Origin of the sequence: Bacteroides sp. HPS0048 (assembly GCF_964240755.1) — a bacterium.
GTDB lineage: Bacteria > Bacteroidota > Bacteroidia > Bacteroidales > Bacteroidaceae > Bacteroides > Bacteroides nordii.
In genome coordinates this window covers 57672-115342 of record NZ_CAXSVC010000019.1, presented here as the reverse complement: position 1 = coordinate 115342, position 57671 = coordinate 57672, and the positions used below count along the sequence as shown (strand labels likewise).

The window sequence follows — 57671 nt, the reverse complement described above, 5'->3', positions numbered from 1 at the left end:
ACACTGTTAACGAGAAATCAAAACATCCGTTTTCTATGAAATAAGAGTACGTACTCTTCCGGTCTAAAAGTACGTACTCTTATACCTAAAGAATACGTACTTAACACACTCTTAAATACGTACTTTTATAAACTAAAATATCATATATTCAACGTATACTCTTTATCCCATAATTGATATAAAAAAGTTATCTTCTACCCTGTTCTCTCACAAATAGTACACAACCTGAAAGCATAATAAAATATAAATATGAACAATACCGAAACAGGAATTGTCCATTATCATTATATTTGCAAGATGAATTACTATGCTCTGCAAAAAAGAGTATCACTAAATATAGACAATCTTAACTATCACATAAACAATACATAATATAATGAAAAAGCTCCTGAAAAAGAATGCTTCTTACACTGTAAGTATAAGTATAGTCCAGAATCCTTTTAAGTTGATAAAGAATAAAATGCTCCATTTCACCTTACTAATAGGAGTATTTGCTTTTGCATCTTGCACTAATGATGATCCGCAGCCCGAACCACCAGCTCCTAACGGGGAATTATATACTTTAAAATACAAATCACAAGAGATATTAGAGCTAAAACAAATGAAAGCAGGACAGGAAGTACAGAATCTCCCTGTTGAAGAATCAAATAAGTATTTTGGAAAACGCCTATCACTCACCAGTCCAACCGAATTGCAATTAAAAGATGATTCTATCTTTATCATCAAAAACTACGGAATCACCGAAAAATATAAAATGAAATCCCATAATAATGAAGTATTTCTTTATAATGACCTATCGGACGTATGGGAGTATTGCGGAACAAGAGAAGATAAAAACAGTTTTACACTTAACATAGGCTTTTATATTCAGGAAAGAGTAAACATCCAACGGATTCTGCATACTGCGGGACAGGAGTATTCACTAAAATCTTTTTCCGACCTAATGGAATATGTAGGTAAAGACGGACTATCATCTGTTATCTGGTTGAAGCAGCAAATTGTTTTTGAATAAATATAAATCCATAAAAGCAACGAAAGATGAAGACAAAAATAAAATATATCATATTACTTCTTTTAGTGATTCAAACCGGTTATGCACAAGAAGCGAGTAAGTTTACTGTAAAGGTTCCCAACAAAACATTTATAGGCGCCATATTAGAGCCCGGTAGTATCAACAGTGATACGCATCAATTTCTGGATGTTCCTCTCAATCCTATTACAATCAGTTATAGCCTTCCAATGAAAAGTCAGGAAATAACACCGGGTTATGACAATATGATGAAAGCAATCCGGGAAGGATTGCAACAAAACAATATCCTGAAACCAAACTATCAATTCAGCAGTTCAATTGACGAAATAAAATCTTATGAAGAATTAGCCATCTATTTCGGACAGAAAATCAATCCGTCCCTTTTCTTCGGCACTTCACGCCAGAAGCAGAAAAAGACAATTGTTGTATTAAGCATCAGTCAAAGTTTCTTTTCTGTAGACATGGACTTGCCTGAATCGTTAAGTGACGACCCTACTGTACTTGAACAAAAAGACAAACTTATTTATGTCAGCTCTATTCAGTTTGGCCGCAAAGCAGTCGCAATCATCGAATCGGATTTTGATTCTCAAACAGTAAAAACAGCGATTAAAGATATTATCAGTAAGACAGAAAACAATGAAGCAAGTATACTTGACGAAAGTATGGCTGTCATTGCAAATGCCACTGTAAGATGTATGACTATAGGCAATGATAACATGGAGGAAACCGATCCGGATAATCCATTAAAAAATCTGATAAACTACCTGAACAAGAAAGCGACACCGGAAGATTTTGGTATGCCCATCACTTTCTCAGCCGCTTATCTAAAAGATAATTCGGTATTTGTCAATAAATTCACAAAATAATGTTTCTGAATTAGTCCGCAACCATCTTTTGATCGAAACGCAGATAAACACGGATTATCGCAAAGAATCAATGACAAAGTTATCTGATCTGTGAAAATTTGAGTTAATCTGCGTTTCAACTGTTATAGAAAGGTTACAATAATAGATTCAGAGAGATGGAACTCTTTTTTAAATAGCCTTCTATTCCTTACTCCAAATACGAGTATTCAGATTGAGATCATCAACAATTGAGATTAGTGCACTAATTGTCTCTATTTCAGGACTGAGAGATTGTACATCAGTAATAGGAGACCATATACTTGCCTCAAAATGATTCTTAGAATCCGGGATAGCAATCAGAATGGTGGAGTCCCGGAAACTAATGGTAACTCCTTGCCCAAACTTACGATCCAGTTCCAGCAAACGCTCCATCATGGAAGGGGTAATAAGATACCGGGCTTCAACCTGATCGGTAGAGTAAACATCAAATGTATTCTCAAAATCGGGATTTTCCATCTTAACTCTTGACTCCCCAAACCTTAATTTAAAAAAACGATCCCGAAGAATCGTAGTCTTTCCTTTAAAGTCTTTATGAAAATCGGCCATAAACAGAAACCCTCTGAAAATATTCACATAGTATTGCCGCGTCTGCCCTTTAGCTCCCACCTGCGTCCTTCTTTCTTCGGCATGTACCTCTGCACAAAGAAACTCGGTCTTATCAAGATACCCATGAATCAAATCTTCGGTGTGATAGCGATCCGGAGCACAAGGGAATAGTCCACAATTAGAAAACACCTCTTCATTAATCCCCTCATTGGGAGAATATGTGGCGTTATCACAAAATGCACCAATCACCCTGGCAATCACTTCGTTTTTGTAGTGCAAAGAAAAATCCTTCGATTTACTATTTACACAAGCATAATAGATGAGAGCAGAGACAACTCCAACAAATAATAAAAGTATTACCGGATAGCCGAATAGAACTAATAATATCCCCCCGGCAATAAAAAAGAGAATACCGCCCCATAATCCCGCTTTATGACCTTGAGATTTAAGTTCCCGGCGTTTATCTTCCAAAGACTGCAAAACAGAAGGTAATTCCTGCGACAATGATTCAAAGCGTGACTGTCCCATAGTAAGCCCTTTATGAATTAAGTAATTCTTTTACATCAGGAGTAATACGTTCCGATTCCTGAATAGCCCATACCCCTTTACGGTTAAACCCAAAGATACCAGCCAATAAGTTAGATGGAAAGGTCTGCACTGCATTATTATAATCAGTGACACAGGCATTATATGTACGCCTTGCAGCAGCCAATTGCTCTTCAGTTTCATTAATAGAACGCTGTAATTGCATAAAATTATCGGAAGCCTTTAGTTCCGGATAACTCTCGGCTATTGCCAATAAACCGGTATGGGCATGAGTGAAGATATCGTCCAGATTTGCTTTTTCACTATTTGAAAGAGTAACATAAGATTTACTCCTTATTTCAGTCAGTTTTGTAAATACTCCCTCCTCATATTTAGCATACTGCCGAACCGTCGCCACCAAATTAGGAATAAGATCATATCGCTTCTTCAGCATAACGTCAATCGTAGCAAAAGCATTTTCTGTTTGGTTCTTTTTCCTCACAAGGGAGTTATAAACAACTCCAACAAAAATAATCAGAAGTACAAGAATAATCACTATGACCATAAACTAATAGTAACGGCATCCTTTTGCCGGAATTAAACTCAATTGCCGTGAAATAGATTGAATTCCCAATAGTAAAACAAAAAAAGCTCTGTAAATTTCTTACAGAGCTTTTTCACAAAGAACACTCGTACTCGAAGCGGGACTTGAACCCGCACAGCCGCAATGGCCAAAGGATTTTAAGTCCTTCGTGTCTACCATTCCACCATTCGAGCATCCTTTCAAAGAGAGCGGAAAACGAGACTCGAACTCGCGACCCTAACCTTGGCAAGGTTATGCTCTACCAACTGAGCTATTTCCGCGTTTTTTCAACGAGTGCAAAGATACAGAGTTTCCTTGTTTCTGCCAAATATTTTTAAGGGAAAGTTTATAAATGAAAGATACAAAGTTTATCCGGAGGATACGTAGTTATCAAAAAAGTAATTATAGAAATCTTTTAAAAGAAAAGAGAAGCATCGAATTAAAAGTCCGTTCGCGTGTAATCGATTGATTGACAGCGAATATCGTCTTCTTGTTTTAAGCCTATCCAAAGTGTACACTTTGGCATATGTTAATTGTACACTTCAGTCATACCAAAGTGTACAATCTTGATATGCTAAAATGTACAATCCTGTAAAGCAAAACCGGAGTGTTAAAATTAGGATTAACATCCTTAACAAATTACCTGTTTTTAGGATGAATCTGATATAAAAGGAGATTAATATATAAATAATGTATACCTAATCAGTATTAAAGAAAGTACAATCAATTCATTACCCCAAAAGCAGTCATACTTTTATATAACAGAACAGGACTTTTCCAGGAGAAAAAGAAATATCCGTTATTTAATTACGAACTTGCAATGTAGTACCGCTCACAATCACATTGTATCGTTTCAGATACTCTTTTCCCTCTCCTTCTACCGGAGCTCCACCACTACTCAGATTATACTTTGTTCTGCATTTGGGACAGATAGCAGTGCCCAATCCATCATCCTGTACATCTATTGAAACATTACGGCTGGCCTCCACCGGACAGGCTGCATCAAAGGCAGTATAATCATATCCCTGAGAATAGATAGATTGCCCAATTATCAGACCTGCATATCCCACAGGAATACCGTTTACATTTTTGGCTTTCTTTATAAATTGCCCGGGGATAGTCAATTTAGAATATTCACCCTGTACCAGATCACACGAGAAATAGAACGAAACATCCGGAATAGTTGATTTATAGGAGTCGTCACAAGCAACGACACCTATAAATAGCAATATAACAAGAAATAATTTACGCATCTATATTCTCCTTTCTTTAATTAACGGGCAAGTAAAGCTTTCTCCGCCTCTTCCATTCCGCGGAAATTAAACTCTTCTACCACCTTCTGCATCAAAGCAGAGATTTCCGCATTGCACAGATTACCAATACTTCCTTCATGCGTATGATGTACCTGTTTGCTATGTGAGAAATTTCCAGCTTCAATATCAAGTCCCACCTTTTTATAAGCATCCCGGAAAGGCATTCCCTCACGAGCCAAACGATTCACCTCTTCTACACTAAAAATAAACAGATATTTATCATCATCAAGAATATGTTCATTCACCTTGATTTCATTCATAATATAAGTAGTCATCTGCAAGCAGTCTTTCAGTTCCTGGAAAGCAGGCAAAAAGACCTCCTTAATAATCTGAAGATCACGAAAATATCCTGAAGGAAGGTTATTAGCTATCATCATGATTTGTTGTGGAAGTGACTGAAGTTTGTTACACTTGGCACGAGTCAGCTCAAAAACATCCGGATTTTTCTTATGTGGCATGATACTGGAACCTGTGGTACAATCGTCCGGCAACTTCACAAAACCAAAGTTCTGACTATTGAACATACAAGCATCAAAGGCAAGTTTAGAAATAGTACCTGCAATAGTAGCAAGTGCAAAGGCAACATTACGTTCCAGCTTACCACGTCCCATCTGGGCATATACCACATTATAATTAAGAGAATCAAAACCCAACAAACGAGTAGTCATGGTACGATCCAACGGAAAAGAAGAACCATACCCTGCAGCTGAACCTAATGGATTGCGGTTACACATCTTAAAAGCTGCCTGTAGAAAAAGCATATCATCTACCAGACTTTCAGCATAAGCACCAAACCAAAGTCCAAAAGAAGAAGGCATAGCAATCTGCAAATGGGTATAGCCAGGCATCAACACCTCTTTATATCTTTCACTCTGAAGAATAAGTACATCAAACAGCTGTTGCACTGCTTCGGCCACTTCCTTCAATTGTGTACGGGTAAACAGTTTTAAATCAAGAAGTACCTGATCATTGCGAGAGCGGCCGCTGTGTATTTTCTTACCAACATCACCCAAACGCCGGGTCAACATCAGTTCTACCTGCGAGTGCACGTCTTCTACTCCATCTTCTATTACGAACTCCCCCCGTTCCGCTTCCGCATAGATATTTTTCAGTTCTGCCAACAACTGAGTCAGCTCCTCTTTTGTCAACAAGCCGATGCTTTCGAGCATAGTGATATGAGCCATGGACCCCATCACATCATGCTTAGCAAGATAAAGGTCCATCTCACGATCACGCCCAACCGTGAAACGTTCTATCTCTTTATTTACCTGAACGGATTTCTCCCAAAGTTTCTGTGCCATACTATTTAGTAGTTAGTAGTAAGTAATTAGTAGTCAATCAGTAAGTAGTCAAGCAGTAAGTAATGCAGATACTTTTAATAATCAAAGCAAAAGGAGAAAAAAGCAAATAAAAAATTTCTACTTAACTACTTGACTACTTACTACTTAACCTTTTATTACTACCCCATTAATATTGAATCATTGCCAACATATCCACCATTTTCTCCAACCCCTCCTGAAGCGGTTTCTGCACCATAGCTTTCATAAAAGGATTCAATTCCATACCGATAGTAACCTTCAACTTGCACTCTTCATCAGCTGTTGCAACAAGCTGAATCCATAGATTGAAAGGTAGTGGAGAGTTAGTAGTCTCAAACTTAATACACTTATTTGGTTCACGTTCCACAATCTTCAATGTCAACTGCCCAACAGGGGCCACACTGAAACTCAAGGTATCAGAATCAAAACTTATATCCTTTACCTTATCTTCCGGCAAACGATCTTTCAGAGCCTCCAGATTGCTAAGATCGGACAATTTCTCATAAACCCGCTCCTGACTGTAAGGTATCACTTTTACGGTACTTTCAAATTTAGTCATCTTATTTTCATTCTTATAAAGACAAAAAAAGAACTATCCGAACAAAATCTGTCCGAATGGCTCTCCTTTAAATCCATCTATAATTAAATATCTTTGTTACTTTCCAGCGTCCCAATGTGCAGGGTCTTTACGCCATTCGTTCAAAGTCGCAATATCCGTATCCTCAATATAACCGGTTTGAAGTGCAACTTCAAGTACAGCTTCGTAGTTTGTCAAAGTCACCAAAGGCACTTTTGCATCCTTGAACGCTTTCTCTGCGACAGGGAAACCATACGTATAAGCAGCAACCATACCTATTACTTCACAACCATCCCGACGAATTGCTTCTACTGCCTTCAAACTACTACCACCGGTGGAAATCAAATCTTCTACAACGACAACCTTCATTCCGGGACGAAGTTCTCCTTCAATTAAGTTTTCTAATCCATGATCTTTCGGGGTAGAACGAACATACACGAACGGAAGATTCAATGCATCAGCCACCAACGCTCCCTGAGGGATCGCTCCTGTAGCAACACCAGCAATGGCATCTACCTGCCCGAATCGTTCTAATATCAGACGAGTGGTTTCAATCTTCACAAAATTACGAAGAGACGGATAGGAAAGAGTTTTACGGTTATCACAGTAAAACGGTGATTTCCATCCGGAAGCCCATGTAAAAGGATTGGCTGGTTGAAGCTTAATCGCTTTAATCTTCAGTAACTTCTCAGCAAATAATCTCTCTAAGTTTTTCATAACTAAACTAACTTGATAATTATAGAGTGCAAAAATACAGAAATAGAACGAAACAAGAAAGAAGATTCCGGTTATTTTTTTAATCGTCCTGCGCTTCTTCGTCCGACACCTCTATGCAACACTTGATATCTTTCATTTCAAAGCCACGACTCATAGCAAAGCGAATTAGTTTTCCATTTAATTCGTATTCATCTTTCCCGCGAACACTCTTCCGTTTGGAAGTAAGTAAATCACGCAACACTGCAAGATACTCTTCCTGATCAATCTCATTCAAATGACGCCAAGCCACATCGGACGGTATTTTTTTCATATATAAGCCCTGTCCTATTTTCATCTTTCCCCATTTGGCAAAGCGAAATTTATCACCAATAAAAGCACGGCAATAACGCTCATCATCAATGTATTTTTCAGCTTCGAGACGGGCAAGTATGCGCTCTATGGCATCGTAGGCAATACCCCACTTTTGTAATTTATCACTCACTTCTGCCCGGCAATGTTCTGCGGCAGAGCAATAGGCAGCTACACGGTTTAGCGCCTCTTCTTCGGTCATTGTATTCATTTATGCGTAGTTACAATTCTATCGTTTCCTGATATATCTTTTATAATACAAGGATGACAATACCCTAAATCAGTAAGCATACAGACGATTTCGCAACCGTATGCACGGTTTATTTCAAAGTAAAGTTTTCCTCCGGGGTTCAATAATTTTCTTCCCAACACAGCAATCCGGCGATAAAAACGTAATGGATCATTATCGGGTACAAAAAGGGCAAGCTCCGGTTCCCAATCAAGTACATTAGGTTCCATGTCTGCCTTTTCAGATTCGGTCACATAGGGAGGATTACTAACAATAATATCAAAACGTTGTTCAGAATCTATCTCTGCCAATACGTCCTTTTGCTCAAAAAAAACGGCCGCCCCCAAGACTTCACTATTCCGCCGGGCTACAACAAGCGCTTCTTCCGAAATATCCCAGGCTGTCACTTGAGCTTGCGGAATGGCAAGAAACAAGGAAATAGCAATACATCCACTTCCCGTACCAATATCCAATATTCGGGGAGCATCATTCAAATTTTCCTTAGCAATAAGCTCCACTAATTCTTCTGTCTCCGGACGGGGAATAAGTACTCCCGGTGCTACGTAGAAAGAACGTCCCAGAAAACTTGCCATTTTCCGTATATATTGTATCGGCTCATTTTTTCGTAAACGTTGTAGAATGTTTTCCAGTTCGTACCGTTTGCTTTCGGATAAATTAATATCTTTGCCCAGATAAATGTCGAGTGCATCCATACCCAACAGATCACACCAAATCATCATCGTCAGGCTTTTCAGTTCCTGAGGAGGATAAATATCTTGTAATACCTGACGGATATAAGTAGAAACCCGGTCCATGTCTATCTGTTTTTGGGATGCAAAAGTACAAATATTATAGTAAAAGGCTGAAAAATGGAAGAAGAAAAATACATGCGGCGCTGTATTGAACTGGCACAAAATGGTTTATGCAATGTCTCTCCCAATCCGATGGTAGGAGCTGTAATTGTATGTGACGGGCAAATTATAGGCGAGGGGTATCACATTCGCTGCGGACAGGCACACGCCGAGGTAAATGCAATTCATTCGGTAAAAGACGAGTCTTTGTTAAAACGTTCTACTATTTATGTTAGCCTGGAACCATGCTCCCACTATGGAAAAACACCTCCATGTGCCGATCTTATTATAGAGAAACAGATACCACGTATCGTCATTGGCTGCCAGGACCCTTTTTCAAAAGTAGCCGGACAAGGAATACAAAAATTACGTAATGCCGGAAGGGAAGTAACAGTAGGAATACTCGAAAATGAATGTCGTCATCTAATACGTAAGTTTATTGTCTTCAATACACTCCATCGCCCTTACATCACCCTCAAATGGGCTGAATCAGCAGATGGATTTATGGATATAAACCGCACAGACGGACAACCGGTAATACTTTCAACTCCACACACTGCTTTGTTAGTACATAAAAAAAGAAGTGAATCGGATGCTATCATGGTAGGTACACATACGGCACGGCTTGACAATCCTTCATTAACAGTACGCAACTGGTACGGCAAGAATCCGGTACGGGTAGTATTGGACAGAAATCTATCACTTCCCTCTGACCTGCACCTTTTTAATGGGAGTGTTCCGACACTCGTTTTTACATCCCGGAAACATCAGGAACAGAAAAACATAGAATATATCGTACTCGATTATGAAAAAGAATTATTGCCGCAGATAATGAACGCCCTCTATCATCGTGGTTTACAATCAATATTAGTAGAAGGAGGCGCACAATTACTCCAATCGTTTATTGATAATAACCTATGGGACGAAGCATTTATAGAAGAAGCCAAAGTTACGTTACATTCGGGTGTTAAAGCACCTGAAATAAGAAATAAAATTAGTTATTCCGATAAAAAACATTTTGGAGTAAAAATAAAGCACTATACGAACAAAAATATGTAAACTGGCTCTATTCAGAGGGTTTTCTATCGATAAAAAGCCTGTTATTATCTATAATTTTATATAAAACTTCCCCACAATGTTCTATATCGGAAAAAATGTTCCTATTTTTGCAACTTGTAAATAAACACAATCTTTCAAATGAGAATTAAGTTTTTATCAGTAATTGTGAGTTTCTTGCTTGTGTCATTTGCCATGAGTTCTTGTCTTGGCGAAGACGATCCTATTGAGTATAGCCCGAATGCACTTCTACAGGCATTTGAACTTGACAAGGTTTTGGGAGTTAATTATCAATTCACAATTGATCAGCTTACCGGAGAAATATATAATCAGGATTCATTGCCGGTAGGTTCAGATACGATTATTGATAGAATCCTGATAAAGACCATGACAGTAGCAGGTTTTGTTACTATCAGAAACTCAGCAAATACAGAAGACTCCATATTTAATATAGCAGACTCGGTGAATCTCGTGGGAACAATGAAAGTTCTGCCTGATGGTACACCGGGAAAACCTTATAAATTTAAAGTATGGGCTCCGGATATGGCACACACCAGAGAGTACTCGCTCTCTGTACGTGTACATCAGCAACAACCGGATTCTCTAAATTGGGGTAAAGGCCCAATAGGTACTAATTTTGCACCTCAGATAAAAGGTAAACAGAAATCCATCATTTTCAATAAGCAGATTTATGTTTACGGACCAAGTTCTTCTTCTGTATACTACACAACCCTATCCAATGGACAACTTGGAACAGATGGAACGTGGAATTCAAGTCTAATCAACGGGTTGCCTTCAACAGACCTTACTTCAATCGTGAACTTCAACAGTACACTTTATGCAACAACAGCTGCTGATAAGAAGGTATATAGTTCTAATGATGGTATAAATTGGAGAGAAGCGCCAGCGTTTGGAGATAACACTGTAGTTCTGATTGCTCCAATCGGAAATAGCCTGACAGGAATCAAGACTTTGAACAATAAAGATATGTTCTGTACAACAACAGATGGAAGTAACTGGACGGAAGAAGGCGTCGTTCCAAAAAATTTCCCACGTGATAACATCTCAGTTACGAGCTTTCAAAATATAACCGGCGTACCTAATATTATGATAGTAGGTAATATTCCGGAAGAAAATAAAACTGAGAATGATACAGCAACAGTCGCATGGGGATATATGCAAGGACAGGAATGGGCTGCTCTGGATGATTCTTCATACCCTTGTCCGCTACTAAAAAACCCTTCCATAATGTATTACGGAGGTGCTTTCTATATCTTTGGTAAAGACTTCAAAACGTTCTATAAGTCCGAGGCTGGCATTGTATGGAAGGAAGTAACTAATATGTTTATGTTCCCAATAGATCAAACCATTGAGATTAAAGACGAAGAGGATAACATACAGACAGAGCATAACTATGGTTTTAGAGGTGAAGAATCAGACTACTCAATGGTAGTAGACGAAAATAACTTTATCTGGATAATGCGTAGTTATGATGGAACTCCGGGCACGATAGCAAATAGCGGAGATGTATGGAGAGGTAAATTGAATCGTTTAGGGTTTGCAAGGCAATAAGCGAAATACAATTTTAAAGTTAATCAGCCGTTCTATTAATGGAATAACCAAGTAATAAGACGATTATGGCATTTACTAAAAGAACGCTGATACTATGTATATTGTTACTCTCACTACCGCTTGCCGGCCTGTATGCACAGGACGAAGAAGAATATAAGATGGAATTGGGAGGAGGTTTAGGTGGTAGTTTTTACATGGGTGATGCCAACTACACTACTCCATTTAAGAACATAGGAATAGCCGGAGGGTTCATGGCAAGATATATAATGAACCCACGAATGGCCATAAAGGCAAACTTAATGGCAGGAAGAATATCCGGCAATACGAAGAATTTTAAAAATAAGTATCCCGACAACGGAGAAGCTAGTTTTAAACGTACAATCTTCGATTTAGGGGCACAATTTGAATATAACTTTCTGGGATATGGAACCGGATATGGCTATAGAGGTGAACACCGATTTACTCCTTATATATTAGGAGGAATGGGATTTACCTTTGCTCCGGCACCTGCGGAAGGAGTATTTACCGTAAATTTCCCGGTAGGAATAGGAGTAAAATATAAAATAGCTCCACGAATAAATATCGGATGCGAATTTACGATGCGGTTCAGTTTGAGTGACAAGTTAGACGTTACGAACAAAGAAGGGCTGCAGTTAAATGATCCATATCGGATAAAAGGAAAGGGATGGAAAAACAAAGATAGTTATTCATATACCGTCTTTTTTGTGACATACGACCTTTTCTCCAGATGTAAAGAATGCAACAATTAAAAAAGATGTCCTATAAAGAGCAAATAGATTTTAGCCGGATACCTCAGCATGTAGCGATTATCATGGACGGTAACGGAAGATGGGCCAAGCAACGTGGACGTGAACGTAGCTTTGGACACCAGGCCGGTGCAGAAACTGTACATATTATTGCAGAAGAAGCCGCCAGGTTGGGTATTAAATATCTGACTTTGTACACCTTTTCCACAGAAAACTGGAATCGTCCTTCGGATGAGATAGCGGCACTAATGAGTCTTCTGTTCGATTCTATCGAAGAAGAAACATTTATGAAAAACAACATCAGTTTCCGTATTGTAGGTGATATCGATAAATTGCCCGAAAATGTACGGATACGATTGGATGCTTGTGTAGAACATACTTCACATAACACAGGAATGGCTCTGGTACTGGCTCTCAGTTATTCATCCCGTTGGGAAATAACAGAAGCTGCACGACAAATAGCAATACAAGTTCAAAAAGGAGAATTGACTCCCGAAGAAATTACTGACCATTGCCTTGAAGCACATTTGACTACTAACTTTATGCCCGATCCGGATTTACTGATCCGCACGGGAGGCGAGATACGGTTAAGCAATTATCTGTTATGGCAGTGTGCTTACTCCGAACTTTATTTCTGTGATACTTTCTGGCCCGATTTCAGGGAAGAAGAATTGAGAAAGGCTATTAGTGACTACCAGAAACGGGAACGTCGCTTCGGCAAAACCAGTGAACAAATCAGTTAACTCAAAACTTATAATAATAACATAAATGCATTATCGTATTTCCTTCATACTCGTAACGTTTATCTGTCTGTTTGGGTTTGCACTGGCAGGCAAGGCACAAGATGCTAACACAGACGAATCTTCCAAACCTGTTATTTTATATTCAGGAACACCAAAAAAATATGAGATAGCCGACATTAAGGTCGAAGGTGTTAAAAACTACGAGGACTATGTACTTATTGGTCTCTCGGGGTTATCGGTAGGTCAATCCATTTCTGTACCAGGTGATGAGATTACAAGTGCTATCAAGCGCTATTGGCGTCATGGCCTATTTTCGAATGTCAAGATCACAGCTGAAAAAATAGAAGACGGCAAAGTATGGTTGAAAATCAGCTTGACTCAACGTCCCCGTATTTCAGAAATACGCTATCATGGCGTAAAAAAATCAGAACGACAAGATCTGGAAACAAGATTGGGATTGGTAAAAGGCAGCCAAATTACTCCAAACTTAGTGGACCGTGCTAAAACACTGATCAAACGTTATTTTGATGATAAAGGTTTCAAAAATGCAGAGATTATCATTTCTCAGAAAGACGATATATCCAATGAGAATCAAGTGATCGTTGACGTAAATATCGATAAGAAAGAAAAGATTAAAGTACACGAAATAACAATCGTAGGTAACAAAGCAATTAAGACCTCGAAGTTGAAGCGTGTAATGAAAAAAACAAATGAGAAGGGTAAATTGCTGAATTTATTCCGTACCAAGAAGTTCATCAACGAGAAATATGAAGAAGACAAGCAACTGATTATAGATAAATATAACGAATTAGGTTATCGTGACGCAGTGATCGTTACTGATAGCGTAACACCCTACGACGATAAGACTGTCAATGTGTATATGGAAATTGACGAAGGAGACAAATATTACCTTCGCAATGTAACTTGGGTGGGAAATACCCTCTATCCATCAGAACAGTTGAATTACCTTCTCCGAATGAAAAAAGGGGATGTATATAATCAGAAGTTACTAAATGAGCGTTTGTCTACTGATGAAGATGCTATTGGTAATCTATATTACAACAATGGTTACCTTTTCTATAATCTTGATCCGGTAGAAATCAATATTGACGGTGACTCTATCGACCTCGAAATGAGAATTTATGAAGGTAGACAGGCTACCATCAACAAGATTAAGATCAACGGTAATGACCGTCTATACGAAAACGTAGTTCGTCGTGAACTTCGCACACGCCCCGGGCAATTGTTTAGTCGTGATGACTTGATGCGTTCTATGCGTGAAATACAGCAGATGGGACACTTCGATGCAGAAAATATCCATCCGGATATCCAACCCGATCCAATGAACGGTACGGTTGATATTGCCTACGACCTTGTTTCCAAAGCAAATGACCAGGTAGAATTCTCTGCCGGTTGGGGACAAACAGGTATTATTGGTAAGTTGAGCCTGAAGTTCACTAACTTCTCATTGGCTAACCTGTTACATCCGGGAGATAACTACCGCGGTATCCTTCCGCAGGGAGATGGACAAACACTGACCGTCAGCGGACAGACGAATGCGAAATATTATCAGTCATATAGTATTTCATTCTTTGACCCATGGTTTGGAGGCAAACGTCCCAATTCATTCTCAATATCTGCTTTCTATTCAAGACAAACAGATATTAGTAGCCGCTATTATAATGACAGTTATTATAACAACTACTACAATAGTATGTATAGTGGTTATGGTGGTTACGGTATGTACAATTATGGTAGCGGTAGCTACAATAATTACGAAAATTATTATGATCCTGACAAGTCAATTCAAATGTGGGGACTTTCTGTAGGTTGGGGTAAACGCTTGAAATGGCCTGATGATTACTTCACTCTCTCTGCAGAATTATCATACCAACGTTATATATTGAAAGACTGGCAATATTTCCCGGTAACAAACGGAAAATGTAATAACATCAGCCTGAACCTTACGCTGGCTCGTAGTTCTATAGATAACCCATTATTCCCACGTCAAGGTTCCGAGTTCTCACTGTCGGCACAAATTACACCGCCGTACTCATTGTTTGATGGAAGAGACTATAAAGGGTATTACACTTCTACCGGAGGTATCACTCAAGACAACAGAAACAAGCTGTATAATTGGGTTGAATACCACAAGTGGAAATTCAAAGCTAAAACTTACACAGCTTTGATGGACTATCAGGCTCATCCGAAATGTCTGGTTCTTATGAGCCGTATTGAATTCGGTTTGTTAGGTCACTATAATAAATATAAAAAATCGCCATTTGAAACGTTTGATGTAGGTGGTGACGGTATGACAGGATATTCAAGTTACGCCACAGAAAGTGTTGCATTGCGTGGATACGAAAACAGTTCTTTGACTCCTTATGGCAGAGAAGGTTATGCGTACACTCGTCTGGGCATTGAATTAAGATATCCATTGATGCTGGAAACAAGTACTAATATTTATGTGTTAGGTTTCTTGGAAGCCGGTAATGCATGGAATGATATCAATAAGTTCAACCCATTTGATTTGAAACGTTCTGCCGGTGTCGGTGTACGTATCTTCCTTCCAATGATTGGTATGATGGGTATCGACTGGGCATACGGTTTCGATAAAGTATTCGGTAGCAGCAGTGCCGGTGGTAGTCATTTCCACTTTGTACTGGGCCAGGAATTCTAAATTGTTTCATTAAAAAACTAAACGTTATGAAAAAGTCTGTTCTATTTATCATGATGCTGTTTACTATCAGTTTAACAGCCAGTGCACAAAAGTTTGCTCTGATTGATATGGAATATATCTTGAAGAACATTCCCGCTTATGAACGCGCTAACGAGCAGTTGAACCAATCCTCTAAGAAATGGCAAAGCGAAGTAGAAACGCTTGCTCAAGAGGCTCAAACGCTGTATAAGAATTATCAATCGGAAACAGTCTTTCTTTCTGAAGAGCAAAAGACTAAAAAAGAAGAGGAAATTGTAGCTAAAGAAAAGGAAGCAGCCGAACTAAAACGTAAATATTTCGGTCCGGAAGGTGAACTGTTTAAAAAGAGAGAAAGTTTGATGAAGCCCATTCAAGACGAAATATACAATGCAGTGAAGGAGCTTGCTGAACAAAAAAGCTATTCCGTTGTAGTAGACAGAGCATCAGCAACAAGTATTATTTTTGCTTCTCCACGTATTGATATAAGTAATGAAGTGCTGGCAAAGTTAGGATATTCAAATTAATTTCATACATTTGCAAGCGATAACCCAAAGTAATCATTCAAATAAATAATAAAACTATGCTAAAGAAAATTGCACTTTTAATTATGCTGGTACTCCCAATGGGCGTATTCGCACAATCGACACTCAAGTTCGGCCATATGACTTCGACCGAAATTATTCCTACTATGCCTGAATATACAAAAGCTCTTTCAGAGTTACAGGCTTTGGAAAAAAATTATACTGATGAAATTCAAAGAACCCAGGAAGAGTTCAGCAAGAAATATCAGGAATTCCAACAGGCGATAGCTAAGGATTCTCTTCCGCAAAATATTGCAGAAAGAAGACAGAAAGAATTGCAGGATATGGCTGAAAGACAACAGCAGTTCCAACAGGAAGCAGAACAAGGTATGCAGAAAGCACAGCAAGAAAAGATGACTCCTATCTACAAAAAACTGGATGATGCTATCAAAGCTGTAGGTGCTGCAGAAGGTGTTATTTATATTTTTGACCTGGCTCGTACTCCAATTCCTTACGTAGGTGCTCAGAGCATCGATCTGACTGCTAAAGTAAAAGCACAGCTCGGAATTAAGTAAAAGAACAAGTATAATATATTGTAAGCAACAACTTAAAGTATAAAAACGAGCTACAAGCAGCAAGTTACAGGCTATTCTGATTAACCGAATGCCAATTGTAACTTGTAGCTTGTAGCTCGTATTTTTTTTTACCATTATGAAACAGAAGCTTTCGCAAATACCTGGTCCTATCGGTGTATTCGATTCAGGTTATGGAGGATTGACTATCCTGAGTAAAATAAGAGAAACTCTGCCGCAATACGATTATATATATCTGGGCGACAATGCTCGTACCCCCTATGGTACCCGTTCATTTGAGATTGTCTATGAATTCACCCTTCAGGCTGTTAATAAATTATTTGAGATGGGATGCCACTTGGTCATTTTAGCTTGTAATACAGCTTCAGCGAAAGCGTTGCGAACGATACAAATGAATGATCTTCCACACCTTGATCCTCAACGAAGAGTGCTTGGTGTGATCCGACCAACAGTAGAATGTATAGGCAGCATCACCCATAGCCGCCATGTGGGAGTATTGGCTACAGCAGGTACTATCAAATCGGAATCCTATCCAATGGAGATACATAAGTTGTTTCCCGACATCTATATCAGTGGAGAAGCCTGCCCGATGTGGGTTCCGTTAGTCGAGAACAACGAAGCACAAAGTGCCGGAGCCGACTACTTCATCCAAAAATATATTGATACTCTATTAAGTAAGGATCAGCAAATTGATACTGTAATATTAGGTTGTACACACTATCCGCTATTATTACCCAAAATAAAACATTTTATGCCTGACGGGATAAAGATTGTGTCACAGGGAGAATATGTTGCCGGAAGCTTAAAAGACTATCTGCATCGCCATCCGGAAATAGCAGCTAAATGTACACAAAACGGTAAATGTACCTTCTGCACAACAGAAGCCGAAGAAAAATTTATCGAGTCGGCATCTGCATTTCTGAATGAAGATATAACTGTCAAACGAGTAGTATTAGAGTAAGAAAAATATCTATCAGATAATAAGCCCTCTCTGCATATCCTTTAATGATACAGAGAGGGCTTATTTATTTTATTGGTTAACGGTACAATCTACAGCGGAATTGAGCCATCATAAATAGTGATATCAACCCGGGCACCTCTGACTACAGCCTTATAGCTTTCTCCGGAATTTAACTGAACAGCTTCACCAACCGTGGCAGTATAGGTCACACCATTACTCAACCGTACCTGAAAAGGGGTCCCCTTCTCAATCCTTTGAGGTAAAAGATTGAGAGCTTGTTTCCCATCATTATCAAAACGATTAAATGAAGTATACTTTTTCTCATCCAATATGACGATAGAACCATCTTTCAAATTCTGTATTCCCTTGTTCTTTATTAAAGCACTAACCTCAATATCTCCCTGATAAGAACGCCCATCCCCATCCAATACCTCTACAATTAGAGGAGCCATCACACGCTTAAACTGAAGACAAACTTGTTGTTGTCCGGCAACAGCCTTTGCCTTTCCAAACAAATAGTCATTTGTTCCTCCTTCCAACACACGCGTTTCATTACCCGCCACAGACTCTGGCAGACGAGGATAATGAGCATAAAAAAAGACTTCACTCTTTTTGCTGAATTCCCCCCATGAGCGAGTATCCTTTTTGAGATCGAACACAGTAAATTTATCATCCAACTCAGTACGCATCGAAATCACATCAATGGAAGTACTGCCACTGGCACGCGATAGGGTTTCATCACCAATAACAACACTGGTGAATTTAATAATCCGTCCATCTGTCTGTTCAATCGTTTCGTCTTGTTGACAACTCCATAAACAGCCCAATACTAAACTCATAAAAAGTACTTTTGTTCTCATTTGTCAGGGTATTATATATTAAAATTAAGAATACGGTATTACAAATACAAAGCGACACCCTTCTTTGTATTCCGGATCAATAGTCAGGCTACCATTCAGTTTTTCCGCAATTCCCCGGCAAATTGAAAGACCTAAACCTGTACCTTGTGAATAGCTATCAATTTTCGTAAATCTGTCAAAAACCCACTCCTGTCTATCCAAAGGAACACCAGGTCCGGTATCAGTTACAGCAAAGCATATATTCTGCTCCTTCTTCATCACAGTATATGTCAGTGTTATGTTGCCCTGAACTGTAAACTTTGCCGCATTATGCAACAAATTGATTAAAACCTGCATTATACGTTCAGGGTTGCTTTTAACTATTAACTGATCATGTTCAGAATGAAAAAGTAGTTTCACGCCCTCCTGTACATCTCTACGAACACTCTCCAGACTCTGTTTACAACAATCATTAATATTAGTCAATACATCTGCCGGCATACTACCTGTTTTATCCAAATCAGATAATTCTAAAACATCCGTCACCAAGCGAAGTAAATTATGACTGTTTGCCTCAATAATAGAGGCATATACTTTAGTATCCGGATCATCCCGATAGCGATCTCCTAATATCTGAGAAAACCCTACAATAGAATTTAACGGTGTACGAATCTCATGGCTCATACTCTGTATAAATAATGTTTTCATCTGGCTCGCATCTTCCGCAGCATTCTTCGCTTTTCTCAATTCCTCTTCTGAATGCAACAACCGTTTATTCAGTCTGTTTTCTCTATATAGGAAGATAAACACAAATATTAATAAAGCCGCCAATGAAATAATGAGAATCTGCTTATTATACAACTCTTTCTTCTGTGCCTGAAGCATCAACTCTTTTTTTTCTGAATTCAGTTTTTCCATATTAACCAGAGTTGCAAATTCACTGATGGAGTGTTCTTCATTACTCTGTCTGGCAGAATCTTCCAACTGAATATATTTAGACAAATAATCAGCTGCCAGGTCTTTCCTTCCCATAGCCTGATAGATTTCTCCCTTCATACGATAATGTCCGCTACGCAATGCATGTTCATTAAGACGCAATTCCTCTTTTATCAGTGCATCAGCAGACGCTAAAGCCTTCTGATATTGTTTTGTCTGCTTATAATAGAAGAATTCATTCTCATAATAAAGCTTCTTATTGATATCCAGTTTTTTATCATCTGCAATCAATTTCTCAACCTCTTGTAATATTTTCTTCGCTTTTTCCATATCGGCTATAGCAATATAGTAATGTATATAACCTAATTTTCCGAGAAGGATATGTACACTTGCATTAGCTGTAGCCTCAGCTTTTTTCAGCATTTCGAGTGCCTGAGGCAATTTATTCTGTTCAATATAATATTTTGCAACTTCAGTATAAGAAGGTGAAAGGTTGTAATTATCAACATGATAAGTTTCGGTCAGTTCGATTCCCTTCAAGCAATACTCAAAAGCCAGGCTTTTCAGATTCTTTATTTCATAGATTTGGTATAAGCTATTATAACAATAAAGCAACCCGATCTTACTATCCTTTATTTGGGCATCCTTTAGCATTTCCTGAGCTTCATAAAGAGCTATATTGGTCTTTCCGGTTTTGAGATAATGCAATATCAAACGATTGTTCCAAACAAAATAATAATATTTAAGTTGATTTGTTTTTTCAGCAAAATCCTTCACTATATTCGTATAATGAATAATACTGTCTACATTATTTCCTTGAAAATAGTAATAGTCTAATTTAAGCGCCAAAGCAACAGCCTGCATCCGTAAATCGCCTCTCTCCTCCGACATCTGATACAGCGTATCAGCCATATGAAGCACTTTTAAATTGCTAACATTCTCCTGGCAATACTGAAAATATGAGTATAGTGTGCTATCTACATTAAACTCCTTTTCTTCCTGCGCATAAGCCGTACTGCAAAGAACAAAAGAAACAACAAATAACATTCTTCGGAAGATTGTAGTTCTCATGATTATGTATTGATTAATGACCTGGCTGTAGATTGCAAATATACATCTATTTTTAACGTCCAGATTACAAATTGATTATTTTATTCAAATTATTGTCTACTTTATCTTGTATATATAAGTCAAAATAAAGCAGATCACCATTTTATCAATGAGAACTATTCACGGACATTCTTTCCACTCCTCTTGAATTTCATCATCTCTTCTGAAAGATACATTATTCATCCAAAGCCGCTATTTTTTTCACCTTTCCATGCGTTTTTTCAGAAATTATCGTGTACATTTGTGAAAGTATAAACACCCTATAGCTCAGAAATTATGAAAGAAGAAGATAACAGCCGTCTGATCGAAGTATTTTCCGGTTCAAGATGGGAAGCAGAACTTATCAAAGGATTGCTTGAAAGTAATGAAATAGATGCCGCCTTAAAAGACGGCCTTATAACAACAATAGCACCTTATATCAGTCCTACAGTATCCGTTATGGTAAAAGAGGATAACTATGAGCCTGCTATGGAAATTATCAGGAGCCGCGAGAAAGCAGAAAACGATTAAGACGATCGAGTGCTTCGCGAATATTCTCCAATGAGTTGGCATACGAAAAGCGTACGTAGCCTTCTCCTCCTGTACCGAAGTCAACTCCCGGTGTAATGCCTACATGTGCTTGCTCTAAAACTTCAAAAGCAAACTTATAAGAATCTTTTGTAAACTTGCGAGCATCAGCAAATATGTAGAAAGCACCTTTGGGTTCAACGCGGATACCAAATCCCATTTCGCGAAGACGTTGAATCATATAACGTCGGCGTTCGTCATACGTTGCCCGCATCTGCTCCACATCCGGAGCAGCATGGCGAAGTGCAGCGATACCTGCTTGTTGAGCAATACTGGGGGCACAGATAAAAAGATTTTGCTGCAATTTCTGCAATGCTCGCATACACGATTTAGGTGCAATCACATATCCAAGCCGTAATCCTGTCATGGCAAAGCGTTTTGAAAAGCCATTCAATACAAAAGCCTGATCAGTAAATTCCAGAATACTACGGGCACGTCCTTCATAAACCAATCCATGATAAATTTCATCTGAAATGACCGGAACACCCAATGAAGCTATTTCTTTAAGAAACTTATCCTCCAGCAATAACCCGGTAGGATTCATTGGTGAATTAATAAAGATAGCTGCCGTACGGGTGGTGATAAACTTTTTAATATCCTCTATATTATACTGCAGACCATTTTCTTCGCGAAGTGGCACCAATACCGGTTTTGCTTGTGCAGCCAACACAAAATTACGATAACAGGCATATCCCGGATTTGAAAGAATCACCTCACTATCCGGCCGACAAAGCAACAACAATACCAATAGAATTGCCGGTGAAGAACCGGAAGTCACCACAATACAGTCGGGGTCTACCTTCACACCATATTCCCGATAATGGAAATCAGCTATTTCGCGTCTTAATTCAGGGTCACCTAAAGAATGGGTGTAATGTGTTAAATGAGAATCATATGCTTTTTTTGCTGCTTCCGCGACACAGGCAGGCACATCAAAATCGGGTTCACCTACCTCAAGATGGATAATATCAATACCCTGTTTCTGTAATTCATTAGCTCGCTCTAATACGTCCATGACGATAAACGAGGTCATTTGTTCAACCTGAGGATTAGTCTGTTTCATTGGTTTATCTATTTTTTCGGGGTACAAAGATACTATTTTTACAGTATGAATGTTACCAGTGAAAAAGACTTTATTTCTTAGTTCTTCCGGTTTTATGTACGTATTCTTATTTATCCGTAAAAACAAGCACCTATAACTATCATATCGATAAAAAGTTCTATATTTGTACTTCCAAATCGTTAGTAAAAATGAAACAAGAGTTTACAAGAATAGCCGTAAAGGTAGGAAGTAATGTACTGACGCGTCGGGATGGAACATTAGACGTAACACGTATGTCAGCCCTTGTCGATCAGATAGCGGAATTACATAAAACAGGTGTCGAAGTGATCCTCATATCTTCGGGTGCCGTAGCTTCCGGACGCAGCGAAATACGAACGATAAAGAAACTCGATAGCGTAGACCAGCGTCAATTATTCTCTGCTGTAGGACAGGCTAAGTTAATCAATCGTTATTACGAACTTTTCCGTGATCATGCTATACCTGTAGGACAGGTACTGACAACCAAAGAAAGTTTTGGTACCCGCCGACATTATCTGAACCAGAAGAACTGCATGACTGTAATGCTTGAAAATGGAGTAATCCCCATTGTCAATGAAAATGATACCATCTCCGTCACAGAATTAATGTTTACTGATAATGATGAGTTATCCGGCCTGATCGCTTCAATGATGGATACACAAGCTCTTATTATACTAAGCAATATAGATGGCATATATAATGGTTCACCTACAGATCCATCCTCTTCCGTCATCCGCGAAATAGGCCATGGAAAAGATTTGTCCAGCTATATACAAGCCAGCAAATCGAGTTTTGGAAGAGGTGGAATGTTAACCAAAACCAATATTGCCCGTAAAGTAGCAGATGAAGGGATTACCGTAATCATAGCCAATGGAAAACGGGATAATATTCTTGTAGATTTATTACAACACCCTAAGGAAACCCTCTGTACACGCTTCACTCCGTCGAAAGAGCCTGTTTCAAGCGTAAAAAAATGGATCGCCCACAGTGAAGGATTCGCCAAAGGAGAGATACATATTAATGAACAAGCCACAGAAGTATTGGCTTCGGATAAAGCTGTAAGTATTCTTCCCATTGGTATAATAAAAATCGAAGGTGAATTTGAGAAAGACGATATTGTACGTATTTTCAACTTCGAAGGAGTACCAGTGGGAGTAGGTAAAGCAAATTGTGACTCAGCACAAGCACGAGAGGCGATGGGCAAACATGGTAAGAAAGCAGTGGTACATTATGATTATTTGTATATAGAATAATATGACTTTTAAGAATATGAAGTTAAACGAAACATTTATTGCCGTACAAGCAGCCAGCCGAAAGTTGGCACTACTGAGCGATGAGACAATTAATCAGATATTGAATGCAGTAGCTGACGCAGCCATTGCGGAAACTCCTTCCATTCTAAATGAAAATGCAAAAGATCTTGCACGAATGGATAAAGCAAATCCCAAATATGATCGTCTGAAACTCACAGCAGAACGCCTGGAAGGAATTGCCGCAGATATTCGTAATGTAGCTACCCTTCCCTCACCTTTAGGACGGATATTGAAAGAGACAGTCCGCCCAAACGGAATGAAACTCACCAAGGTCAGTGTTCCTTTCGGTGTTATCGGTATCATTTATGAAGCACGCCCCAACGTGAGTTTCGACGTATTTTCTCTCTGTCTTAAAAGTGGCAATGCCTGTATTTTAAAAGGAGGCAGCGATGCAGACAGTTCCAATCAGGCAATCATAAGCGTTATCCACAAAGTATTAAAACAATTCAACGTAGATACACATATAGTAGAGCTTCTTCCTGCTGACAGGGAAGCAACCACCGAGCTACTTCATGCAACAGGTTATGTAGATCTCATTATCCCACGCGGAAGTAGTAATCTGATAAACTTTGTACGCGAAAATGCAACAATCCCCGTCATCGAGACAGGAGCTGGAATCTGCCACACCTATTTTGACGAATACGGTGATACAACCAAAGGTGCAGCTATCATCAATAATGCAAAAACACGCCGCGTAAGTGTGTGCAATGCACTCGACTGTGTTATTATTCATGAAAAACGTTTGAATGACTTACCAGCTATCTGCAAGAAATTACAGAATAGTAATGTTACTATTTATGCCGATCCTCAAGCTTATCATGCTTTGGAAGGGCATTACCCGGAACATCTGTTAAAGCAAGCTACAACAGAGAGTTTTGGTACGGAATTCCTGGATTATAAAATGGCTATAAAGACCGTGAAAAGCTTTGAAGATGCTTTGGGACATATCGTAGAGTACAGCTCCAGACATAGCGAAAGTATTGTTACAGAAGATAAAGAACGTGCAACCTTATTTTGCAAAATGGTAGACGCAGCTTGTGTATATGCCAATGTATCCACAGCTTTCACAGATGGCGCACAATTCGGACTGGGAGCAGAAATAGGTATCAGTACACAGAAACTACATGCACGTGGTCCTATGGCACTTGAAGAGATCACCTCCTATAAATGGATTATCGAGGGAGATGGACAGACAAGAGAAAACTAAAGATTAATAACTAATAATTAAAAACAGACAGGTATGAAGAAATTTACTTGCGTGCAAGACATAGGTGATTTAAAATCAGCCCTTGCCGAAGCATTTGAAATAAAAAAAGACCGCTTCAAATATGTAGAACTGGGAAGAAACAAAACATTAATGATGATTTTCTTCAATTCCAGTCTGCGAACCCGTCTTAGTACACAAAAGGCGGCACTGAATCTGGGCATGAATGTAATGGTTCTCGATATCAACCAGGGAGCCTGGAAACTGGAAACAGAACGTGGTGTCATTATGGATGGTGATAAACCGGAGCATATTTTAGAAGCAATCCCGGTTATGGGCTGCTACTGCGACATTATAGGAGTACGGTCGTTTGCCCGCTTCGAGAATCGCGATTACGACTATGAAGAAGTGATTATCAACCAGTTTATCAAATATTCGGGACGTCCTGTATTCTCAATGGAGGCAGCTACACGCCATCCGCTGCAAAGTTTTGCCGATCTGATCACAATTGAAGAATATAAGAAAAAGCCTCGCCCGAAAGTAGTTATGACATGGGCTCCGCATCCACGCCCATTGCCACAGGCTGTACCCAACTCATTTGCAGAATGGATGAACGCAACTGATTATGATTTCGTAATCACTCACCCCGAAGGTTATGAACTTGATCCTAAGTTTGTAGGGCATGCCAAAGTAGAATATGACCAAATGAAAGCTTTCGAAGGAGCAGATTTCATCTATGCCAAGAACTGGGCTGGTTATACAGGTGATAATTATGGTCAAATATTAAGTACCGACCGTAACTGGACAGTTAGTGACCGCCAAATGGCAGTTACAAACAATGCATATTTTATGCACTGCCTGCCTGTACGCCGAAATATGATTGTAACAGATGATGTAATTGAAAGCCCTCAGTCTATCGTTATTCCGGAAGCAGCCAACCGTGAAATCTCAGCAACGGTAGTGTTGAAAAGATTACTTGAAGGATTGGAATAATTCCAGACCTAAAAACAACGCTTTTGGTGCAAAACACTTAAACGAGGAAGGAACAAACGGAGTTATAAGACACTGTAATACGAGCCTTCCTCTATTTTTATAAACTACTCCTATCTCCCTCCTATCGGCAACCTGACATCAAATCTCGCCCCTTCTCCGGGCTTCGACCTAACGCAAATTTCGCCATAAAAATGCTCTACGATAGTTTTGCAAATAGCAAGACCTAACCCTGTGCCTTGTACAAAAGAGTCTCCTTTATAAAAACGCTCGAAGATATGCTCGAGTACCTCTTCAGACATTCCATTTCCGGTATCTTCAACAAACAACTCTACCATATCTTCTCCTGTCCGTCGATATCCGATCCGGATACTCCCCACAGGAGTAAACTTCACTGCATTATTTATCAGATTATTCACTACTTGTCCCAAGCGTGCCGAGTCAGCTGTTATCTCCGTATCCTCTTCGGGTAAGTCCACTATTAGTTCTACACCAGATTTCATATTCATCTGTTGCATGCGGGCTATATCAGCGAACATTGCATTTAATGAGAAAGTATAAATATTAAACTCCATTGTGTTCGATTCTATTTTTGACAAATCCAAAATATCTGAAATCAGAAGCATCAGCAACCGCCCGTTTTTATCGATAAGTGCTGCATACTCCTCTACTTCTTCCGGGGTCATCTCAGCCTGCTCACTGACAAGCAAAGTCGAAAACCCTACAATAGCATTGAGCGGAGTGCGAATCTCGTGACTCATATTAGCTAAAAAAGCACTTTTCAACTGATCGCTACGTTGTGCCTTACGAAGAGCATCATTCAGCGTATCTTCAATATCTTTATGACGTTGCGTACTCATACAAATACCCACAATGCGGAATGGAAGATCCGAAAGTTGCCCTACATACGTTGATTGCCCTTCAAACCACTCCCAGCTCCCATCACCCCGATGTAGTCGGAAAGGTACAGGGGCTTCATACAAATTTCCAGTCAGTTGTCCCCCAAGAGCTTCAAAAAGTTCTTTCCGGTCATCAGGATGTACCAGATCAGCATACTGCTCCATAGTTAGCGTATAGTCTTTTGTAGGAATACCCAGATAATCAAAATAGCGAGGATCAATCACCATCAGATTTCGTTCCATATCAAATGACCAGGAAAAAATCTGTGTTTTACTCAAGGCAATATTCAATACATGCCGTTGGGTTCGTTCTTCGAGAACATTGCGCAAATAAAAAACAATTTTCACCAAGCGGCCTTTATCATAAACCCCTACAATTCCCCCTTGTATCAAAAAACTAATATTTGCATGAGGCTCACGAATAAAGCTATTTGTAGAGAATGAAATAGTATGTTGTCCTTGTACTATTTTTTCCAGGAAATGAGGTAATAGATTCACTTTGTCCTGGACCAACTCGATGATATCGGTTATCGGTTTGCCCGCTATCCGGCCCATATCCAGTTGCAGTTCTTCCAACAATAGATTATTCATCCGTTCTATCCTCCCTTCCGGACTGAGAATAAGGATGCTTAGCGGCCATACATCAAACAACTGCCTACTGATGGCATCGCCTACCCGTATCTCTTTAATCACCCGTTGACATACATATAAACGCCATAATGCTATACACAAAAGAACAATAACAATAAATAATGCTGTAACAATTATGAACAGAGCACTATTCTCCCCTACCAGAAAAGGTAAAAAGGCAGGCAAGTAACGTACCTTAAACCGATATTTATTCATACAATAACCTGAGTTGTGTCTGAATACAAAGGTCGTGTTAATCCCGTACCCTAACAACAAATCAAGATGGAAACGATATTCCATTATTCTTATATTATATTCCATTCTGTACAGATTGACCACTTTTAACAGATAGTAAACACACACCAAACAGAATTAACAAGTTATTAACTTAAATAGAGGTCAATATCATGACTTTTGCAACCAAAATAGAGATTTCAGCGTTTAGCAAACAAAAACATGCTTACTCCAGAACTACATATATCTACCGATTTTATCGCCAATGACCATATTGGCAGTGAAACGTTACGGGCATATTGCGCTGAACTCAAAAAGACTAAAGTCGTTATTTTCGCCCTTTGCGTTCAGGGACGCCTCAAAGCAATGATCAATCTGGTACACTATAATATCGGAGCAGGCACAATGATAGCTATTCCTTCGGAAAGTTTTATTCAAATATTAAAAACATCGGACGATATACAGATGCATGTCATTCTATTTTCGCTACCATTCGTTCACGAAACCAATTTAGATAAATCAATTATTGACACGTTCTACATCATCAATGAACATCCCTTACTTCCCTTACCCGAAAAAATATTCAATATCTATACAGATACTTTCTCACTACTGACACGAATTTGTAAAGACGTACCATTTTTGCTGAGTCGTGCCACACTCAAATCAATACTTGAAGCACTCTTACAGGGATTCACAGAACTCAGTCAACGAAAAGCATTGTTACAAGTAGCACCTGTCAACAGGCATTCCGCCATCTATCGGAAGTTTATCCGGCTTGTACAGGAATATCATACACAGCAACACCAGGTACAGTTCTACGCAACAAAAATGGGTATTAAATCAACAACACTTTGTCATATCGTGAAAAAAAAATCAAATGGGCAAACTGCGATGGAAGTTATTAACAGTATTCTGATTTTAGATGCCCGTACCCTATTACGTACCACTCATACTCCCGTTAAAGATATCGCGCTGAATCTCGGATTCAATAATGCAGCATTCTTCAATAAGTTTTTTAAGAGACACGTAGGGATGACACCACAAAAATTTCGCAATGAGAAGAGGTAGTGAAACAACTATTGTAGTTTTAGAATAAGAAAAACCACTGACGGACTCAAATTCTTTCTTGTATAGTTTTGAGTGTATTTCACCACAGAGTAACACGAAGTTTCACAGAGTACTATTTATCTGATGAAACGCGGATTAACGCAGACTTCTAAGACCTGCGCAAATATTTGTGCAGGTCTTAGAAGTCTGCGTTTCAATAAAGATTTAAACTCTGTGTTACTCGGTGGTGAGTTTTGCTCATTGTCTATTCAGTAATGAAATCGACTAATATACTCAGGAACATATATTAATATCACACATCCCAAGTTTTATTTTACACCAAACTAATGTTATGGAAAAACAATCTTCTTACCATTTCTAATATAAATGCCTCTCTGTGGATTTTTAACCACCCGTCCGGAAAGATCATAAATAACGCCATCTTCATCGGCAGCATCATTCAAAGCTTCATTAATACCGGTTGGATTTGAAGAAGTCAGGTTGATATAGAAAAGGTTATTTGAATCCGCTTTAGTTAGTTCATGGGAACCTGCATTAAGTACAGATGTAATGATATTACCAGAAGCACTTACTACTTTAGTTCCATCTATTTTAATATTCGGTGTACTTCCCTCTGCAAATACCAGGGTCAAAATCATTTCTTCTTCTATCGTAAACTTCACAGAAGTAGCACTCTCCAATTTCAAACACCAGGTATAAACCGTGCCATTTACAGTTGCTGTACCCTTGTCTTTAGAGTAACTACCGGTTACTGAATAGAATGAGTTTGAAGGCTTTTTATCAGCAGTAAAATAACATGTATAATCACCATCCACAGGAGGTGTAGGAGGAACCGGAGTAGTACCACCACCAGAGGTATCACCAAAAATTCCTACTAAACTGGTGGTATAATTCGTTATCGCTGCTTTCAATGCAGTATTCACGTCAGAAGAAGTATCGTCTACGGCATTATTAAAAGTCCATTCAAAATCACCGTGTTGCATACGCCCTGCACCATACTGTCCGGTAACAATACCAGGCACATCGGTTGCTGCATCGGCTGTATAGGTATACATCTTACTCTTATCCGTATCAAAGTTATTATAAGAAGTACCACCGGACAAAGTTACATAAGAAGCAGGGACAACTTCATCACGAGTTTCTGCTTCGTAGCAGTCAAAACTTGTTGCAGATTGCTTGTGAGTAACAAGTTTGAAATTAGAAGATTTCTCAGCATAAACATTTCCGAAAGCCTTGATCATTCCACCACTTTCTCCGGAGAAAGTTCCATTCTTTACTCCATTAACAATATCTGTTCCCTGCAAAGAAATGAGCATCGGCTTATTAGCATTACGATAATAATTGCTTTCTACAAATACATTCGAACCTGTAGTAGCTCCCACTCCATATTTCGCAATTCCATCAAAATAATTGTTATACACATGTACGGTCATTGTACGTACACGAGGATGCCGTGAATCGGAATGGTCAAACCAATTATGATGATAACTTATAAAATTCTCTCCGCTTTCAGACTTCATTCCACAAAGAGACATTTTTCCTGAATCCCAGAAATGATTATAGGAGAAAGTCATATATTTTGAATTGGTCTTACAGTCCAGAGAACCATCACCTTTTGCCTGGTCAGCAGCACTCCCTGTCTTTCCATAGAAAAAGTCAATATTATGTATCCAACAATTACTATTGTCTGTATCCAAAGACAAACAGTCATCCATGCAAAGCATGATAGCCAGATTCCTAATTTCAACACTCTTACAGTTTCTCAGCAAAATGCCAAACCCACGTATTGTAGCATCATCTCCTACACCTTCAAGTGTAATATTCATTTCACTATCGGCATTCTTCCCTTTAATTTGCAACCCTTCTGCACTACTGGAAAAGTAATCCATATCAGCAGCTTCGATTGTTCCTACAATACGAACAACCAAAGGAGTAGTATCATATCCTTTCTGACGCGCATCAATAATTGCCTGAAGTCCGGTGAATGTTTCAACCTTTCCCTTGCTATCTGTAACAACATCGCAAGTCACTGTTTTGGCAGTTTTAGATGTCACATAAAGAACCTTTGCATTTTCTTTCAGCGTACCATCATCCTTATATGCCCCTACCCCTGAATAATTGAAGTGGGCAAAACCTGCACGGTCATGAGCTTTCACTGCAAATGAAGTAGATTCTGCCGCCATATCCATTTCGGTACCATCCTCATCAACGGGTACAACCTTAAATATATAACTTCCCGGGACAACGCCTAATACATCTGCACGGCCATAAGTGCCATAATCACGAACCAGTTCGGTATCAAGTTTTACATAAGAACCATTTACAGATTTATAATAAACATGATAAGTAGAAGCACCGTCTACTAAATTCCAGGTTACATAACCTGATTCAAACCATCCACCGATCTCTTTAATAGAAACGGCAGCCGAAGAAGCAATCGATACCAATAAGGTAAACACAAACAAAAGTAGAGTCTTGATTTTCATAGTCTCATATTTCACAATTATTATTAGAGAAAGCGTCAGTTTGACGACTGCAAGATTACGGAGAATTAACCCAGTGAATGTGGAATAATAAACTTTTTATGTAGAAAAAACGGTTCGGATGACTTATCTAATAAAGATAGGTCATCCGAACCGCTATAGAAAGACAATAACTATATCATTTTTCAATTACATAGCCGCCTTTATTGATAGAATAAAAGAGTTAATGTTCTATTTCTTTTGCTTCCTGCTGCCAGGCATTAAATCCTTTATCAAGCTCATAGACTTTATAGCCGCGCTTACTTAAAATTTCTGCTGCTTTCTTACTCCTTTTCCCACTACGGCAATAAAGAGCCACCGGTCTCTCTTTCTGAAGCGTAGAATCAGCCATAGCAGCAAATGAATCATCCAGAACATTGATATTTACCGCTCCCGGGATATGGCCTTCCGAATACTCGGCCAACGTACGAACATCCAAACGCTGTACATCATCCGCTTTAATAAAAGAATCAAAATCTGCGACCGATAGTGATTTGAAATCTGCTTTCGGCTGCTGACAAGAGAATAAAGTAGAAATCAAAAGGAAAAAACCTGCAAATAGTTGACTCATCTTTGACATTGTTATACGATTAAAAAACAAATATTATTTTCATTAAAGAGCAGACAAGTAGTTAGTCAACGGATTGGCATACATCAACAATAACTTCTCACGCAGAAATGGAACATCCTTATTGGGAATATCAATCTTACTCAACTGTTGCTCAATATATTTTTCAAAATGTAGTTTCTCTTCCTGCGTATAATGACTGACAAATTCACAAGTACCCGATAATAAATCGTGTGCCACATAGTTTCCCGGATAGATACGATAATTACTATGAATACGTTTATCTATCACAGAAGAGATATGCGAAAACAATTCCGGCTTTGGTAAACTACGATCAAGCTGCTCTAAAACATCATTAATACAAGCAGCTGCCTGAAAATGTACTTTCCCTTTATAACCAAACAATCCGGTCTGCATATTTCTCAAATCATCCTGCGTTGTTTTCTTATATCCCTCAATATCTCTCTTCAACTGAAATTCCTGAGCCTTCAGAAAATCACAAGGATCATACTCATACGAAATGGCAATCGGAGCGATATTTATTTCCATCAACCGGTCAATCGTATCTCCCTCTCCTCCCATAGCCAGCATTTTCAAGACACTATCCTGCGTACGGTCATTAGAATCTTTGGCACGTCCTTCACGCTGGGCAATCCAGATGGACTGATTCTTCTCCATAATCGTATAGTGCATATAGCGTGACATACGGGCAGATGATTCTAACATTTGTCGCATAGTCAATGCACGTTGTACTATAAACGACTTATTAACACGAACCAATTTCTTAATCCACGGATAAATCAGCAAATTATCTCCAATAGCGATCTCTACGGTATCCATACCTTGATCTACCAGCAAGATAGAAAGAAAACCCGAATCAAGAATAATATCCCGGTGATTGGATATATAAGTATAAGCCTTCTTTTTACCCGGCAATGCTGTATGATCCAAACTCAAACCATCAGTAAAGTCTTTTGCTATCTTCCATAAAATACCATAGCAGAAGGTCTTCTGAAAATCCAATTTCGTTTTACAAGCACGCATCTTCTGTGCCAGTATTTCAAAAGGCACATTCGGAATGGCACTACAAGCAGCTTTTTGAAATGCCGGATCAGCTATTAGTTCCTCAAATATTTGAGGAAGTTCATCGTCATTGTAAGGACGTATTTCATCAAACTCTGTTGTATTCATAAGCAGCTATAATTTATGAGAAAACTTATTCTCTATTATATCAGTCATCACTTCTTTTATATCCAGTCCGGCAGCACGTACTTGCTGAGGAATAAAACTGGTAGCTGTCATCCCCGGAGTTGTATTAACCTCCAGCAAATTTATTTTATCACCGGCTGTTATGATATAATCTACACGAATAATTCCGGAACAACCCAAAATATCGTAGATAGCCGAAGTCAGGGTTTGTACGCGACGCGTGAGATCATCAGAAATACGGGCAGGAGTAATTTCATCTACCTGACCGTTGTACTTAGCATCATAGTCAAAGAACTCATTGTTGGTAACTACTTCCGTTATAGGAAACACCACCGATTTCTCTTTTGTTTTATAACAACCGCAAGTAATCTCCGTGCCATCCATAAAAGCTTCAATAAGTACTTCCTGCGCTTCATTGAATGCTTTAGTAATAGCGGGCTGTATCTGCTCACGTGTTTTGACCTTTGTTACTCCAAAACTGGAGCCACCCAGACTGGGCTTGATAAAACAAGGTAATCCGATCTTCTCAACAACATCTTCATCCGAGATAGACTGCCCCTGACGAAGCAACAGAGATTCGGAGATACGAACCCCAAAAGCCTTGAGGTATTGGTTACAAGTAAATTTATCATAAGTGATAGCTGCTGCCAATACTCCACAACAAGAGTATGGGATACGCAACATATCGAAATATCCCTGCAAACGGCCATCTTCACCCGGAGTACCGTGAATGGTGATGTAAGCAAAGTCAAACTTCACCTTATCCGTACCGTTTACAAAACTAAAATCATTGCGATCTACGGGTGCTTTCTTTCCGTCGGGCAATTGTACTTCCCAACGGAGTCCTTCCATCTCAACGATATACAAATTGTACTTCTCCTTATCTATAAAGGAATATATTCCCTGTGCACTACGCAGAGATACATAAAATTCGGAGGTATCCCCTCCTGCTATGATAGCAATTGTGCGTTTCATTCTAATTCTCTATTACTTATATAGCCTCTCCACTTCTCTATCAGTTGGGCCATGTCGTCAGGCAACTCTGAAGTAAAGTTCATCTCCTCCCCTGTGACAGGATGAACAAACCCCAGTGTCATGGCATGCAAAGCCTGCCGCGGACAAGTGTCAAAGCAGTTGTTTACAAATTGTTTGTATTTACTAAAATGAGTCCCCTTCAGAATCTCATGCCCCCCATAACGTTCGTCATTAAACAGGACATGACCGATATGCTTCATATGAACTCTGATCTGATGGGTCCGCCCGGTTTCAAGTACACACTCCACCAGAGTGACATACCCCAAACGTTCAAGTACCCTGTAATGAGTTACAGCATGCTTGCCAACTGTTGGATCGGACATTACAGCCATCTGCATTCTATCTTTCGGGTTACGGGCAAGGTTACCGATAATAGTACCCTCGTCTTGTTCTACAATGCCCCATACCAGTGCACGATATTTACGTTTGGTTGTTTTATTAAAGAATTGTATTCCCAAATTGGTCTTTGCATCCGGTGTTTTAGCTATAACCAGTAATCCGGAAGTATCTTTATCTATACGGTGCACAAGACCTACATGCGGGTCATTGGCATCATAGTCCGGATTATCTTTCATATGCCATGCCAAAGCATTCACCAATGTTCCATGATAGTTTCCATGCCCCGGATGCACCACCAGCCCAGGAGGCTTATTTACTACCATCAGGTATTTATCTTCGTAAACGATATTAAGAGGAATATCTTCGGGAATTATCTCATTCTCATAACGCGGACGATCCATCATGACCGTTATCACGTCAAGTGGCTTCACCTTATAGCTGCTCTTTACCGGTTTTCCGTTGACCATCACAAACCCGTCAGCAGCAGCATTCTGAATACGGTTTCGTGAAGCATTAACAATACGTTCAAACAGATACTTATCGACTCTCATCAAAGCCTGTCCCTTGTCTACTACCACCCTAAAGTGTTCGTAAAGCTGGGCATTGGCTTCCTCGCCAACAGGTTCTATATCATCAATATCAGTTTCGATATCGTCCGGCAATTCCTCTATCATACAGTTCGCTCTCTTATCTATAAACAAGTAGGTAAATTTACTTAAAACCAGGAGTCATCTGTCGACACATCCGTAGTTCCTGCCGCATCCTCTACAATCTCAAGAGAATCACTATCCTGAACCTGCGTCTCTCCATCGCCCACCAATAGTGTCAGTGTAGCTCCCACCGGAACTTTATCGCCCATGTTCAATTGGCGCCCTTTATACTTCACACCATATACCCAATCTTTTTCTCCTGAGATCAGTTCATTCTCAGAAAGTTTAAATCCGGCTGCCAGTATCTTAGCCTGTGCCTGACGCACAGAACTATTATCGGCAACATCCGGAACAAGACGCAAAGGAACATCCAATGTATTTATAGTCAAATAGATCGTTCTTCCTTCTTTCACCTTCTGACCGGCAGATGGATTTAATTCCAGGATACTCCCGGCAGGTTTATTTTTCACATAGTTAGAATCCGAGACGACGCATACCAAACCATGATTACGCAAAAGCATTTCTGCCTCTCCCACTGTCATACCCTTGACATCCGGCACCACGACAGCTTCACCGTGACGAGTATAAACATCCAGCCATTTCAACACTCCAAATAACAGCAGAATGACTACTGCCATCATAGCTATCAGGTTTAACCAAAAGTACTTATTGGTCTTGAATGAAAAAAATTCCTTTATCGTCATAAATCTTAGCCGTTAATCCGGGTCAAAGATACAATTTTAAGTACATAGTAGCATAGAGTTTTACAGAGTTTTTAGTTTTCTGACGCCAATAGAACGTAATTAAGCCACATAATAACATTTGCAACTCATTACTACATAGATTCTTTCGTATAGCTTGACATACACAGATACATAGAAAGCCATAACGGAACGATGTATGAGATGCACATCTCGTACTGCACGACATGCACATCTCGTGCTGCTCCACATGCACATCTGGTAATGTACGAGATGCACATGTCGTACATTCTATCCCACCGAACAAAGGAGACTACCCCGTAGAAGAAAGTGAGTTCCCATTAGGGGACAAAAAAAAGAAGTAAAGACAATGCCTTTACTTCTCCAATTTCTTTTTGTACAACTATGTGACTAAAGAGCCTTATGCTTTTACTCCGTTGTATTCGTCAGAAACAGTCAGTTTCTTACGACCTTTTGCACGACGGGCAGCCAATACTCTACGACCGTTAGCTGATGCCATTCTCTCACGGAAACCGTGTTTGTTTTTTCTCTTTCTGTTAGAGGGTTGAAATGTTCTTTTCATTATTATATCTTGTTTTTATTGTTATTATTCTACGTAATCGGGCTGCAAAAATAGGCACTTTTTTTAAATAAACCAAGAGATAACTCATTTTTAGTCAAAAGATTTTGTGTTTTTTGCCGATTTAGATTACTTTTGCACTCGGAAATATCAGTCGATAACTCAATAACATTATAATAATAAAGGATATCAAGTATGATTAATGCTCAAGACATCAAGAACGGAACCTGTATCCGTATGGACGGAAAACTCTATTTCTGCATTGAATTTCTTCACGTAAAACCCGGAAAAGGTAACACTTTTATGCGTACCAAGCTGAAAGATGTAGTAAGCGGTTATGTTCTCGAACGCCGTTTCAACATCGGTGAAAAGTTGGAAGATGTGCGTGTAGAACGTCGTCCTTACCAATTCTTATATAAAGAAGGAGAAGATTACATCTTCATGAATCAGGAAACTTTTGACCAGCATCCTATTGCTCACGATTTGATCAATGGTGTTGATTTTCTGCTTGAAGGAGCTGTGTTAGATGTTGTTTCCGATGCTTCTACAGAAACCGTACTTTACGCTGACATGCCCATTAAAGTTCAGATGAAAGTTACTTATACAGAACCGGGTATGAAAGGTGATACAGCTACCAACACCCTGAAACCTGCTACAGTAGAATCCGGTGCTACAGTACGTGTTCCATTGTTTATCAACGAAGGTGAAACAATTGAAATTGACACACGTGACGGTTCTTACGTAGGACGTGTGAAAGCATAACAAAAATATTTCATTTATACCACAAACGGTAAACCAATTGCAAGATAACCGCAATTAGTTTACCGTTTGTTGTGTTTATGCCCCGCTTAATCATTATATTTGCCTATCAAATAAAAACCTTTTTAATTTATAACAAAATGAAGCGATTAATGTATGTATTATGCTTTGTCCTGATATCCGTCGTTGCACACGGGCAAGCAAAGTATGTGTTCTATTTCATAGGAGATGGAATGGGGGTAAATCAGGTGAATGGTACAGAAATGTATCGTGCAGAATTACAAAACGGACGCATCGGTGTAGAGCCATTACTTTTTACACAATTCCCGGTAGGTACTATGGCCAGTACTTTTTCCGCAACAAATTCCGTAACCGACTCATCGGCTGCCGGTACAGCCTTAGCTACAGGTTCTAAGACCTACAACGGTGCTATCGGAATGGATGATCAAAAGAATCCCCTGCAAACCGTAGCTGAAAAAGCCAAAAAGGCCGGTAAAAGAGTCGGAATTGCTACCAGTGTAAGTATAGACCATGCTACTCCGGCTGCTTTCTATGCGCATCAACCCAGCCGCAGTATGTACTATGAAATTGCAACAGATCTGCCCAAAGCTGATTTTGATTTTTATGCAGGATCGGGGTTCCTAAAACCAACTACAACAGCTGATAAGAAAGAAGCACCCAGCATTTTCCCAATGTTTGAAGAAGCAGGTTACACACTGGCACGTGGCTACAATGACTTTAAGGCGAAAGTTCCTCAAGCAAAAAAAATGATCTTAATCCAGGAGGAAGGTGCTGATGTTTCATCTCTCCCCTATGCCATCGATCGTAAAGAAGGAGAGCTGACTTTAGCACAAATTACAGAAAGCGCAATTGAGTTTCTTACGAAAGAGAAAAACAAAGGTTTTTTCCTGATGGTCGAAGGTGGAAAAATAGACTGGAGTTGCCACGCCAACGATGCTGCTACCACATTCAATGAAGTGATTGATATGGACGAAGCAATCAAAGTAGCTTACGAGTTCTACAAAAAACATCCCAAAGAAACACTGATCGTAGTGACAGCGGATCATGAAACAGGTGGTATAGCCCTTGGTACCGGTAAATATGCACTGAACCTGCAAGCGCTTCAATATCAGAAAAACTCAGCAGACATGCTTTCTACACAAATCAGCGAACTAAGAAAAGCTAAAAACAACAAAGTATCCTGGGAAGATATGAAATCGTTCCTGGCAGAAAACATGGGATTCTGGAAAGAAATACCTATTTCCTGGGAACAAGAAAAGAAATTGCGTGACGAATACGAAAAGTCATTCGTAAAGAGCAAGGTGGTATTCGAAGAAAGTTTATATTCGAAGAGCGAACCAATGGCTGCACGCGCCAAAGAAGTGATGGATGAAATCGCAATGATCAACTGGGCCAGCGGCAGCCACTCAGCCGGTTATGTTCCGGTATTCGCCATTGGAGCTGGTTCACAACTTTTCGGAGGAAAAATAGATAATATTGAAATTCCAAAACGAATAGCAAAAGCCGGAAGGTATTAATAAAAACAAAAGTCCTCTGTTCAAAGTTAGAGGACTTTTGTTTTTTATACACTGATAAGGTATAACACATTATATTATCCAAAAGAAAATTCATATCTACTACTTTGTTCAGATATGACCATATTGTCTCCTCTAAGTTCAACGCTTATTTTTTTATCTCTTGCCAGCCATCCTAAAATAAACGCGAAACTTTCCCGATCAATTCTCATGTGAGCGGAAGACAGCTTACTAAACAACTCTCGGGTGTTAATCTCACGGGTTTCCCTCAATATGCGCCCAATCTTAGTCAACGCACTATTAAAATCTTGCTCGTTCATAGTTCTCCGTTTTTAAGTTAAACAATATATTATTCTATCGCAGAATCTATAAATGACAAATAAATCATCTCCGATTTATTTGAACAGAACCTCCCTTATTTAAAGCAAATACACCATTTTAAATTATAAAATCAAACTTTTAAGCCCTATTTTTGTTTAATTCATAAGAAAACAAAGCTTTTTATAAATTGAATGCTATATCCTTTTATCTATAAAAACGTAACTAAAAGAAAAATAAACGAAGCATTATAATTGTGTTTCCCCCTCAATATAATTTTCCAGAAACAGATTCTCACCATCAAATACAGCATACGAGAAGTAATTAATCCAATCCCCTAAAATCAGTATACGAGCGGTAGCACTAAGCATCAGGTCAAGTTCTATATGCCGGTGTCCATAAATAAAATAATTAATATTGGGGTGACTTTTGAGATATTCTTTTGTATAAAGTACCAGATGTTCCTTATCTTCACCCATATAATCAGGTTCTTTCCCATCCTCACGCTTCATCCGGCTATGCTTTGCCCAGGTTAACCCCAAGTCGATACTCCACCTCGGATGAATCATCGAGAAAAGAAACTGTAATGTCTCATTATGAAACATGGCACGCAAGAACTTAAACTTTTTATCCGGATCTCCCAAGCCATCTCCATGAGCAAGATAAAACTCCTTTCCATAGATTTCAGTGGTCAGTGGTTTTCGGTGAATAATAGCCCCACACTCCTTAGTCAGATAATCTCCACACCAGATATCGTGATTACCAGTAAAGAAATGCACTTCCACTCCCATATCTGTCAATTCCGAGAGCTTTCCCAAAAAACGAGTATATCCTTTGGGAACAACCAGTTTAAACTCATACCAGAAGTCAAACATATCTCCCAACAAATAGATAGCAGCAGCCTTATGCTTGATACTATCCAGGAAATTCACTAACCGTCGCTCCTGTGTACGACCGTGCTCGATAGCACGAGAGCCCAAATGAGCATCAGAAAGGAAATAAACGTTTTTCATAAAGTAGATGTATTTATATTCAGTGTTTTTATACTAAAGAAATCCCAATTCCAGTTTTGCTTCTTCACTCATCATATCCTTATCCCATTCCGGTTCAAAAACCAGATTGATGGTAGTTGAGGTTACTCCTTCTATCGATTCTACCCGCTGCCGGACATCTTCCATAATAAAATCGGCTGCCGGACAGTTAGGTGCAGTCAGTGTCATGTCAATAACCACTTCACCAGTTTCAGATACGTCTATTTTATAAATAAGTCCCAAATCATATATATTGACCGGAATTTCCGGATCAAATACAGTCTTGAGCATGTCTACTATTTTTTCTTCTATTTCAAACTTTGTCATAGTTGAGAGTTTTATTGATTACTTACACAAAAATAATGCTTTTCTATATAGAAAGGTTTATAGTGTCCCTCTTTTTATGTACTTTTGTTAATTATGAAGTACAAACCGTCTAAATACTCGCTTATTGAAGGACTACTTCTCTTGTTTTTGTTAGTGGCCTGCCAGCAAGATAATAAATACCTTACTCTATTGTCACAAGCAGACTCGATCATACACACACGTCCAGACAGTGCATTATCTCTACTTAGTTCAATCAAGAGACCTCAAAAAATGGAAGTAGAGAGCAGAGCCAGATTTGCTCTACTTTTAACACAAGCTGAACATAAAAATTGGATACCACACACCAACGACTCCTTAATCCAGATAGCGGTAGACTATTATAAAAACAGAAATAATAAAGAACAAAAAGTGAAAGCCTATTATTATTTAGGATGTGTCTACGATGATATGGGAGATATTGTTGGAGCAATAGACGCTTATTTAAAAGCATTGAATGTATCTCCCTCTCCAAACAGTTATTCAGAAATGAAAACTATGATTTATGAAAACTTGGCAGATTGTTATCGCAGCCAAGGTTTCTATGACAAAGCGATGGAGATGTATCGTATTTCTTACAAAACAAACATCAACCACAATGAAGAAAAGAATATACTTTTCTCTTTACAAGGAATTGGAGAAGTATTTATGTATCAACATCAATGGGATAGCGCAGCTTATTATTACAATGAAATCATAGAAAAATCACGTGCACTCGGTGACTCATCCTGGATATCTATTGGAATTAGTAACCTTGCACATATTTATTACAATCAGAAGAAATATTCAGAAGCCTATCACACAGTTCTAAAATCTATTCACAATAATAATGAAAATAATGAGAATGAAATAACCAACAAGTACATTTTACTTGGCGATATCTTAATCCAACTGGGGCAATATGATTCAGCTCGTTACTATCTATCGCTTAGCAGTACTAAAGAAGATCCTTTTCTACGAGCTTCCAGACATTTCTCATTATATGAACTTGAAAAAAAATGTGGAAAATATAAAGAAGCAACACAATACATTGATACATACACAACCTTATATGATTCCCTTCGAGAAGGAAAGAACAAAGAAGAAATTGCAAAGTTAATAAACAGCTATACAATAGAAAGATACAAAAAAGAAATTTCCGAAAAACAGAAACGTCAAACCAGAATCTCTATTTCCTTTTCTATTCTCATAATTATTTCAATTTTATTCATTTTCTTGATGATCGATAGGTATCGGAAACAAGAATATATCGGCTTACAGAAATCTTTAATGAAAAAAAGAGGAGAGATAATGAAGATGCAGGAGGAACTGAATAACATGGATGTGAACCATTCACCAAACTCTATACAAGAGAAAGAGAACAAACAAAATATTCTAAAACAATTACAAAAAGAGAAATTTTATTATAGTATCCAATTATTTCAAAAGACTCCCTATTGCAAAATCATACAAGAACTAAAACAAAAAAGAAGAATTGAAGAAAAAGTCTTCACCTCAGGAGAACGTGAACTTCTATGGGATTGCATTTATCAGATTTTCTCAGATACAATGTCAGATCTGAAAGCACAATGTCCTGAATTGACTAGAGAAGATTTATTATATTGCATCTTATACCTATTAGGATATCCCAATTCAATCATTATAATTTGCACTGGAACCAATACAAATGCCTTAAAGTCCCGAAAAAATCGATTAAAAAACAAAATGAGTAAAGAACTATATTTATTTATCTTTGATGCCGATAAATAACTGCCAGACTGCATATTAGACTTCTAAAAATTTCTATATTACTTTTCTATTACCTTAATACATTCGCAGATAAGACAATTATGACCTAATTGTTACCAAAAAAAATATGCTTTTTCCGGCAAAATTTAGTCCTTTACCCAAAAATTAACCCCGTAAAATATAAACTTATGAAAACTAAATTTTTATTATTATTTTTCATTACTCTGGCTATTTCAGGAATAGTATTAGGAGAGACCCTAAACAAAGGAATAAGGATTGAGTTAAAACATCATCTCAGAAAAGATCATCGCTCTGTTATTGAGCAACCATTTCAAGTCTTTTTAAACACCCCCCTTATAAGTATAGAGCAAGATCCTTCTTTATCGGATGAGTTGTTCTACACTGTAAGAATCAAAGATGTAAACACTGGCAAAATTATGGAGACATTGACAACCGCCGGAACTACATATATTAACATAAGCAATTTGATTCCAGCAGAATATAACATAGAGATTGATTTAGAATCCATGTTATTATATGGAACCTTTGTAATACAAAAATAATAGCATTTTTTCACACAGCCTTAAATATAAAAATTTAACTTTAAAAAAAACATCATGAAAAGCAACTTAAAAAAATTATCAACATTGTTGATTCTACTAATGATTGTATCATGTTACAATGACAGATTTGATACAATAGACTATTCGTTATCAGTCGAAGACAATAATAATGAACTCAAAAAAGAGGTTAATCTAAGAAGTGAATTTTCATTGGCTTTAGCTAAGGTCTTTGCTGAAAGTAAAGATGTGAGAGAACTTATAAAAAAGGAAGCTTTAAAGCAGTTTGATTATGATTACGATGTTTTATACATGTTAGTCAAAGATAAAAAAATAGGAAATAATAAAACATTGGAAGAACTTTTATTAAAATATATGAATAAAGAAAACCTCCTTATTCTAATACAAGAAATTCCAACTTTGACTATATTCGTACCTTCTCTTCCTGAAGAATCCTTTTCTGCAGAAAAATGGGATATTAAACAGGAAATACCTTTTGTTGCATATAAAAACGAGGATAATACAATATCATACGTGAATAGTGCAGGAATAGTTAATACTTTTGAGGAAGATGAAATTCCAGTATTCCCTATTGTAGTAATAAAGCCATCAGAAAGAATTGTTTTGCAAAAAGGGACTCGAAATTCAAATTCGTCAACAGTACTACATGCTGAGAATGGAATCAATTTTGTGTTTGAATTCGATGAATTTGATAACGTTACATCACCACAAATTAAAACCAGAACATCTACAACAACAATTCCCGATCTTTTCAAAAAAATTTATGACGCTAAAAAGTTTTCTGATCAAAATGATATTTGGCAAAGAGATTACATTTACTATAATATTTCAAAAAAAGACGGAAAAGGCGTATTCCAAAAAAACATTTCTGAGTGCATCTATTCTCTTGAATTATTAGGAGATCCCAATAATATGTTTAGACTAATAGCAGATCAGGAAGGAGACCCTCACTATTCTGAAACAGAGTCATTGAGACCGGGATCAGGATCGTCTAGGCCGAAGCCAAAATCAAGAAGTGAAGACTACCATAGAACACAAGCCGGTTTTTGGTATGGAGGAAACTTTGAGTTTTTAGTAAAAACTTATATTAGCAACAAACAACTGAGTTCTAATGAAATTATTAAAGCAGTATCTATCCACCCACTGCATTTGTTTGATCTAGCCATAGAACGAAACGGACGGAGACCTGCAAAGGTAGTGGGAATTAATAAGATGAAAAAGTATTATTTACCTACTCCAATACCTATTTTCGATTGGAATATAGAAAACTATTCTACATCTATTAAAATATCTATTGAAGAAAAAGATAATCAAGAGACATCTATGAAAACATCAGAAACAACAAGTACATTTGCTACAAATTTTGAATTTAATGCAGGCTTTAAAGATATAGTCAAAGTAGGTGCTAAAGTTTCTACATCCACAACGCTAAAAGTTTCTACTGTAGTAACAACATATTTGAATAGCGATCAACTAGGAGATGTCATAATCAATTTTGGAGATGACATTGTAGTAAAAGACGAAATGGAAATTATTAATTCCCTTGTCGAGTACGATCAAAATGGAGTAAGGAAAACCACTGACTCTTACGGACCCGTATTAAATCCTAGATATAATTCTGGATATTATAAATTGGGAATCCTTCCTTTACCACAATACTAATCTAAATTATTGAGGGTGTGTATTCTATGTTTCTACGCAAGAAAAACTTTGTTTTTGCGTAGAAACATAGAATACACACCCTCATAATCCCATATTCATGCTTATCTTTCACTTTTCTATAAAAAATTAAAAATCTTCTCTCCTTATCGTAAGGAAAGATACTAAAATAGAACACTTTTTCATATAAGAATTGAATGTAGATACTTTTTTTGAAATTTCATTATAAAATAAACGATTATGAATGCAACAATAAAGCTATTAGGTTATATTCTAATTTCACTTTTTCTCTTTTTATCATGTAGCAAGGATGACGAAAAAGAGATTATAGAAGAGAATTATGAAATGAATATAAAAGTGGAATATACTAAATGGTCAGAGTCATATCCGGATGAAGGTTCTAAAATATATATATATTTTAATCGCCAAATGGAGGATTTCACTGCCATGAGGTATGATGCAGATGGCGTATATTATTCTGATGATAAAATTATTGGACCAGACAAAACGGATATCGCAGACAAAAATGGATTAGCGGTTATTGATTTTAAAGATCATTTAAATATGAAATTCTCATTAGCAGTCGAAAGCAGGCATACAAAATTAAGAGCGTTTATGTATTTTGAAAAGTATGTTTTTGCAAAAGAACACACCTTTAGCTTTTTCAAGTCAACCTTTGAATAGCGACTGATATAAAAAAGAAATCTATCCATCCCATATATTTCTGTTACTTTTTATATCAGCCCCTCATCTGCGAAACTATAGTATTTGCCATCACAAACAATCACATGGTCTATCAATTTAATATCTATGGATTTGGCAGCATTGAATATTCGCTGTGTCAGCACCTGGTCTTCCTGGCTGGGATGAATATTGCCCGATGGGTGGTTATGAACTACGGCAATCTGGGTAGCACGTTGCAACAATGCTTCCCGAAGAATAGACCGCACATCCACAAACGTTCCGGCGATACCTCCTGTACTAATCCGGACAGAACTAATTACTTTGTTTCCCTGATTTATCAGCAATACCCAGAACTCCTCAAGCGCAAGATCGCACATCAACGGATGAAATACCTCATAGATATCTTTAGAACAACGAATCACGGCCCGTTCTTTTATTTCCTGTAACCTGCGCCGTTTGCCAAGTTCCAGAGCAGCCATAACAGTAATACTTTTGGCCGGTCCAAATCCTTTAAAACGAGAATAATCACGCACTTCCCAACGAGCAAGTTCATTCAAATCGTTGTGGCAGGAAACAAGTATCCGCCGCATCAGTTCAACAGCACTCTCTTCTGTATTTCCCGATCCGATAAGGATAGCCAATAACTCAGCATCACTCAGTGCATCAGCTCCTTTCACCATCATCTTTTCACGTGGACGGTCTTCTTTGGCCCACTGACAAATAGTAAGTTTTTGCGACTCTTTCATTTATAGAAGTTTTTCCGAAATGCTTCGAACTCACCACGTTTCAAGATACAACGCTGCCACCAGGCTCTCCAAAAGCCGCTCCCATAGCCAATGAGCTGTATAAAGGAGGCGGCAACCGAATAAATGCCAATACGGAAACTACGGTTCTGAACAGTAGAATCCATACAGACCAATAAAGCATAAAGAACAATAGGCAGCAGACTAAATAGGCAAAACGGAGTACCAATAAGCAGTATTACTACTCCCAACGTAAACACAGCAGGAAGCAAATGTACCAGTTTCAATGATTCCGGATATTTTTTATAAAGATTGATACGGGCAATACCCGAATTATGTACTTGCTTGAAGAATTTCCTCAAATCCGTACGCCGCTTATGATATACCCAGGCACCCGGAAAGAGTCTGCAACGGTATCCTTCTTTAAAGATACGGATACTAAAATCAATATCCTCACCAAACCGCATTTTAGAAAAGCCACCTAAAGCCTGGTATACCTCCCGTCTCACTCCCATATTAAAGCTGCGCGGATAGAACTTGTCCATCTTCTTTTTCCCGCCGCGAATGCCTCCGGTAGTAAAGAAAGAAGTCATGGAATAGTTAATCGCTTTCTGAATATTCGTAAAGGAGTCATGAGCACGATCGGGACCTCCGAAAGCGTCTGCCGGAGCAGTCTTCAATTCCGTTTCTATTGCATCGAGATACCCTTCAGGAAGAATACAATCAGAATCTAATATTATCAGATACTCACCCTGACTTCGTTCTGCCCCATAGTTACGGGTTTGCCCCGGACCGGAATTCGTTTTTTGGTAATATTTCAAATCAAGGACAGCCTTATATTTCTCAGTCACTTCCAGACATGGTATGGTAGACCCATCTTCTACTACTATCACCTCAAAATCTTTGAAACTTTGATCTGTAAGACTTTGCAACAGTTCATCGACCTCATCGGGACGATTGTATACGGGTATGATAACGGAGTATCTCATAGTTATTGTTTTATCTATATTGCAAAGATACATCATTATTTTAATAAAAACGGGGCTACTCCTAATTAGGATAGCCCCGGTCTGTATATTATCTGTTTTACAGATTATTTACTCACAACAGTCATTGTGTCTGATGCAATCAGTAACTCTTCATCCGTAGGAATAACTACTACCTTTACCTTTGAATCATCTGAAGAGATGATAGCTTCTTCACCACGCACTTTATTCTTTTCGGCATCTATCTTCACGCCCATGAATTCGAGTCCTTCGCATACACCGGCACGGCAACTTGCCTGGTTTTCACCCACACCACCTGTGAAAAGAATAACATCTACACCACCCAAAGCAGCAGCATATGCACCAATGTATTTCTTAATGCGATAGAAATACATATTCTCTGCCAGAATTGCTTTCGGGTTTCCTTCAGCTACGGCAACTTCCAATTCACGCATATCACTTGATACACCAGAGATACCGAGTACTCCGCTCTTCTTGTTGAGCAGATTAGAAACACCTGTCGTAGTCAAGCCTTCTTTATCCATAATGAAAGTCACTGCACCGGCATCAATGTCACCACTACGTGTCCCCATCATCAAACCCTCCAATGGAGTAAGTCCCATCGTAGTATCGATACATTTGCCATCTTTGATAGCAGCAATAGAACCGCCGTTACCGATATGGCAGGTAATGAGTCTCAAGCCCTCTGCTTTAATACCCAAGTATTCACATACACGCTGTGAAACATAACGATGAGAAGTTCCATGGAAGCCATAACGACGCACACCGTATTTCTCATACAGTTCGTAAGGCACAGCATAAAGATATGCATAATCCGGCATTGTCTGATGGAAAGCCGTATCAAATACACCCACCTGAGGAATATTAGGAAGGATAGCTGAGACAGCATTTACACCTTTCAGATTAGCAGGATTGTGAAGCGGAGCCAAATCATTGCAAGCCACAAAAGCTTCCAATACCTCTTTGTCCAGCAATACAGATTTGCTGAAACGTTCACCTCCATGTACCATACGATGACCTACCGCATCAATTTCATCCAAAGACTTAATCGCACCATATTCCGGGCTAACCAAAGTATTAAGAATGAATTCTACTCCTACTGTATGTTCGGGAATATCTTTTTCAAGTACCTTCTTCTCTCCGTTCGGCAAAGTAAGTTTCAGGAATGAACCTTTCAAACCTATCTTTTCGATACCACCTTGTGCAATCACTTCTTTGCTGTCCATGTCGAACAGCTTGTATTTAATGGATGAACTTCCACAGTTCAATACTAATATTTTCATTTTGATTTCGATTTTAAAATTATTTCGCCTTCTTGGCAGCAATAGCCTGATTAGCAGTAATAGCAATCATTCTGTAAACGTCTTCGATAGAACAACCGCGTGAAAGATCATTCACCGGACGAGCAATACCCTGAAGAATCGGTCCTACTGCATCGGCATGGCCCAAGCGCTGAACCAGTTTATAAGAAATATTACCGACTTCGAGACTCGGTACTATCAGCACATTAGCTTCACCTGCAACCGGAGATCCCGGTGCTTTACTTGCACCCACTGAAGGAACCAAAGCGGCATCTGCCTGCATTTCACCATCAATATTTAACTCAGGAGCCATTTCTTTGGCCAATCTTGTTGCTTCTACCACTTTGTCTACTACCTCATGCTTTGCAGAACCTTTGGTTGAAAAGCTTAACATAGCTACCTTCGGATCTTCAATTCCTGCAACAGCCTGTGCTGTACGAGCTGTACAAACTGCAATCTGAGCCAGCTGAGCAGCATCGGGAACCGGAGTTACAGCAACGTCTCCCATTACAAGCAGACCATTTTGTCCACACTCAGGTGCATGTGTCAACATCAGCATTGCACCAGACACAGTAGTGATACCCGGGCTTGTTTTAATAATCTGAAGAGCAGGACGAAGCACATCACCTGTTGTATTACGTGCACCGGCCAACTGACCATCAGCATCTCCGTTTTTAATGATAAGACATCCCAGATACAATGGATTGAGTACCAATTTACGGGCTTCTTCAATAGTCATGCCTTTTTTCTTCCGAAGCTCACACAACAATTGCGCATATTCTTCTTGTTTCGCATGATTTTCCGGGTCAATAATAGTGGCCTTACTGATATTTCCCAATCCCCACTTAGCAGCAGCCTCATGAATTTCATCCGGATTACCCAGAAGAATAAGGTCAGCAACTTCATCTGTCAAAATCTGATTGGCAGCTTTCAGAGTACGTTCTTCTGTACCTTCAGGAAGAACAATGCGTTGACGATCCGCTTTCGCACGTGCAACAATAGAGTTAATTAAATTGAGCATAGATATTTAATTTTATGTATAATTCCGGTAGTAGGTGTTATTCACGCCGCAAAAGTACACAATTTTGCAATATCTACATTGCAAAACGGGGCGTTTTTACGCCCCGAATATACAATTATTATAATATTTAACACTAACGAATGATTTGCGGAGAGACTTCCTTAAACTGTTCCATACACATTCCGATAGAAGCACCGATATAAGTAGGATCACAAATCAAGTATTTGGCACCATCGTCCAGCACCACATAATCACCGGGAATCTCCTCCGTAAAACGGACTGCTGAAGCAATATGATTGGGATAATCGAGTAAAATAGCATCTAAGCCTAACAAATCTTTCACTAAAGTAGAATACAAGATAGCACGGTCTTCACAGTCACAAGCCGGATAAAAAAAGTTTTCGTCCAGGAAGAAAGGTTTCTCATAACCAAACTGTGCCCCATCGGTCTGATATTCAAAGCCTGTCTGCACAAACTCTATAAGTATATTAGCAGCCTCTCGCTGAGATTTACCTTTGATAGCTTCTTTCAGAGGAGGATACAAAGTTGCTTTTAACTCTTCACTCATAGGAGTGTGATAATATACCGACACATCACACTGCGGATAGCTCTTATAAAATTCGATCAGGTTCTTATTAACCACTGTCTCCACTTTCACCGAACCGGATTTAGGAGATATGGCTTCTGCATATTCAACCATATTAAACTCAGGCGCCGCATCGATAGAAAGAGAAACATAATTCTTTGCATTCGCAAAATCCTGCTTATAGGTATAAACTCCCATCGGCCCATTCTGCTTTTCCGCATCAAAGACATAATACTTGGTACCCTCCAATATTATATAAGGTATACCATATAATGCTGCGGCAGGTGCTACCATCAGTTTCAGTCTTTCGTTAATCTTGGAAAGGCGTACTTTATACCCCGATTTATTCAGAATAAACATTTGCAAAAAAGCAATATCATCTTTCTGCTGTTCACCATAAAGCTGTTCGCCAAGCTTCTTAGTAAACAACAAATATCCCCAGTCACTCATCTTCTTCTCTTCACGCAGAGTCATGCAGTCCTTTATCAATTGTTCATGATCCGCTTTACAAAGCTGGCTCCACGCATCGGCAACATCTGCTTCCCGATTCCCAGCCAATGCAAGATTTTCGATTGCATCGGTTGCCACATTAAAGGAAGAACCGTAAAAATCAACAGGCGTACGACGTACAGGAGTCTCTGATTCCGGTACCACCGGAATATCTATTTTCACGGGAAGATAGGGCCGTCCCGGAACATACACTCCTGGTACAGGTTTATCCGTAATAGATGGTAAAGCGGGTTTCTTTATCTCAACCGGTCTCCCTTCAAGAGTAGGCCTTTCCATTCCCGGTATTCTTGGAGGAGCCGGTTTAATTTCAATGGGTGCTTGTGACCGTTTACCATCAAATACCGGTTGTTTGACAGGTTCAGGACGTACCGGCGCTTCTACAGCATCAAATGCCTCAAACTTAGTCCACGCTTCTCTAAGAAAAGTATCAAAGTCGGCATCTGCCTTATTTTTAAAATCATTAAACTCTTTCTGTTGCTGCTTTTGAAAACTATCAAATTCCTTTTCAAAGTCAACATCTTGCGCCATTGCCACCGGAACAGCCAACAGCCCAATCACAAAAGGAAAAATACACTTCATCTTATTCATCTGCGTATTGTTTTTAGTAACCAGCGACTCATTATTATCTTACTTAATCAACACCATCTCATAGAAAGCACAACGCTGGTTGACCGGGATTGAATAGACCCATTTCAGCACATTCTGATAAGTAACCACTTCTGTAAAAGGAATATTCTCTTTAGTAGCTACCATCATAATGTTGATCTTCTCATTGTCTTTACCCGGCTGTTTTTCCATAAGATAATCCACCGCATTACTGAAAGGAATCTTATACTCCTGCCCTGCTTTGAGCAGATTGTTTGCCTCGTATGTATTGGGATACAGCAATGCTCCTCCCGTACTGTCAAACCAGAAAAATTTAAGATAAGAATCCGTTCCATGCACCGTCAGCCGGCAAGTAAACGCATCCCCTTCCTTATAAAGGGTTTCCACCCCCTTCACTTCAAGTGCATAGGCATTATCAGGTTTGGCATTCTTCTGCACAGTAGCATCAATCGTCACTACTTTATAAAGGCTACGGGTATCTGTGTCCCATATCTCTTCTATTTTTTTATGGGTAACATTTATCATGCCCCCAATAGCAAGCACACTCATCTGTGAGTATGCCTCATGAAACTCTTGCCCGTCATTCTGAGTTATCTGCCCGAAAACCGACCAGACGTTTTCCATCACCCCAGCTTTCTGTAAAGCAGCTTTCTTGGCTTCCATAAAAGCGCGCTCTTCAGCTTGCTTCAAAGTGATCTCTTCACTGACCTGCCAACGCCCCTGTACCCCTTTCACCTTAACAATGTCCTGGGCACAAAGGCTTCCGGCAGATATCAACAATAAAATAGCTATAACTCCGAGTAGCCTATTTATTCTCATTCAAATCTTTCCCTTTTTAATAATCGATCTTTAATATCCTAACTTATCCAGTTCTTTGGCCAGGTCTTCCGACTTCTTTGCCAACTCGGCACGTACTGCACTAATCGCAGCCTTATTCGCAGATTCCAGGCTATACCCAAGTGTTACCATCACCTCTACATTTTTGTTTTCAAGCGTTCTATACACTTCTACCAATGGCGTAATACGTCCCAAAGTAGCCGAAATCACACTTTTACTGGCAGCAACTACACTTGAAAGACTGGCAGCTTCTTCCTGTCCCATATCATCATTGGCCACTTTTGCCTCAATCAGCTGAGACACTTTTGTTTGAATCTGCCCCGCAAGTTCTATCTTGGCAGCATTGGTTGCCTGCAAAACAGCAGAAGACTGATTACCACCAATAGCTCTTGAAGAAGCAACGTACCAGAACGGAGTTCCGTCCGGAGTCATTTCTGCCTGCTTCTGCCACGCATTCTCTATCTGCTTATCTAATGGTAATTTTCCAATTGGAGTTTTAAACCCTTCTTTTGTTAATTTCTTAGCTTCTTTACGTGCATCTTTAAGTGCCTTTTTTTTCAGTTCATTGTTCAAAACTTTCTCCTGTTTTGCCATTGTTTTGTAGTCTTTCTTGGTAGCCTTTTCTTGTGCAAAGGTATTTACAGATAACATCAGGGCAAAAACCGTGAAAACGCTGATTAGTAAGTTCTTCTTCATATTCGTCTTGTTTTAGTAGTTAATATTCGTTTTTTAAATCGGACATTGATATTTGCAAAAATATATATATTTTCCTTTCTATTCCTTTTTTCATTGTTTTTTTTCATACAATTGAATGGTTAAAATAATTTCTTCACGGAAAACAGTGACAACTCTCCTATTTATTTCATAACTTTGCACCGTTTTCAAATTCAATAGGTATAAAATATGATACGTCAGTGTGCCATTTTATTTGGCTGTTTGGCTTTGGGTGAATTGATTGTTTTTCTCACGGGAATTAAGCTCCCGTCCAGCATCATAGGAATGTTGTTGCTCACCCTGTTTCTGAAATTGGGTTGGATCAAGTTGCATTGGGTGCAAGGTATGTCCGACTTCTTAGTTGCTAATCTGGGATTCTTCTTTATTCCACCAGGAGTTGCCCTTATGCTCTATTTTGACATTATTGAGGCACAATTCTGGCCGATAGTAGTTGCAACCCTTATCAGTACCATTCTGGTGCTTGTTGTCACCGGATGGGTTCACCAATTAACACGTAAAATCAAATGAATTATTTAGAAAATGAATTCTTCCTGCTGGCTATCACCTTCGGGATTTACTTCTTTGCCAAGTTACTGCAAAAGAAAACGGGATTTCTTTTGCTGAATCCTATCCTACTCACTATAGCCGTCCTTATTATTTTTCTGAAAATAACCCATATCAGTTATGAAACCTACAATGAAGGCGGCCATCTGATTGAATTCTGGCTTAAACCGGCAGTAGTAGCGCTGGGAGTACCTCTGTATTTACAGTTGGAAACAATCAAAAAACAATTGCTACCCATATTATTATCACAGTTGGCTGGCTGTTTTGTCGGGGTTGTTTCCGTTGTACTGATAGCCAAACTAATGGGAGCTTCACAAGAAGTTATCCTCTCTCTGGCTCCGAAATCCGTAACTACTCCTATTGCCATGGAAGTAACCAAAACCTTGGGAGGTATTCCTTCGCTGACAGCAGCAGTAGTAGTCTGTGTCGGATTACTGGGAGCTATACTCGGATTCAAAACAATGAAACTGATGCATGTAGGTAGTCCGATAGCCCAGGGGTTATCCATGGGAACCGCTGCTCATGCGGTAGGAACCTCTACCGCGATGGATATCAGCAGTAAATATGGAGCATATGCCAGTCTGGGATTGACATTAAACGGAATATTTACTGCATTATTAACTCCAACAATTCTCCGATTATTAGGTCTTCTCTAACAAAAACGTCCTCTATTTGTTATATTATTAAGCGAAAAGCAAAATAAATTTTATATGATAGATTTTAAGGATATTACTATCCAGGATAAGGATACCATTACATCTTACACGATGAACAGTAGTCGCCGCAATTGCGACCTTTCTTTTTCCAACCTTTGCAGTTGGAGATTTCTGTATAACACCCAGTTCGCCATCATTGACGATTTCCTGGCATTCAAATTCTGGGTTGGAGATGAACTGGCCTATATGATGCCTGTCGGAAAAGGAAATCTGAAAAAGGTACTGGACATGCTCATTGAAGACGCAAATCAGGAAGGGCAACCGTTCTGTATGTTAGGCGTGTGTTCATGTATGAGAGAAGAACTCGAGGAGATTATGCCGGGACAGTTTACATTTACTGCCGACAGAGACTATGCCGATTATATTTATCTACACACCGATCTGGCTACGCTAAAAGGAAAAAAATTCCAGTCAAAGCGAAACCACATCAATAAATTCCGGAATACATACAGCAACTATGAATATACCCCTATCACTCCTGATCGTATTCAGGAATGTTTAGATCTGGAAGCCGAATGGTGTAAAGTGAATAACTGTGACCAACAGGAAGGTACCGGTAATGAACGTCGTGCCCTGATTTATGCATTGAATCATTTCGAAGCATTAGGGTTAACAGGTGGGATACTTCACGTCGACGGCAAGATCGTTGCATTCACTTTCGGGATGCCTATCAACAAAGAGACTTTCGGTGTACATGTAGAAAAAGCTGATACAACAATTGACGGGGCTTATGCCATGATCAACTATGAATTTGCCAATCACATCCCCGAACAATATATCTACATTAACCGCGAAGAGGATCTGGGTATTGAAGGCCTGCGAAAAGCCAAACTATCCTACCAGCCCGTTACTATTCTGGAGAAGTATATGGCGTGCTTCAAAGAACATCCCCTGGAAATGATTAAATGGTAAGATAAAGAGATGACCAAACAACAGATAAAAGCTTTATGGAAGCTTTGTTTTGACGATAGCGATGCGTTCATCGATATGTATTTTCGCCTGCGTTATAATAACGAAGTAAATATCGCTATAGAAAGTGGCAAAGAAGTAGTCTCTGCCCTTCAGATGATACCCTATCCTATGACTTTTTGTGGCGAACAAATCCAGACCTCATATATCTCCGGTGCTTGTACCCATCCCGATTTCCGGGGAAACGGAGTCATGCGTGAGTTACTTTCACAGGCATTTGCACGTATGAGGTATAATCACGTTGTTCTTAGTACACTGATCCCTGCAGAGCCCTGGTTGTTTGATTATTATGCGCGTATGGGGTATGTGCCTGTATTTCGTTATTCGGAAAAAAAAATATCACAATGGGACATAAGTCCTGTGCCGGATATCTTCATAACGAAATTAGCAGATGCCAATGAAGAAGCATATCAATACCTCGACAAAAAAATGTCTGAGCGCTCTTGCTGTATTCAGCATACTTTTAGTGACTTTAAAGTAATTTTCGCAGATCTGCTTATCAGTAAAGGCACATTCTATATAGCTACCGTTCAGGAGCAGATAGCAGGCATAGCCGTTGTTTATCCGAATGGAAATGGATTACAAATAAATGAATTGCTGACAGAAAACGGCGAAATTGAAAAAGCATTGCTCTTTCATATCCGGCAGGAAGCAGGTACCGACGCTATTACAATGATTACTCCCCCTATGGCTGCCGAAGAACAATATCCCCTCGGCATGGCACGTATCATTGATGCCAGAACTATTTTACAGTTCCATGCGGCCTTGCATCCGGAAATTGAAATGAACATAAAGCTAACAGACGAACAATTGGCTATAAACAATGGCTACTACTACCTTTACAAAGGAAAATGTAAATTCAGTAAAGAACGGTTGTTAGGTAGCCACCGGCAATTGACCATCGGGGAACTATGCGAAAAGCTCCTCTCTCCATTGCAACCTTATATGAGTTTAATGCTGAATTAACAACTATCATGCAAAGCATTATCTACTAATCCTTTCGTACTCTTCTTTAGATTTAAGGATACAGAACATCCGGATGTTGTTATGCAAAACACCCGGATGTTTTGATTTACAACATGGGGATGTTTTCACCAACAACATCCGGATGTTGTTGATTCTTTCCATTTGATTTATGACAAGCAGAAATAGGGTAGTCTGATTGCATGATAAGTATTAACTTACACACTTAAAGTAGTGAACATAGTAGTGAGCATATAAAAGAGAGCATCCTGCACACCTCTCAGCTTTTGTCATTGAAATGCCAAGAAATAGTGTACAGGATGCAAGTGTGTTTCGGAAAGATTTGTATAAGATTAATTTAGAGTCCGCTAAAGTCTACACCTTCAAAGACCAGCGACGGGATACGCCAGGATGAAGACAATCGCGGATCGTTTCCTGTTTCGGACAACGACGACCAGAGAGTCAACATATTACCAGTCACATTCATTTCGGATACAGGCTGTGTCAGTTTCCCATTTTCAATAAGGAACCCTTCGATACCATACGAAAAGTCTCCTGTAGAACTGTTACAGTTACCCCCATTAAAACCTGTCACAAGGATTCCATGATCCACTCCGGCTACCAGCCCGTCGAGATCCTTTAAGCCCGTTTGCATGACCAGAATAGAGGGTGAGTTAATAGTTGGAGAAACTCCCATCTTTCTGGCATTATAGGTATCAATAAAATAAGTTTTCAACACTCCATTCTCAAAAACCGGACGTCGCTCTGTTGCTACGCCTTCACTATCAAAATAGCGGGCACCGGATGCTTGTTGCAGATGCGGTTCGTCTATTAATGTCATCTTATCGGCCAGTACTTTTTCATTCAGTTTATCCAGCAGGAAAGAATTTTTCTGCTGAAGAGAAGATCCATAAAGAGCATCTACCAAGGGGCTTAGTAGCTGACTGACATTCATTGGATCCACCACCATCGTATATTTACCGGATTTCGCTTTTCTTTGTCCTACCTTACGCAGAACGCGTTCCAGGGCTTTCTGCCCGACGCCTGCTTTCACCAGTTTATCAAAATAGAGTGATGATTCATACCAACCAGCAGAAGGGCGTGCCTCTCCTTCGCCCTTTATTGCAACCTCGGCATAAAGAGAATACCAACTTGATTTTGTTTCTCCTTCAAAACCATTACTGGTGATCCGGTATCCAAAATTATCTCCATCGCTATAAGAAGAGCTGACAGAAATAATGCGGTCATCTTTACCCAGTGCCTCTTCGGCAACAGCTTTTGCCAATGCTACTTTATCATCGGGACGGATGGAAGAAAATTTTGCATCCAACAACTTCAAATCGGGGCTCCCTCCTTTATAATAGCGGGAAGCATCCGGCAATACACGTGCCTCATCCTTTGCCAGATAACGGGTAGAGTCAATGCCATTCTTTATAAATGTTTCAAGTTCTTTCTTATCCAGCCGATTGGTAGAATAGGTTCCATAGCGTCCGTCTACATATAAGAAAATGGTCAGGCCATTTTCCGAAGCCTGCTGTAAACGGTCCATTTTGGCATCACGCAACTCAAAAGAAGAGTTTGATCCGGCATAAAGATTCACTTTTGCTTGCTGACAACCGTTCTTCAAGGCATAATCCATTGCCCATTGTGCCAGTTTTTTATTGCTATCTGAAATCATAAGAGTTGAAAGTTGAGAGTCGAAAGTCGGGAACTAAACATATATCTTTACCACATTCCGCGAAGTTTCAACTTTAATTTTTAATTTCTAATTTTTAGTTCTCACTGTTTTCTCAGTTTTCTCCTCCAACGGTCAGTTTACTAACCAACGCCGAAGGCATACCACAAGTCACCGGACAAGATTGTCCATCCTTCCCGCAAGTCCAGGTACCATTATCAATCTTATCATTATCAGCTACCATAGTAATATCTGCCAATGCTTTCGGACCATTTCCGATGATATTGATATCTTTAATAGGTTGTGTCAGTTTTCCATCTTCAATCAGATAACCCGATTTCACAAAGAAGGTAAAATCACCTGCTCCAATCTGCACCTGCCCGTTTGTAAACTGATCGACAAAAATGCCCTGTTTTACGGAAGCTATAATATCTTCCTCTTTCATATTGCCCGGCTCCATATACGTAGC

The 57671-nt window shown here is 39.0% G+C and carries 56 protein-coding genes and 2 tRNA genes (1 of these 58 only partly in view); 25 read left to right on the top strand and 33 right to left on the bottom strand.

Going from position 1 to position 57671, the window contains the following annotated elements; translation table 11 throughout:
* The first annotated feature begins 376 nt into the window (after positions 1 to 376).
* Together ACESQI_RS15425 and ACESQI_RS15420 are read left to right on the top strand one after the other, a co-directional pair.
* Positions 377 to 1012, top strand: coding sequence for a hypothetical protein (locus ACESQI_RS15425; protein ID WP_195350470.1), 636 nt, complete (start codon positions 377 to 379; stop codon positions 1010 to 1012).
* A gap of 26 nt (positions 1013 to 1038) precedes the next feature.
* The gene (locus tag ACESQI_RS15420) at positions 1039 to 1896 is read left to right on the top strand and encodes a thiol-activated cytolysin family protein (protein ID WP_122201025.1); all 858 of its coding nucleotides are present in this window, start codon (positions 1039 to 1041) and stop codon (positions 1894 to 1896) included.
* Between the two features lie 180 nt (positions 1897 to 2076).
* On the opposite strand, the gene ACESQI_RS15415 is transcribed toward ACESQI_RS15420, so the two are convergent.
* The 10 genes from ACESQI_RS15415 to prmC form a co-directional block, all read right to left on the bottom strand.
* Positions 2077 to 3009, bottom strand: coding sequence for a DUF3137 domain-containing protein (locus ACESQI_RS15415; protein ID WP_373126527.1), 933 nt, complete (start codon positions 3007 to 3009; stop codon positions 2077 to 2079).
* A 10-nt stretch (positions 3010 to 3019) separates the two neighbouring features.
* The gene (locus ACESQI_RS15410; RefSeq protein ID WP_025868080.1) at positions 3020 to 3571 is read right to left on the bottom strand and encodes a LemA family protein; all 552 of its coding nucleotides are present in this window, start codon (positions 3569 to 3571) and stop codon (positions 3020 to 3022) included.
* Between the two features lie 128 nt (positions 3572 to 3699).
* A tRNA-Leu gene (locus ACESQI_RS15405) sits at positions 3700 to 3783 on the bottom strand.
* Between the two features lie 14 nt (positions 3784 to 3797).
* A tRNA-Gly gene (locus ACESQI_RS15400) sits at positions 3798 to 3870 on the bottom strand.
* Between the two features lie 522 nt (positions 3871 to 4392).
* Positions 4393 to 4842, bottom strand: a complete 450-nt coding sequence (locus ACESQI_RS15395; RefSeq protein WP_007483690.1) for a hypothetical protein — start codon at positions 4840 to 4842, stop codon at positions 4393 to 4395.
* A 20-nt stretch (positions 4843 to 4862) separates the two neighbouring features.
* Entirely contained in the window at positions 4863 to 6203 is a 1341-nt protein-coding gene (gene argH / locus ACESQI_RS15390) for an argininosuccinate lyase (RefSeq protein WP_373126525.1), read from the bottom strand.
* Between the two features lie 166 nt (positions 6204 to 6369).
* On the bottom strand, positions 6370 to 6780 hold the full coding sequence (locus tag ACESQI_RS15385; protein ID WP_195350463.1) for an SRPBCC family protein: 411 nt from the start codon (positions 6778 to 6780) through the stop codon (positions 6370 to 6372).
* A 96-nt stretch (positions 6781 to 6876) separates the two neighbouring features.
* Complete coding sequence (gene pyrE / locus ACESQI_RS15380) at positions 6877 to 7515, bottom strand: orotate phosphoribosyltransferase (RefSeq protein ID WP_195350461.1); 639 nt, start codon at positions 7513 to 7515, stop codon at positions 6877 to 6879.
* Positions 7516 to 7594: 79 nt separating this feature from the next.
* On the bottom strand, positions 7595 to 8074 hold the full coding sequence (locus ACESQI_RS15375) for a regulatory protein RecX (RefSeq protein WP_195350459.1): 480 nt from the start codon (positions 8072 to 8074) through the stop codon (positions 7595 to 7597).
* On the bottom strand, positions 8071 to 8907 hold the full coding sequence (gene prmC, locus ACESQI_RS15370) for a peptide chain release factor N(5)-glutamine methyltransferase (RefSeq protein WP_195350457.1): 837 nt from the start codon (positions 8905 to 8907) through the stop codon (positions 8071 to 8073). The genes ACESQI_RS15375 and prmC overlap by 4 nt, the downstream gene beginning before the upstream one ends.
* Positions 8908 to 8961: 54 nt before the next feature.
* Between prmC and ribD the strand changes: the two genes are divergently transcribed.
* The 8 genes from ribD (at position 8962) to murI (ending at position 17854) form a co-directional block, all read left to right on the top strand.
* Entirely contained in the window at positions 8962 to 10002 is a 1041-nt protein-coding gene (gene ribD, locus ACESQI_RS15365) for a bifunctional diaminohydroxyphosphoribosylaminopyrimidine deaminase/5-amino-6-(5-phosphoribosylamino)uracil reductase RibD (RefSeq protein ID WP_196040011.1), read from the top strand.
* A gap of 138 nt (positions 10003 to 10140) precedes the next feature.
* Positions 10141 to 11571 carry a DUF6242 domain-containing protein gene (locus tag ACESQI_RS15360; protein WP_196040012.1) on the top strand — a complete coding sequence of 477 codons (1431 nt, stop codon included), beginning with the start codon at positions 10141 to 10143 and terminating at the stop codon, positions 11569 to 11571.
* Positions 11572 to 11636: 65 nt separating this feature from the next.
* Complete coding sequence (locus tag ACESQI_RS15355) at positions 11637 to 12341, top strand: DUF6089 family protein (RefSeq protein ID WP_196040013.1); 705 nt, start codon at positions 11637 to 11639, stop codon at positions 12339 to 12341.
* A 5-nt stretch (positions 12342 to 12346) separates the two neighbouring features.
* Complete coding sequence (locus tag ACESQI_RS15350; RefSeq protein WP_251235516.1) at positions 12347 to 13081, top strand: isoprenyl transferase; 735 nt, start codon at positions 12347 to 12349, stop codon at positions 13079 to 13081.
* Positions 13082 to 13106: 25 nt separating this feature from the next.
* Complete coding sequence (locus ACESQI_RS15345; protein WP_196040105.1) at positions 13107 to 15761, top strand: outer membrane protein assembly factor; 2655 nt, start codon at positions 13107 to 13109, stop codon at positions 15759 to 15761.
* Between the two features lie 26 nt (positions 15762 to 15787).
* The gene (locus tag ACESQI_RS15340) at positions 15788 to 16303 is read left to right on the top strand and encodes an OmpH family outer membrane protein (protein ID WP_007483677.1); all 516 of its coding nucleotides are present in this window, start codon (positions 15788 to 15790) and stop codon (positions 16301 to 16303) included.
* A 56-nt stretch (positions 16304 to 16359) separates the two neighbouring features.
* Positions 16360 to 16875, top strand: a complete 516-nt coding sequence (locus tag ACESQI_RS15335; RefSeq protein WP_002558987.1) for an OmpH family outer membrane protein — start codon at positions 16360 to 16362, stop codon at positions 16873 to 16875.
* A 136-nt stretch (positions 16876 to 17011) separates the two neighbouring features.
* A complete protein-coding gene (murI, locus tag ACESQI_RS15330) occupies positions 17012 to 17854 on the top strand; it encodes a glutamate racemase (RefSeq protein WP_196040103.1) in 843 nt (280 codons plus the stop codon).
* Positions 17855 to 17943: 89 nt separating this feature from the next.
* Here murI and ACESQI_RS15325 read toward each other — a convergent pair whose 3' ends face one another.
* Positions 17944 to 18714: a fimbrillin family protein gene (locus ACESQI_RS15325; protein WP_002558985.1), complete on the bottom strand. Its 771-nt coding sequence runs from the start codon at positions 18712 to 18714 to the stop codon at positions 17944 to 17946.
* 24 nt (positions 18715 to 18738) lie between these two features.
* Positions 18739 to 20700 carry a HAMP domain-containing sensor histidine kinase gene (locus tag ACESQI_RS15320; protein ID WP_044158549.1) on the bottom strand — a complete coding sequence of 654 codons (1962 nt, stop codon included), beginning with the start codon at positions 20698 to 20700 and terminating at the stop codon, positions 18739 to 18741.
* Between the two features lie 315 nt (positions 20701 to 21015).
* Between ACESQI_RS15320 and ACESQI_RS15315 the strand changes: the two genes are divergently transcribed.
* The gene (locus tag ACESQI_RS15315) at positions 21016 to 21249 is read left to right on the top strand and encodes a DUF2007-related protein (RefSeq protein WP_002558983.1); all 234 of its coding nucleotides are present in this window, start codon (positions 21016 to 21018) and stop codon (positions 21247 to 21249) included.
* Here the strand turns inward: ACESQI_RS15315 and ACESQI_RS15310 are convergent.
* Entirely contained in the window at positions 21218 to 22369 is a 1152-nt protein-coding gene (locus ACESQI_RS15310; RefSeq protein WP_195660531.1) for a pyridoxal phosphate-dependent aminotransferase, read from the bottom strand. The genes ACESQI_RS15315 and ACESQI_RS15310 overlap by 32 nt on opposite strands.
* Before the next feature lie 188 nt (positions 22370 to 22557).
* Here ACESQI_RS15310 and proB point away from each other — a divergent pair, with 188 nt between their 5' ends.
* The 3 genes from proB to ACESQI_RS15295 are packed head-to-tail and all read left to right on the top strand — an operon-like array spanning position 22558 to position 25897.
* On the top strand, positions 22558 to 23640 hold the full coding sequence (gene proB / locus ACESQI_RS15305) for a glutamate 5-kinase (RefSeq protein WP_195660530.1): 1083 nt from the start codon (positions 22558 to 22560) through the stop codon (positions 23638 to 23640).
* A 16-nt stretch (positions 23641 to 23656) separates the two neighbouring features.
* Entirely contained in the window at positions 23657 to 24907 is a 1251-nt protein-coding gene (locus ACESQI_RS15300; protein WP_195660529.1) for a glutamate-5-semialdehyde dehydrogenase, read from the top strand.
* Between the two features lie 33 nt (positions 24908 to 24940).
* A complete protein-coding gene (locus ACESQI_RS15295; RefSeq protein ID WP_002558979.1) occupies positions 24941 to 25897 on the top strand; it encodes an acetylornithine carbamoyltransferase in 957 nt (318 codons plus the stop codon).
* Positions 25898 to 26007: 110 nt separating this feature from the next.
* On the opposite strand, the gene ACESQI_RS15290 is transcribed toward ACESQI_RS15295, so the two are convergent.
* Positions 26008 to 27789 (bottom strand): PAS domain-containing sensor histidine kinase, encoded by a 1782-nt coding sequence (locus tag ACESQI_RS15290; RefSeq protein WP_278512533.1) that lies wholly within the window; start codon positions 27787 to 27789, stop codon positions 26008 to 26010.
* A 90-nt stretch (positions 27790 to 27879) separates the two neighbouring features.
* Here ACESQI_RS15290 and ACESQI_RS15285 point away from each other — a divergent pair, with 90 nt between their 5' ends.
* Positions 27880 to 28728, top strand: coding sequence for an AraC family transcriptional regulator (locus tag ACESQI_RS15285; protein WP_002558977.1), 849 nt, complete (start codon positions 27880 to 27882; stop codon positions 28726 to 28728).
* A gap of 329 nt (positions 28729 to 29057) precedes the next feature.
* On the opposite strand, the gene ACESQI_RS15280 is transcribed toward ACESQI_RS15285, so the two are convergent.
* The 7 genes from ACESQI_RS15280 to rpmH form a co-directional block, all read right to left on the bottom strand.
* A complete protein-coding gene (locus ACESQI_RS15280) occupies positions 29058 to 31214 on the bottom strand; it encodes a pectate lyase (RefSeq protein WP_007483665.1) in 2157 nt (718 codons plus the stop codon).
* 220 nt (positions 31215 to 31434) lie between these two features.
* Entirely contained in the window at positions 31435 to 31830 is a 396-nt protein-coding gene (locus ACESQI_RS15275; RefSeq protein ID WP_025867691.1) for a rhodanese-like domain-containing protein, read from the bottom strand.
* Positions 31831 to 31863: 33 nt separating this feature from the next.
* Positions 31864 to 33009, bottom strand: coding sequence for a 1-acyl-sn-glycerol-3-phosphate acyltransferase (locus ACESQI_RS15270; RefSeq protein ID WP_373126519.1), 1146 nt, complete (start codon positions 33007 to 33009; stop codon positions 31864 to 31866).
* 6 nt (positions 33010 to 33015) lie between these two features.
* Positions 33016 to 34002 (bottom strand): D-alanine--D-alanine ligase, encoded by a 987-nt coding sequence (locus ACESQI_RS15265; RefSeq protein ID WP_002558973.1) that lies wholly within the window; start codon positions 34000 to 34002, stop codon positions 33016 to 33018.
* Positions 33999 to 35075 carry an RluA family pseudouridine synthase gene (locus ACESQI_RS15260; protein ID WP_002558972.1) on the bottom strand — a complete coding sequence of 359 codons (1077 nt, stop codon included), beginning with the start codon at positions 35073 to 35075 and terminating at the stop codon, positions 33999 to 34001. The genes ACESQI_RS15265 and ACESQI_RS15260 overlap by 4 nt, the downstream gene beginning before the upstream one ends.
* A 41-nt stretch (positions 35076 to 35116) precedes the next feature.
* Complete coding sequence (locus ACESQI_RS15255; protein WP_025867689.1) at positions 35117 to 35755, bottom strand: PASTA domain-containing protein; 639 nt, start codon at positions 35753 to 35755, stop codon at positions 35117 to 35119.
* A gap of 418 nt (positions 35756 to 36173) precedes the next feature.
* On the bottom strand, positions 36174 to 36335 hold the full coding sequence (gene rpmH / locus ACESQI_RS15250; RefSeq protein WP_002558970.1) for a 50S ribosomal protein L34: 162 nt from the start codon (positions 36333 to 36335) through the stop codon (positions 36174 to 36176).
* A 192-nt stretch (positions 36336 to 36527) separates the two neighbouring features.
* Between rpmH and efp the strand changes: the two genes are divergently transcribed.
* Positions 36528 to 37094 (top strand): elongation factor P, encoded by a 567-nt coding sequence (gene efp / locus ACESQI_RS15245; RefSeq protein WP_002558969.1) that lies wholly within the window; start codon positions 36528 to 36530, stop codon positions 37092 to 37094.
* A 137-nt stretch (positions 37095 to 37231) separates the two neighbouring features.
* The gene (locus ACESQI_RS15240) at positions 37232 to 38629 is read left to right on the top strand and encodes an alkaline phosphatase (RefSeq protein ID WP_002558968.1); all 1398 of its coding nucleotides are present in this window, start codon (positions 37232 to 37234) and stop codon (positions 38627 to 38629) included.
* A gap of 74 nt (positions 38630 to 38703) precedes the next feature.
* Here the strand turns inward: ACESQI_RS15240 and ACESQI_RS15235 are convergent, their stop codons facing one another.
* From ACESQI_RS15235 to ACESQI_RS15225, 3 genes are all read right to left on the bottom strand, one after another.
* Positions 38704 to 38946 carry a winged helix-turn-helix domain-containing protein gene (locus ACESQI_RS15235; RefSeq protein WP_002558967.1) on the bottom strand — a complete coding sequence of 81 codons (243 nt, stop codon included), beginning with the start codon at positions 38944 to 38946 and terminating at the stop codon, positions 38704 to 38706.
* A gap of 246 nt (positions 38947 to 39192) precedes the next feature.
* Positions 39193 to 39957 (bottom strand): UDP-2,3-diacylglucosamine diphosphatase, encoded by a 765-nt coding sequence (locus tag ACESQI_RS15230; RefSeq protein ID WP_002558966.1) that lies wholly within the window; start codon positions 39955 to 39957, stop codon positions 39193 to 39195.
* A 33-nt stretch (positions 39958 to 39990) separates the two neighbouring features.
* Entirely contained in the window at positions 39991 to 40302 is a 312-nt protein-coding gene (locus tag ACESQI_RS15225) for an iron-sulfur cluster assembly protein (protein ID WP_002558965.1), read from the bottom strand.
* 270 nt (positions 40303 to 40572) lie between these two features.
* Between ACESQI_RS15225 and ACESQI_RS15220 the strand changes: the two genes are divergently transcribed.
* From ACESQI_RS15220 to ACESQI_RS15205, 4 genes are all read left to right on the top strand, one after another.
* The gene (locus ACESQI_RS15220) at positions 40573 to 42087 is read left to right on the top strand and encodes a tetratricopeptide repeat protein (RefSeq protein WP_373126515.1); all 1515 of its coding nucleotides are present in this window, start codon (positions 40573 to 40575) and stop codon (positions 42085 to 42087) included.
* Positions 42088 to 42254: 167 nt separating this feature from the next.
* The gene (locus tag ACESQI_RS15215) at positions 42255 to 42629 is read left to right on the top strand and encodes a DUF3244 domain-containing protein (RefSeq protein WP_002558963.1); all 375 of its coding nucleotides are present in this window, start codon (positions 42255 to 42257) and stop codon (positions 42627 to 42629) included.
* Positions 42630 to 42683: 54 nt separating this feature from the next.
* Positions 42684 to 44309: a hypothetical protein gene (locus ACESQI_RS15210; protein WP_002558962.1), complete on the top strand. Its 1626-nt coding sequence runs from the start codon at positions 42684 to 42686 to the stop codon at positions 44307 to 44309.
* 237 nt (positions 44310 to 44546) lie between these two features.
* The gene (locus ACESQI_RS15205; protein WP_002558961.1) at positions 44547 to 44990 is read left to right on the top strand and encodes a hypothetical protein; all 444 of its coding nucleotides are present in this window, start codon (positions 44547 to 44549) and stop codon (positions 44988 to 44990) included.
* A 50-nt stretch (positions 44991 to 45040) separates the two neighbouring features.
* Here the strand turns inward: ACESQI_RS15205 and radC are convergent, their stop codons facing one another.
* The 7 genes from radC to ACESQI_RS15170 all read right to left on the bottom strand — a co-directional run bounded on the left by radC (position 45041) and on the right by ACESQI_RS15170 (position 52297).
* The gene (gene radC, locus ACESQI_RS15200; protein WP_002558960.1) at positions 45041 to 45736 is read right to left on the bottom strand and encodes a DNA repair protein RadC; all 696 of its coding nucleotides are present in this window, start codon (positions 45734 to 45736) and stop codon (positions 45041 to 45043) included.
* Complete coding sequence (locus tag ACESQI_RS15195) at positions 45733 to 46722, bottom strand: glycosyltransferase family 2 protein (protein WP_002558959.1); 990 nt, start codon at positions 46720 to 46722, stop codon at positions 45733 to 45735. The genes radC and ACESQI_RS15195 overlap by 4 nt, the downstream gene beginning before the upstream one ends.
* 104 nt (positions 46723 to 46826) lie before the next feature.
* Positions 46827 to 48023, bottom strand: coding sequence for an acetate kinase (locus tag ACESQI_RS15190; protein WP_373126512.1), 1197 nt, complete (start codon positions 48021 to 48023; stop codon positions 46827 to 46829).
* Positions 48024 to 48042: 19 nt separating this feature from the next.
* Positions 48043 to 49062, bottom strand: coding sequence for a phosphate acetyltransferase (gene pta / locus ACESQI_RS15185; RefSeq protein WP_002558957.1), 1020 nt, complete (start codon positions 49060 to 49062; stop codon positions 48043 to 48045).
* 133 nt (positions 49063 to 49195) lie between these two features.
* On the bottom strand, positions 49196 to 50746 hold the full coding sequence (locus ACESQI_RS15180) for a hypothetical protein (protein ID WP_373126510.1): 1551 nt from the start codon (positions 50744 to 50746) through the stop codon (positions 49196 to 49198).
* Between the two features lie 39 nt (positions 50747 to 50785).
* Positions 50786 to 51583 carry a DUF4384 domain-containing protein gene (locus ACESQI_RS15175; RefSeq protein ID WP_002558955.1) on the bottom strand — a complete coding sequence of 266 codons (798 nt, stop codon included), beginning with the start codon at positions 51581 to 51583 and terminating at the stop codon, positions 50786 to 50788.
* Positions 51584 to 51613: 30 nt separating this feature from the next.
* The gene (locus ACESQI_RS15170) at positions 51614 to 52297 is read right to left on the bottom strand and encodes a hypothetical protein (RefSeq protein ID WP_002558954.1); all 684 of its coding nucleotides are present in this window, start codon (positions 52295 to 52297) and stop codon (positions 51614 to 51616) included.
* 207 nt (positions 52298 to 52504) lie between these two features.
* On the opposite strand from ACESQI_RS15170, the gene ACESQI_RS15165 reads away from it, so the two are divergent.
* The 4 genes from ACESQI_RS15165 to ACESQI_RS15150 are packed head-to-tail and all read left to right on the top strand — an operon-like array spanning position 52505 to position 55530.
* Positions 52505 to 52843, top strand: coding sequence for a CidA/LrgA family protein (locus ACESQI_RS15165; protein WP_002558953.1), 339 nt, complete (start codon positions 52505 to 52507; stop codon positions 52841 to 52843).
* The gene (locus tag ACESQI_RS15160) at positions 52840 to 53535 is read left to right on the top strand and encodes an LrgB family protein (RefSeq protein WP_195660524.1); all 696 of its coding nucleotides are present in this window, start codon (positions 52840 to 52842) and stop codon (positions 53533 to 53535) included. The genes ACESQI_RS15165 and ACESQI_RS15160 overlap by 4 nt, the downstream gene beginning before the upstream one ends.
* 54 nt (positions 53536 to 53589) lie before the next feature.
* Positions 53590 to 54507 carry a DUF2156 domain-containing protein gene (locus tag ACESQI_RS15155; RefSeq protein WP_373126507.1) on the top strand — a complete coding sequence of 306 codons (918 nt, stop codon included), beginning with the start codon at positions 53590 to 53592 and terminating at the stop codon, positions 54505 to 54507.
* 9 nt (positions 54508 to 54516) lie between these two features.
* Positions 54517 to 55530, top strand: a complete 1014-nt coding sequence (locus ACESQI_RS15150; protein ID WP_373126506.1) for a GNAT family N-acetyltransferase — start codon at positions 54517 to 54519, stop codon at positions 55528 to 55530.
* Between the two features lie 355 nt (positions 55531 to 55885).
* Here ACESQI_RS15150 and ACESQI_RS15145 read toward each other — a convergent pair whose 3' ends face one another.
* Positions 55886 to 57205, bottom strand: coding sequence for a TldD/PmbA family protein (locus ACESQI_RS15145; protein ID WP_373126504.1), 1320 nt, complete (start codon positions 57203 to 57205; stop codon positions 55886 to 55888).
* Between the two features lie 112 nt (positions 57206 to 57317).
* Positions 57318 to 57671 carry the final stretch of a TldD/PmbA family protein gene (locus tag ACESQI_RS15140; RefSeq protein ID WP_373126503.1) on the bottom strand. The gene runs 1185 nt beyond the window's last position, so the window shows 354 of its 1539 coding nt (coding positions 1186-1539); the start codon falls outside the window, past its right edge; its stop codon occupies positions 57318 to 57320.

Coding starts and splice junctions, on each gene's coding strand:
- ACESQI_RS15425 (WP_195350470.1), top strand. CDS start 377: ATGAAAAAGCTCCTGAAAAAGAATGCTTCTTACACTGTAAGTATAAGT.
- ACESQI_RS15420 (WP_122201025.1), top strand. CDS start 1,039: ATGAAGACAAAAATAAAATATATCATATTACTTCTTTTAGTGATTCAA.
- ACESQI_RS15415 (WP_373126527.1), bottom strand. CDS start 3,009: ATGGGACAGTCACGCTTTGAATCATTGTCGCAGGAATTACCTTCTGTT.
- ACESQI_RS15410 (WP_025868080.1), bottom strand. CDS start 3,571: ATGGTCATAGTGATTATTCTTGTACTTCTGATTATTTTTGTTGGAGTT.
- ACESQI_RS15395 (WP_007483690.1), bottom strand. CDS start 4,842: ATGCGTAAATTATTTCTTGTTATATTGCTATTTATAGGTGTCGTTGCT.
- argH (WP_373126525.1), bottom strand. CDS start 6,203: ATGGCACAGAAACTTTGGGAGAAATCCGTTCAGGTAAATAAAGAGATA.
- ACESQI_RS15385 (WP_195350463.1), bottom strand. CDS start 6,780: ATGACTAAATTTGAAAGTACCGTAAAAGTGATACCTTACAGTCAGGAG.
- pyrE (WP_195350461.1), bottom strand. CDS start 7,515: ATGAAAAACTTAGAGAGATTATTTGCTGAGAAGTTACTGAAGATTAAA.
- ACESQI_RS15375 (WP_195350459.1), bottom strand. CDS start 8,074: ATGAATACAATGACCGAAGAAGAGGCGCTAAACCGTGTAGCTGCCTAT.
- prmC (WP_195350457.1), bottom strand. CDS start 8,907: ATGGACCGGGTTTCTACTTATATCCGTCAGGTATTACAAGATATTTAT.
- ribD (WP_196040011.1), top strand. CDS start 8,962: ATGGAAGAAGAAAAATACATGCGGCGCTGTATTGAACTGGCACAAAAT.
- ACESQI_RS15360 (WP_196040012.1), top strand. CDS start 10,141: ATGAGAATTAAGTTTTTATCAGTAATTGTGAGTTTCTTGCTTGTGTCA.
- ACESQI_RS15355 (WP_196040013.1), top strand. CDS start 11,637: ATGGCATTTACTAAAAGAACGCTGATACTATGTATATTGTTACTCTCA.
- ACESQI_RS15350 (WP_251235516.1), top strand. CDS start 12,347: ATGTCCTATAAAGAGCAAATAGATTTTAGCCGGATACCTCAGCATGTA.
- ACESQI_RS15345 (WP_196040105.1), top strand. CDS start 13,107: ATGCATTATCGTATTTCCTTCATACTCGTAACGTTTATCTGTCTGTTT.
- ACESQI_RS15340 (WP_007483677.1), top strand. CDS start 15,788: ATGAAAAAGTCTGTTCTATTTATCATGATGCTGTTTACTATCAGTTTA.
- ACESQI_RS15335 (WP_002558987.1), top strand. CDS start 16,360: ATGCTAAAGAAAATTGCACTTTTAATTATGCTGGTACTCCCAATGGGC.
- murI (WP_196040103.1), top strand. CDS start 17,012: ATGAAACAGAAGCTTTCGCAAATACCTGGTCCTATCGGTGTATTCGAT.
- ACESQI_RS15325 (WP_002558985.1), bottom strand. CDS start 18,714: ATGAGAACAAAAGTACTTTTTATGAGTTTAGTATTGGGCTGTTTATGG.
- ACESQI_RS15320 (WP_044158549.1), bottom strand. CDS start 20,700: ATGAGAACTACAATCTTCCGAAGAATGTTATTTGTTGTTTCTTTTGTT.
- ACESQI_RS15315 (WP_002558983.1), top strand. CDS start 21,016: ATGAAAGAAGAAGATAACAGCCGTCTGATCGAAGTATTTTCCGGTTCA.
- ACESQI_RS15310 (WP_195660531.1), bottom strand. CDS start 22,369: ATGAAACAGACTAATCCTCAGGTTGAACAAATGACCTCGTTTATCGTC.
- proB (WP_195660530.1), top strand. CDS start 22,558: ATGAAACAAGAGTTTACAAGAATAGCCGTAAAGGTAGGAAGTAATGTA.
- ACESQI_RS15300 (WP_195660529.1), top strand. CDS start 23,657: ATGAAGTTAAACGAAACATTTATTGCCGTACAAGCAGCCAGCCGAAAG.
- ACESQI_RS15295 (WP_002558979.1), top strand. CDS start 24,941: ATGAAGAAATTTACTTGCGTGCAAGACATAGGTGATTTAAAATCAGCC.
- ACESQI_RS15285 (WP_002558977.1), top strand. CDS start 27,880: ATGCTTACTCCAGAACTACATATATCTACCGATTTTATCGCCAATGAC.
- ACESQI_RS15280 (WP_007483665.1), bottom strand. CDS start 31,214: ATGAAAATCAAGACTCTACTTTTGTTTGTGTTTACCTTATTGGTATCG.
- ACESQI_RS15275 (WP_025867691.1), bottom strand. CDS start 31,830: ATGTCAAAGATGAGTCAACTATTTGCAGGTTTTTTCCTTTTGATTTCT.
- ACESQI_RS15270 (WP_373126519.1), bottom strand. CDS start 33,009: ATGAATACAACAGAGTTTGATGAAATACGTCCTTACAATGACGATGAA.
- ACESQI_RS15265 (WP_002558973.1), bottom strand. CDS start 34,002: ATGAAACGCACAATTGCTATCATAGCAGGAGGGGATACCTCCGAATTT.
- ACESQI_RS15260 (WP_002558972.1), bottom strand. CDS start 35,075: ATGATAGAGGAATTGCCGGACGATATCGAAACTGATATTGATGATATA.
- ACESQI_RS15255 (WP_025867689.1), bottom strand. CDS start 35,755: ATGACGATAAAGGAATTTTTTTCATTCAAGACCAATAAGTACTTTTGG.
- rpmH (WP_002558970.1), bottom strand. CDS start 36,335: ATGAAAAGAACATTTCAACCCTCTAACAGAAAGAGAAAAAACAAACAC.
- efp (WP_002558969.1), top strand. CDS start 36,528: ATGATTAATGCTCAAGACATCAAGAACGGAACCTGTATCCGTATGGAC.
- ACESQI_RS15240 (WP_002558968.1), top strand. CDS start 37,232: ATGAAGCGATTAATGTATGTATTATGCTTTGTCCTGATATCCGTCGTT.
- ACESQI_RS15235 (WP_002558967.1), bottom strand. CDS start 38,946: ATGAACGAGCAAGATTTTAATAGTGCGTTGACTAAGATTGGGCGCATA.
- ACESQI_RS15230 (WP_002558966.1), bottom strand. CDS start 39,957: ATGAAAAACGTTTATTTCCTTTCTGATGCTCATTTGGGCTCTCGTGCT.
- ACESQI_RS15225 (WP_002558965.1), bottom strand. CDS start 40,302: ATGACAAAGTTTGAAATAGAAGAAAAAATAGTAGACATGCTCAAGACT.
- ACESQI_RS15220 (WP_373126515.1), top strand. CDS start 40,573: ATGGAAGTAGAGAGCAGAGCCAGATTTGCTCTACTTTTAACACAAGCT.
- ACESQI_RS15215 (WP_002558963.1), top strand. CDS start 42,255: ATGAAAACTAAATTTTTATTATTATTTTTCATTACTCTGGCTATTTCA.
- ACESQI_RS15210 (WP_002558962.1), top strand. CDS start 42,684: ATGAAAAGCAACTTAAAAAAATTATCAACATTGTTGATTCTACTAATG.
- ACESQI_RS15205 (WP_002558961.1), top strand. CDS start 44,547: ATGAATGCAACAATAAAGCTATTAGGTTATATTCTAATTTCACTTTTT.
- radC (WP_002558960.1), bottom strand. CDS start 45,736: ATGAAAGAGTCGCAAAAACTTACTATTTGTCAGTGGGCCAAAGAAGAC.
- ACESQI_RS15195 (WP_002558959.1), bottom strand. CDS start 46,722: ATGAGATACTCCGTTATCATACCCGTATACAATCGTCCCGATGAGGTC.
- ACESQI_RS15190 (WP_373126512.1), bottom strand. CDS start 48,023: ATGAAAATATTAGTATTGAACTGTGGAAGTTCATCCATTAAATACAAG.
- pta (WP_002558957.1), bottom strand. CDS start 49,062: ATGCTCAATTTAATTAACTCTATTGTTGCACGTGCGAAAGCGGATCGT.
- ACESQI_RS15180 (WP_373126510.1), bottom strand. CDS start 50,746: ATGAATAAGATGAAGTGTATTTTTCCTTTTGTGATTGGGCTGTTGGCT.
- ACESQI_RS15175 (WP_002558955.1), bottom strand. CDS start 51,583: ATGAGAATAAATAGGCTACTCGGAGTTATAGCTATTTTATTGTTGATA.
- ACESQI_RS15170 (WP_002558954.1), bottom strand. CDS start 52,297: ATGAAGAAGAACTTACTAATCAGCGTTTTCACGGTTTTTGCCCTGATG.
- ACESQI_RS15165 (WP_002558953.1), top strand. CDS start 52,505: ATGATACGTCAGTGTGCCATTTTATTTGGCTGTTTGGCTTTGGGTGAA.
- ACESQI_RS15160 (WP_195660524.1), top strand. CDS start 52,840: ATGAATTATTTAGAAAATGAATTCTTCCTGCTGGCTATCACCTTCGGG.
- ACESQI_RS15155 (WP_373126507.1), top strand. CDS start 53,590: ATGATAGATTTTAAGGATATTACTATCCAGGATAAGGATACCATTACA.
- ACESQI_RS15150 (WP_373126506.1), top strand. CDS start 54,517: ATGACCAAACAACAGATAAAAGCTTTATGGAAGCTTTGTTTTGACGAT.
- ACESQI_RS15145 (WP_373126504.1), bottom strand. CDS start 57,205: ATGATTTCAGATAGCAATAAAAAACTGGCACAATGGGCAATGGATTAT.